General features: G+C 69.1%; 51 protein-coding genes, 1 tRNA gene and 2 riboswitches (2 of these 54 running past the window's edge). Of the genes, 23 read left to right on the forward strand and 29 right to left on the reverse strand.

Going from position 1 to position 57671, the window contains the following annotated elements:
• A protein-coding gene (locus tag J2853_RS25725; protein ID WP_307562201.1) for a glycosyltransferase crosses the window boundary here: on the reverse strand, positions 1-1090 show its 5' portion. Its footprint begins 182 nt before the window's first position; only the first 1090 of its 1272 coding nucleotides appear in the window; it begins with the start codon at positions 1088-1090; its stop codon lies beyond the left edge, outside the window.
• Positions 1091-1222: 132 nt separating this feature from the next.
• On the opposite strand from J2853_RS25725, the gene J2853_RS25730 reads away from it, so the two are divergent.
• Positions 1223-1849, forward strand: coding sequence for a TetR/AcrR family transcriptional regulator (locus J2853_RS25730; protein WP_307562203.1), 627 nt, complete (start codon positions 1223-1225; stop codon positions 1847-1849).
• Here the strand turns inward: J2853_RS25730 and J2853_RS25735 are convergent.
• Genes J2853_RS25735 through J2853_RS25750 form a run of 4 tightly spaced genes read right to left on the reverse strand, consistent with a single transcriptional unit; the run spans position 1843 to position 5639 of the window.
• Complete coding sequence (locus tag J2853_RS25735; protein WP_307562205.1) at positions 1843-2868, reverse strand: ABC transporter ATP-binding protein; 1026 nt, start codon at positions 2866-2868, stop codon at positions 1843-1845. The genes J2853_RS25730 and J2853_RS25735 overlap by 7 nt on opposite strands.
• Positions 2868-3644, reverse strand: coding sequence for an ABC transporter permease (locus J2853_RS25740; protein ID WP_307562207.1), 777 nt, complete (start codon positions 3642-3644; stop codon positions 2868-2870). The genes J2853_RS25735 and J2853_RS25740 overlap by 1 nt, the downstream gene beginning before the upstream one ends.
• Entirely contained in the window at positions 3637-4476 is an 840-nt protein-coding gene (locus tag J2853_RS25745; RefSeq protein WP_307562209.1) for an ABC transporter permease, read from the reverse strand. Before J2853_RS25745 ends, J2853_RS25740 begins: the two co-directional genes overlap by 8 nt.
• Before the next feature lie 41 nt (positions 4477-4517).
• Entirely contained in the window at positions 4518-5639 is a 1122-nt protein-coding gene (locus tag J2853_RS25750; RefSeq protein WP_307562211.1) for a polyamine ABC transporter substrate-binding protein, read from the reverse strand.
• Positions 5640-5954: 315 nt separating this feature from the next.
• Here J2853_RS25750 and J2853_RS25755 point away from each other — a divergent pair, with 315 nt between their 5' ends.
• Together J2853_RS25755 and J2853_RS25760 are read left to right on the forward strand one after the other, a co-directional pair.
• On the forward strand, positions 5955-6956 hold the full coding sequence (locus tag J2853_RS25755) for a hypothetical protein (protein ID WP_307562213.1): 1002 nt from the start codon (positions 5955-5957) through the stop codon (positions 6954-6956).
• A 22-nt stretch (positions 6957-6978) separates the two neighbouring features.
• Positions 6979-7968, forward strand: coding sequence for an SIS domain-containing protein (locus J2853_RS25760; protein WP_307562216.1), 990 nt, complete (start codon positions 6979-6981; stop codon positions 7966-7968).
• 81 nt (positions 7969-8049) lie between these two features.
• Here J2853_RS25760 and J2853_RS25765 read toward each other — a convergent pair whose 3' ends face one another.
• The 9 genes from J2853_RS25765 to J2853_RS25805 all read right to left on the reverse strand — a co-directional run bounded on the left by J2853_RS25765 (position 8050) and on the right by J2853_RS25805 (position 20981).
• Positions 8050-8574 carry a DUF742 domain-containing protein gene (locus tag J2853_RS25765; protein WP_307562219.1) on the reverse strand — a complete coding sequence of 175 codons (525 nt, stop codon included), beginning with the start codon at positions 8572-8574 and terminating at the stop codon, positions 8050-8052.
• Between the two features lie 4 nt (positions 8575-8578).
• Positions 8579-11137, reverse strand: coding sequence for a sensor histidine kinase (locus J2853_RS25770; protein WP_307562221.1), 2559 nt, complete (start codon positions 11135-11137; stop codon positions 8579-8581).
• A 931-nt stretch (positions 11138-12068) separates the two neighbouring features.
• Positions 12069-12656 (reverse strand): GTP-binding protein, encoded by a 588-nt coding sequence (locus J2853_RS25775; protein ID WP_307562223.1) that lies wholly within the window; start codon positions 12654-12656, stop codon positions 12069-12071.
• Entirely contained in the window at positions 12637-12999 is a 363-nt protein-coding gene (locus J2853_RS25780) for a DUF742 domain-containing protein (protein WP_307562224.1), read from the reverse strand. The genes J2853_RS25775 and J2853_RS25780 overlap by 20 nt, the downstream gene beginning before the upstream one ends.
• 27 nt (positions 13000-13026) lie before the next feature.
• Complete coding sequence (locus J2853_RS25785; RefSeq protein WP_370879334.1) at positions 13027-13449, reverse strand: roadblock/LC7 domain-containing protein; 423 nt, start codon at positions 13447-13449, stop codon at positions 13027-13029.
• Positions 13446-16493 carry a sensor histidine kinase gene (locus J2853_RS25790; RefSeq protein WP_307562226.1) on the reverse strand — a complete coding sequence of 1016 codons (3048 nt, stop codon included), beginning with the start codon at positions 16491-16493 and terminating at the stop codon, positions 13446-13448. The genes J2853_RS25785 and J2853_RS25790 overlap by 4 nt, the downstream gene beginning before the upstream one ends.
• Before the next feature lie 278 nt (positions 16494-16771).
• Positions 16772-19051: a [protein-PII] uridylyltransferase gene (locus J2853_RS25795; protein ID WP_307562228.1), complete on the reverse strand. Its 2280-nt coding sequence runs from the start codon at positions 19049-19051 to the stop codon at positions 16772-16774.
• A 3-nt stretch (positions 19052-19054) separates the two neighbouring features.
• Entirely contained in the window at positions 19055-19393 is a 339-nt protein-coding gene (locus tag J2853_RS25800; protein WP_307562230.1) for a P-II family nitrogen regulator, read from the reverse strand.
• A 274-nt stretch (positions 19394-19667) separates the two neighbouring features.
• Entirely contained in the window at positions 19668-20981 is a 1314-nt protein-coding gene (locus J2853_RS25805) for an ammonium transporter (protein ID WP_307562232.1), read from the reverse strand.
• A gap of 263 nt (positions 20982-21244) precedes the next feature.
• On the opposite strand from J2853_RS25805, the gene J2853_RS25810 reads away from it, so the two are divergent.
• From J2853_RS25810 to J2853_RS25825, 4 genes are all read left to right on the forward strand, one after another.
• Entirely contained in the window at positions 21245-22174 is a 930-nt protein-coding gene (locus J2853_RS25810; protein WP_307562234.1) for an ABC transporter substrate-binding protein, read from the forward strand.
• Between the two features lie 282 nt (positions 22175-22456).
• The gene (locus J2853_RS25815; protein ID WP_307562236.1) at positions 22457-24637 is read left to right on the forward strand and encodes a hypothetical protein; all 2181 of its coding nucleotides are present in this window, start codon (positions 22457-22459) and stop codon (positions 24635-24637) included.
• Complete coding sequence (locus J2853_RS25820) at positions 24634-25227, forward strand: hypothetical protein (protein ID WP_307562238.1); 594 nt, start codon at positions 24634-24636, stop codon at positions 25225-25227. The genes J2853_RS25815 and J2853_RS25820 overlap by 4 nt, the downstream gene beginning before the upstream one ends.
• 19 nt (positions 25228-25246) lie before the next feature.
• A complete protein-coding gene (locus tag J2853_RS25825; protein WP_307562240.1) occupies positions 25247-25540 on the forward strand; it encodes a hypothetical protein in 294 nt (97 codons plus the stop codon).
• 667 nt (positions 25541-26207) lie between these two features.
• Here the strand turns inward: J2853_RS25825 and J2853_RS25830 are convergent.
• From J2853_RS25830 to J2853_RS25855, 6 genes are all read right to left on the reverse strand, one after another.
• Positions 26208-27146 (reverse strand): sigma-70 family RNA polymerase sigma factor, encoded by a 939-nt coding sequence (locus J2853_RS25830; protein ID WP_307562242.1) that lies wholly within the window; start codon positions 27144-27146, stop codon positions 26208-26210.
• Between the two features lie 235 nt (positions 27147-27381).
• Positions 27382-28551 carry an imidazolonepropionase gene (gene hutI, locus J2853_RS25835; RefSeq protein WP_370879335.1) on the reverse strand — a complete coding sequence of 390 codons (1170 nt, stop codon included), beginning with the start codon at positions 28549-28551 and terminating at the stop codon, positions 27382-27384.
• Positions 28552-28730: 179 nt separating this feature from the next.
• Entirely contained in the window at positions 28731-30092 is a 1362-nt protein-coding gene (locus tag J2853_RS25840) for a formimidoylglutamate deiminase (protein WP_307562246.1), read from the reverse strand.
• On the reverse strand, positions 30080-31243 hold the full coding sequence (locus J2853_RS25845; protein ID WP_307568817.1) for an allantoate amidohydrolase: 1164 nt from the start codon (positions 31241-31243) through the stop codon (positions 30080-30082). The genes J2853_RS25840 and J2853_RS25845 overlap by 13 nt, the downstream gene beginning before the upstream one ends.
• A 156-nt stretch (positions 31244-31399) precedes the next feature.
• Positions 31400-32086 carry an SDR family oxidoreductase gene (locus J2853_RS25850; protein WP_307562248.1) on the reverse strand — a complete coding sequence of 229 codons (687 nt, stop codon included), beginning with the start codon at positions 32084-32086 and terminating at the stop codon, positions 31400-31402.
• A gap of 10 nt (positions 32087-32096) precedes the next feature.
• Positions 32097-32423, reverse strand: a complete 327-nt coding sequence (locus J2853_RS25855; RefSeq protein WP_307562250.1) for a hypothetical protein — start codon at positions 32421-32423, stop codon at positions 32097-32099.
• 38 nt (positions 32424-32461) lie between these two features.
• Here J2853_RS25855 and J2853_RS25860 point away from each other — a divergent pair, with 38 nt between their 5' ends.
• Both J2853_RS25860 and J2853_RS25865 read left to right on the forward strand, forming a co-directional pair.
• Positions 32462-32992, forward strand: a complete 531-nt coding sequence (locus J2853_RS25860) for a PadR family transcriptional regulator (protein WP_307562253.1) — start codon at positions 32462-32464, stop codon at positions 32990-32992.
• Between the two features lie 141 nt (positions 32993-33133).
• Positions 33134-33355, forward strand: coding sequence for a hypothetical protein (locus J2853_RS25865; RefSeq protein WP_370879336.1), 222 nt, complete (start codon positions 33134-33136; stop codon positions 33353-33355).
• A gap of 22 nt (positions 33356-33377) precedes the next feature.
• Here J2853_RS25865 and J2853_RS25870 read toward each other — a convergent pair whose 3' ends face one another.
• From J2853_RS25870 to J2853_RS25895, 6 genes are all read right to left on the reverse strand, one after another.
• Positions 33378-34202 carry a MurR/RpiR family transcriptional regulator gene (locus tag J2853_RS25870; RefSeq protein ID WP_307562255.1) on the reverse strand — a complete coding sequence of 275 codons (825 nt, stop codon included), beginning with the start codon at positions 34200-34202 and terminating at the stop codon, positions 33378-33380.
• Between the two features lie 90 nt (positions 34203-34292).
• On the reverse strand, positions 34293-35978 hold the full coding sequence (gene hutU / locus J2853_RS25875) for a urocanate hydratase (protein WP_307562258.1): 1686 nt from the start codon (positions 35976-35978) through the stop codon (positions 34293-34295).
• Between the two features lie 416 nt (positions 35979-36394).
• Positions 36395-38062, reverse strand: coding sequence for an ABC transporter ATP-binding protein (locus J2853_RS25880; RefSeq protein WP_307562260.1), 1668 nt, complete (start codon positions 38060-38062; stop codon positions 36395-36397).
• A gap of 464 nt (positions 38063-38526) precedes the next feature.
• Positions 38527-38724 carry a hypothetical protein gene (locus tag J2853_RS25885; RefSeq protein ID WP_307562262.1) on the reverse strand — a complete coding sequence of 66 codons (198 nt, stop codon included), beginning with the start codon at positions 38722-38724 and terminating at the stop codon, positions 38527-38529.
• 98 nt (positions 38725-38822) lie between these two features.
• Complete coding sequence (locus tag J2853_RS25890) at positions 38823-39578, reverse strand: hypothetical protein (RefSeq protein WP_307562264.1); 756 nt, start codon at positions 39576-39578, stop codon at positions 38823-38825.
• A gap of 53 nt (positions 39579-39631) precedes the next feature.
• Entirely contained in the window at positions 39632-40351 is a 720-nt protein-coding gene (locus J2853_RS25895; RefSeq protein WP_307562266.1) for a FadR/GntR family transcriptional regulator, read from the reverse strand.
• Positions 40352-40475: 124 nt separating this feature from the next.
• Here J2853_RS25895 and J2853_RS25900 point away from each other — a divergent pair, with 124 nt between their 5' ends.
• The 8 genes from J2853_RS25900 (at position 40476) to J2853_RS25935 (ending at position 50603) form a co-directional block, all read left to right on the forward strand.
• Positions 40476-41819, forward strand: coding sequence for a glutamine synthetase family protein (locus J2853_RS25900; protein ID WP_307562268.1), 1344 nt, complete (start codon positions 40476-40478; stop codon positions 41817-41819).
• A 2-nt stretch (positions 41820-41821) separates the two neighbouring features.
• The gene (locus J2853_RS25905) at positions 41822-43168 is read left to right on the forward strand and encodes an aldehyde dehydrogenase family protein (protein WP_307562270.1); all 1347 of its coding nucleotides are present in this window, start codon (positions 41822-41824) and stop codon (positions 43166-43168) included.
• Positions 43169-43173: 5 nt separating this feature from the next.
• On the forward strand, positions 43174-43938 hold the full coding sequence (locus J2853_RS25910) for a 3-oxoacyl-ACP reductase (RefSeq protein WP_307562272.1): 765 nt from the start codon (positions 43174-43176) through the stop codon (positions 43936-43938).
• Between the two features lie 247 nt (positions 43939-44185).
• Positions 44186-44920: a gamma-glutamyl-gamma-aminobutyrate hydrolase family protein gene (locus J2853_RS25915; RefSeq protein WP_307562274.1), complete on the forward strand. Its 735-nt coding sequence runs from the start codon at positions 44186-44188 to the stop codon at positions 44918-44920.
• Between the two features lie 81 nt (positions 44921-45001).
• Positions 45002-45100: riboswitch (glycine riboswitch) on the forward strand.
• A riboswitch (glycine riboswitch) is annotated at positions 45101-45195 on the forward strand.
• 33 nt (positions 45196-45228) lie between these two features.
• A complete protein-coding gene (gene gcvT / locus J2853_RS25920; RefSeq protein WP_307562276.1) occupies positions 45229-46320 on the forward strand; it encodes a glycine cleavage system aminomethyltransferase GcvT in 1092 nt (363 codons plus the stop codon).
• Positions 46317-46706, forward strand: coding sequence for a glycine cleavage system protein GcvH (gcvH, locus tag J2853_RS25925; protein ID WP_307562278.1), 390 nt, complete (start codon positions 46317-46319; stop codon positions 46704-46706). The genes gcvT and gcvH overlap by 4 nt, the downstream gene beginning before the upstream one ends.
• Before the next feature lie 74 nt (positions 46707-46780).
• Positions 46781-48157, forward strand: a complete 1377-nt coding sequence (locus J2853_RS25930; protein WP_307562280.1) for an L-serine ammonia-lyase — start codon at positions 46781-46783, stop codon at positions 48155-48157.
• A 415-nt stretch (positions 48158-48572) separates the two neighbouring features.
• The gene (locus tag J2853_RS25935; RefSeq protein ID WP_307562282.1) at positions 48573-50603 is read left to right on the forward strand and encodes a hypothetical protein; all 2031 of its coding nucleotides are present in this window, start codon (positions 48573-48575) and stop codon (positions 50601-50603) included.
• A gap of 224 nt (positions 50604-50827) precedes the next feature.
• Here the strand turns inward: J2853_RS25935 and J2853_RS25940 are convergent, their stop codons facing one another.
• Positions 50828-51445 (reverse strand): DUF6286 domain-containing protein, encoded by a 618-nt coding sequence (locus J2853_RS25940; RefSeq protein WP_307562284.1) that lies wholly within the window; start codon positions 51443-51445, stop codon positions 50828-50830.
• Between the two features lie 148 nt (positions 51446-51593).
• Here J2853_RS25940 and J2853_RS25945 point away from each other — a divergent pair, with 148 nt between their 5' ends.
• Positions 51594-52793 (forward strand): amino acid deaminase/aldolase, encoded by a 1200-nt coding sequence (locus J2853_RS25945; RefSeq protein WP_307562288.1) that lies wholly within the window; start codon positions 51594-51596, stop codon positions 52791-52793.
• A 194-nt stretch (positions 52794-52987) separates the two neighbouring features.
• Here the strand turns inward: J2853_RS25945 and J2853_RS25950 are convergent, their stop codons facing one another.
• Positions 52988-54358 carry an MFS transporter gene (locus tag J2853_RS25950; protein ID WP_307562291.1) on the reverse strand — a complete coding sequence of 457 codons (1371 nt, stop codon included), beginning with the start codon at positions 54356-54358 and terminating at the stop codon, positions 52988-52990.
• Between the two features lie 96 nt (positions 54359-54454).
• Between J2853_RS25950 and J2853_RS25955 the strand changes: the two genes are divergently transcribed.
• Complete coding sequence (locus J2853_RS25955) at positions 54455-55312, forward strand: helix-turn-helix transcriptional regulator (RefSeq protein WP_307562293.1); 858 nt, start codon at positions 54455-54457, stop codon at positions 55310-55312.
• A gap of 63 nt (positions 55313-55375) precedes the next feature.
• Here J2853_RS25955 and J2853_RS25960 read toward each other — a convergent pair whose 3' ends face one another.
• Positions 55376-55702 carry a DUF3618 domain-containing protein gene (locus tag J2853_RS25960; protein ID WP_307562295.1) on the reverse strand — a complete coding sequence of 109 codons (327 nt, stop codon included), beginning with the start codon at positions 55700-55702 and terminating at the stop codon, positions 55376-55378.
• A gap of 110 nt (positions 55703-55812) precedes the next feature.
• Here J2853_RS25960 and bcp point away from each other — a divergent pair, with 110 nt between their 5' ends.
• From bcp to J2853_RS25980, 4 genes are all read left to right on the forward strand, one after another.
• A complete protein-coding gene (gene bcp / locus J2853_RS25965) occupies positions 55813-56277 on the forward strand; it encodes a thioredoxin-dependent thiol peroxidase (protein ID WP_307562296.1) in 465 nt (154 codons plus the stop codon).
• A 74-nt stretch (positions 56278-56351) separates the two neighbouring features.
• Positions 56352-56855, forward strand: a complete 504-nt coding sequence (locus J2853_RS25970) for an HNH endonuclease (RefSeq protein WP_307562298.1) — start codon at positions 56352-56354, stop codon at positions 56853-56855.
• Positions 56820-56892, forward strand: a tRNA-Leu gene (locus tag J2853_RS25975). Before J2853_RS25970 ends, J2853_RS25975 begins: the two co-directional genes overlap by 36 nt.
• A gap of 606 nt (positions 56893-57498) precedes the next feature.
• Positions 57499-57671: the 5' portion of a sensor histidine kinase gene (locus J2853_RS25980; protein WP_307562300.1), read on the forward strand. The gene runs 1018 nt beyond the window's last position; only the first 173 of its 1191 coding nucleotides appear in the window; it begins with the start codon at positions 57499-57501; the stop codon falls past the right edge of the window.

A 57671-nucleotide genomic window follows, 5' to 3' on the forward strand; every position in this document is an offset into this window, starting at 1 on the left:
CGTGGACGCGCTGCGCGTTGTCGTACTGGTCCCAGAACAGGGGCAGCAGGATCATCGGCTTGCCGAAGTGCAGCGCCTCGGTGGTGGTGTTGTTCCCACCGTGCGTGATGACCAGATCGACCAGCGGAATGATCTTAGTCTGCGGCACGAACTCGGCGCCCCACATGTTGTCGGCGAGCTTGATCTCGTCGTGCAGCGGGCCCTTGGAGACGATGAAACGGTGCGGGGTGGTGGCCAGCACGTCGATGACCCGCTGCATCAGGGAGACGTCCGCCGAACCGAGCGAGCCGAGCGAGAAGTAGACCAGCGCGCCGTCCTTGCCGGCCAGCGACGCGGGGATCTCGAAGGCGCCGTCGGTCTCGCGGACCGAGGAGTCCAGGCGGTGCCAGGAGGCGGGCAGCGGCCGGGCGTCGGTGTAGTCCACGATCTCGGGGAAGACGTAGAGGTTCACGTCTCCCTCGTGGATGAAGTCCAGGTCCGGCAGCGGCTCGGCGCCCTGGGCGACGACCCACTCGTTGAAGGCGGTCCAGATCTCACGGTGGGTGCGGTCGTACTCCGCGCGGAAGCCGTCCCACTCCGAGCGGTCGTCGGCGGGCAGGCCGGAGAAGACCGGCGCGACGTTCTCCCCGCGCACCTCCAGCGGGTTGCAGGAGACGATGCGGACGAACGGCTTTCCCGCCGTCAGCAGCGCCGGGAAAGTGATGACGTTGTCCTCGACGATGACGTCGGGCTGAACGCGCTCGATAATCGCCTTCAACTGCGGTTCGCAGTACTTCACGCCGTCGATAAGCGCGTCCCAGATCGGCTTGGTCACCGTTTCAAGCTGCACCTGAGTTGATTTGCGGTATTCGGGGGCGGTGTCCCGGATGAAATCCTTCCAGAACTGTCCCGCGTCCTGCTCCTCCTCGGACGGCGGAGCGAGATCGACCAGGTCCTCCTCGAAGCCCAGGGCCTCCAGCTTCCCCTTCCAGGAGGATTCGGCGGCGAAGACGACGCGGTGTCCGCGCCTGCGCAGAATGTCACCGATGCCGATGCAGTTGTTCGTCGGCCCGTAGGCACTCTCCGGCATGAACAGAATCGTGAGAGACACCACGCCTCCTAGCGTCTGGGTTGTTGGCTTTTGAAGTTTGAAGAGCAATTCAAATTTCTAACTAGCAAAACCGGCTGAAAACGGTCACTATGGACCCCGGCACAACAAGTGGTTTTCTACGAGCGAGGAATTATGACGCGCAAGGGGCGGGCGGACCGACGTCTGGATCTCATCGCGGCCGCGCACCGGGCGATCGTCCGGCACGGCACTGAGGGAGTTCACCTCAACCATGTCGCCGAGGAGGCGGGACTGACCTCCGGGGCCGTCCTCTACCACTATCCTCGCCTCAGCGAACTGCTGGTCGACGCCCACCATGCCGGGATGGAACGTTTTTACGAGCAGCGTCTCAAGCGGATCGGCGGCATGCGCGACCCCGCCGAGAAGCTCGTCGTGACCATCCGCTCGGGTCTGCCGCACGGCCCGGACGACCCGGACGTGCGGCTGCTCAACGAGCTCGGCGGAGCCGCGGCCCGCAACAGGATGTACGCACTGCTGCTCACCACCCTCTACGACCGCCAGGTCTCGCTCTACCAGAGCATCCTGGACACCGGGGCGGCGCTGGGGACCTTCACGCTGACCGGTGACGCGCTGGTCATCGCCCGCAACCTGGTCGCGCTCGAGGATGCGTACGGTTACCGCATAACGGCCCGCCACCCGGTGATCGGCCCGGAGGAGGCGGTCGAACTGATCCTGGCCTACGCCAGGATCGCGACCGGCAACCCGCTCAAGGCGAACAACCCGCTCAAGACGTCTCACTGAGGGATCAGCACTCCGTCCCCCGCCGACCAGGAGAGGGCCACCGGAGATCCCGCCTGGACCTGGGTGGCCCCCTGGGTGGCCACCAGGACCGGTGCCGGACGCCCTGTCACCTGGACCGAGACGTGTGAGACACCGCCGTAGAAGCTGACGTCGACGACCTCTCCCCGCAGCACGCCCTGGCCGTCCAGCCTGAGCCGCTCCGGCCGTACGGCGAGCAGCGCGGGCGTCCCGTCGGGCAGGGTCGACGTTCCGGGCAGCACCCCGAGCCCCTCGCTGGCCAGGCCGACCGAGCAGGCCCTGCCCTCGAAGAGGTTGTTGGCGCCCACGAAGCCGGCGACGAACGGGGTGCGCGGGCGCTCGTACAGCTCCACCGGCGCGTCCACCTGCTGGACCCTGCCCTCGCTGAAGACCGCGATCCGGTCGGCCAGCGACATGGCCTCCTCCTGGTCGTGGGTGACCACGACGAAGGTGATGCCGACCTCGGTCTGGAGCCGTTTGAGCTCCAGTTGCATCTCCGCGCGCACCTTCTTGTCCAGAGCCGACAGAGGCTCGTCCAGCAGCAGCAGGCGCGGCCGCTTCACGATCGCGCGGGCCAGCGCGACCCGCTGCCGCTGGCCGCCGGAGAGCTGCTGCGGCTTGCGGCCGGCCATCTTCTCCAGCCCGACCTTCTCCAGGACCTCGCCCACCCGGCGGCGGATCTCCGCCCCCGCCAGCTTCTCCCTCTCCAGGCCGTAGGCGACGTTCTTCGCCACGGTCATGTGCGGGAACAGCGCGTACGACTGGAACATGAGGTTGACCGGCCGGCGGTGCGCGGCCTGGCCGAGCAGGTCCTCGCCGTCCAGCGTGACGGTGCCCCCGTCGGGGAACTCGAAGCCGGCCAGGATTCTCAGGAGTGTCGTCTTGCCGCAGCCGCTGGGACCGAGCAGCGCGAAGAACTCGCCCTGCCGGATCTCCAGGGAGACCTCCGACAACGCCGTGACGTCGCCGAAGCGGCGGCTGACATCTGTGATCTGCAGCATCAGGACAGGGACTCCGTCAGTCGGGTCATCCGCTGCGCCGCGATCACCACGGTGAAGCTCACGGCGAGCAGCAGTGTGGCCAGCGCGTTGATCTCCGGGGTGACCCCGAATCGGACCATTGAGTAGATGACCATGGGCAGGGTGGGCTCAAGGGGCGCGGCGGTGAAGGACGCGATCACGAACTCGTCGATGGAGAGCGTGAACACCAGCAGCGCGCCCGCCGCGATGCCCGGCGCGAGCTGGGGCAGCGTGATACGCATGAACGTGGTGAACGGCGTCGCGCCCAGGTCTCTGGACGCCTCCTCCAGGGAGGTGTCGCCGTGGGCGGCGAGCCGGGTCCGGACCACCGCGGTCACGAACGCCATGCCGAACACCGCGTGGGCCAGCAGCACCGAGTACAGGCCGAGGGTCAGCTTGATCGTGGCGTAGAAGACGAGCAGGCCGATGCCCAGGACCAGGTCGGGAAGGATGGCCGGCATCACGCTGATCGCGTCCAGCACCCGCGACCTGCTGTGGCGGGCCAGGCCCACGGCCAGCATGGTGCCGAGCACCGTGGCCAGCACCGTGGACCCCACCGCCACGATCAACGTGTTGACCAGGCCCTGCTGGATGGTGCCGTCCGAGGCGAGCTCGCCGTACCACTTCAGGCTGAAGCCGCCGAAGGTGTAGGGCGAGTCGTCGGAGTTGAACGACATCACGACGAGGACCACGATCGGCGTGTACAGGAAGACGTAGGTCAGCCAGAAGGGGACGTACATCAGGCGGGGTCTACGCACGGCGGGCACTCCAGGCCTGCAGGAGGAGCAGGACGATCAGCACGGCGATCAACGCCAGCGAGAGTGCCGCCCCGAACGGCCAGTCGCGCGCCGTGAGGAACTGGTCTCTGATCAGGTTGCCGACCATGATCGAACGGCCGCCGCCGAGCAGCTCGGGGACGACGAAGTTGCCGAAACTCGGCACGAAGACGAACAGCGACCCGGTGATCACACCCGGCAGGGTCAGCGGCAGGGTCACGGAGAGGAACGTGCGGGCGGGCCTGGCGCCGAGATTGGCCGAGGCCTCGCGGAGCTGCGGGTCCAGCTTCTCGATCGCCGCGTAGAGGGGCAGCACCATCAGCGGAAGGTAGGAGTAGATCAGGCCGGTGACGATGGTGCCCTGGTTGTAGAGCAGCTCCAGCGGCTTGTCGATCAGCCCCAGCTTCATGAGCGTGGAGTTCACCAGGCCGGGGCCGCTGAGCAGGACGATCCAGGCGTAGATCCGGACCAGGAAGTTGGTCCAGAACGGCAGCACGATCGCGACCAGGGCGATCGTCTTCCACTTCCGGGGAAGCTGCGCGATCAGGTACGCCGTCGGATAGCCGACCAGCAGGGCGATCACCGTGGTGATCGTGGCTATCTTCAGCGAGTCGAGCAGGACGTCGAGGTAGAGCGGGTCGATCAGACGGGTGAAGTTCTCCCCGGTCAGCTCGTAGACGATGCCGCCGAAGCGGCCCCTGCGAAAGACGGTGAAGCTGAGCAGCAGCGCGAGCGGGACCAGCAGGAGAACGATCAGGTAGATCAGGCCCGGGCCCAGGAAGACGATCCTTCCCAGGGCACGAGACCGGCGCACCTGTGATCTCACAGACGCGCCGGAACCGGTGGAACGTGCCACTACTGCGCCTTGACCTCGGTGGCAAGACGGGTGAACTTCGCCGAGTCCTCGCCGAGGTCGATGATGGACTCACCCGCGAGCAGCTGCGAGGGGGTCATCTGGAGCGGGGCGTTGGCGGTCTTGATCGCGGGGTCGATGGAGTCCATCGCCGCCTTGTTCGGGACCTTGTAGAGGATCGTCTCCGCGGCCCAGCCGTGGATCTCCGGGTCCAGGATGTAGTTGATGAACGCGTGGGCGGCCTCCTTGTGCTTGGAGGACTTCAGCACGACCATCGTGTCCACCCAGAGGTCGCTGCCTTCCTTCGGCACCACGAACTTGATGTTCTTCTCGGTGGTCGGGCACCAGCCGTCCCACGCCTCGACCATCACGGCCTCGCCGCTCTTGAGCTTGTCGCCGAAGGTGGTGTCGTCGTAGCCGAGCAGCTTCGGCTTGGCCTCCAGCAGCTTCGCCTTGACCTTGGCGATCTCGTCGTCGCTCCTGGTGTTGACCGAGTAGCCGAGTGCCTTGATGGCGGGCAGGGCCAGCCAGCGCTCGGTGGTCATCATCGTGACCTTCTTCAGGGCCTCGGCCGGCGGGTCGAGGATGTCGTTCCAGCTCGTCGGCGGGGTCTTCACCAGGTCGGTGCGGTAGCAGATGCCCGTGGTGCCCCACGTGTAGGGAACCGAGAAGACGTTGCCCTTGTCGTAGGCGAGCTCCTTGGCCTCGGGGTAGAGGTTCGCGAGGTTCGGGATGAGCTCGGGGTGGATCGGCTCCAGCAGGCCGGCCTCGTTGAGCGCCTGGGCGTACTGGCCGGAGACGAACGCCACGTCGAAACCGGTATCGGAGCCCGCGGTCAGCTTCGCCATGATCACTTCGTTGGTGTCGTGAAGCGCGACCTTCACGTCCATCCCGAGCTTGGCCTTGACCCTCGCCGGGAGGTCCTCCGGGGTGTAGCCGGGCCAGACCGAGATGGCCATGCTCTGCTTGGAAATGTCCGCGTTCGGGTTGAGCTGCGCGGAGGAGGCAGCGGGAACGGCGGCAGTGGAGTCCGCGGCCTCCCCGCCGCAGGCCGAGGCTGCGAGCGCAAGCCCGGCCACCAGGACGGCAACCGGAAAACGACGGGTGTACCGGATACGGGACACGACCGCATACTCCTTCAGAATTCAGTGTAAGTGGGGGCAGACTGGTCGCAGTAGACACGGCAGACCAAAGCAGGAGTGTTGCAGTCAAGAATAACTTGAGCAAGACTTTTCATGACACCGCCCCTGGAAAGCCTGGTTTTTTTGGTGAATCGATGTTCAATATGGGACCGGCTCGACACGGTCCCGGAGGCGGGCGACGGACGAACGAGCGAACTCATAACAGCTTTGACCTGCGCTGTTTCCGAACCATTCATCGTTCGTCTCTTCAATCCGCTTCCCGGACCGAATCCTGCCGGTTTCTCAAGTGGTACTCAAATGTCATCGAATCGTCAGGATGAGCCCGCCGGTGAGCGCGGGTTCGACGTGGACCAGACCAACCACTCGGTGGTCGTCGGCGAGAGCGTGGTCGTCAAGTGGCTCACCCCGCCCGCCCCGCTCCCCCAGCCGACCCCGGACATGTTCGCCCACCTGACCTCGGTCGGCTTCACCGCGACGGCCACGCCGTACGCGGCCGTGTCCCGGCGCCGGGACGACGGTGACGGTGAGCTGCTGCTCGCCCTGGTCACCGCCTACCTCCCCGAGGCCGTGGACGGCTGGGAGTGGTGCGTGGACGAGGCCGTCTCCGGCGGCACGGCCTTCGCCGCCGACCTGGGCGTCCTCGCCGCCGACCTGCACGCGGCGTTGGCCACCCCGTCCGCGACCTTTCCCGATCCCGTACGGCACGCGCCGCCCGGACAGGGACAGCATGGCACCGGGCCGGTGAACCCCTGGTTCGCCCGGGCCGAAGAGGCGGTGAACACGGCGCTCGCGCTGACCGGCGGCGACGACGGCGCCTGGCTCTCCACCCACGCCGGCGCGCTCCGCGCGGAGATCGCCCCGCTGGCCCCGGCCGGAGCCACCCCGCTGATCCGCATCCACGGCGACCTGCACGTGGGCCAGACGCTCCGCTGGCGGGACGGCTACGCGGTGATCGACTTTGACGGCAATCCGACCGTCGTCGGCGCGGAGCCCTTCCAGCCCGCCGCCCGCGACCTCGCCCAGCTCACCACCAGCCTCGAACACGTCGGCCAGGTCGCCGTCAAGCGCCGCGACGCCGACCCCCTCGTGATCGCCGGATGGGCCGCCGCCGCCCGCGCCGCCCTGGAGTCCGCCTATCTCGGCCGCCTGACCGAGCTCGGCCACGCCGCCCTGCTGGACCGTTCCCTGCTGCGCCCGTTCGAGATCGAGCAGGAGTGCCGCGAGCTCATCTACGCCGCCCGCCACCTCCCCCGCTGGCGTTATGCCCCGATGGGCGTCCTACGGTCGTGGTATCGATGACCCGACGTCAGAAGGAGCACGTGTGAACCCCGAGCTGTACCTCGCCGACCTGGAGGCCAAGCCCGCCGCGCTGGCCTCACTGGCGAGCACCCTGGAGGCCGGCGACCCGTTCGACGGGATCCCGGCCGGCATCCGGCGGGTGGTCCTCCTCGGCATGGGCAGCTCCCGGTACGCCGCCCAGGTGGCCGCCTCACGCCTGCGGGCGGCGGGCGTGGACGCCGCGGCCGAATACGCCTCGGCCTCCCTGTCCTACCCGGCGAGCCCGGACACCCTGGTCGTCGCGATCTCCGCCACCGGCGGCAGCCGGGAGACCCTGGACGCCGTGGCCCGCCACCGCGGCCGGTCCTTCGTGCTCGCCCTGACCAACAAGCCCGGCTCCGCGATCACCGAGGGCGCCGACCTGGTGGTCCCCATGGTCGCGGGCGAGGAGCGCGGCGGCGTGTCCTGCCGGACCTTCCAGCACACCATCGGCCTGCTCCTGGCCCTGCGGAACCGCCTCACCGCCGTCCGCGGCGACGCCGGCTCCGTTCTGGACGTGCCCGGCCTGCTGCGCCGTACGGCCGAGGCCACGACCGACCTGCTGGAGCGCCGCGACGAGTGGCTGGAGCCGGCGATGAGCCTGCTCGACGGGCCTGACGGCGTCTACACGATCGCCCCCGCCGAACGCCTGTCCTCCGCCGAGCAGTCAGCCCTGATGTTCCGCGAGGGTCCCCGCCGGGCGGCCGACGCGTGCGAGACCGGCGACTGGTCCCACGTGGACGTCTACCTGACCAAAACCCTCGACTACCGGGCCATCCTGTTCCCCGGTTCCCCCTACGACGACCAGGCCATGGAGTGGATCCGCGAGCGCGGTTCCACCGTCCTCACCGTCGGCGGCGAGCTCCCCGGCGCCAAGGGCTCCGTCCGCTACCGCCACGACGACGATCCTCACGTCGCGCTCCTGACCGAGACGTTGGTGGCCGAGCTCGTCGCCGCCCGGTGGTGGCTCGCCGGACAGTCCGCTCTCACCTGAGCGGGGCCGGGCGGACGCGCCCGCACGACCCGGCCCGGTCCGGGCACCGGCGGCCTCGGCGCGACGGGCCGGACCGGGAGATCAGAGGCGATGAAGCCCGCCGAGGACGCGTTCGAGGAGCTCGGGCCCCGGGCCTCCCTCTTCGATCTGGGGCCGGTGGACCCGCAGGAGACCTTCGGACTCCATGTCCGAGATCAGGACGCGCGCGACCCCGAGAGGGGTGCCGAGGAGGGCGGATATCTCCGCGACGGAGCGGATCCGACGGCAGAGATCACTGATGACCCGGTATTCGCGGATGTAGGACAGGCCGAGCTGCTCGGAGGTCGTGGAGGAGACCAGCGCCTCCACGGCGAGCCCGGTGCGCGGCGCGGTCCGCCCCCGGCTGACGGTGTACATCCGCACCAGCGAGCTCTCCTCCTCGGGAGGCTCTCCGTACGCCGAGCCGTACGCGAGGGGCACGTCCTGCTGCGAGCTGTACGTCGGAGGCTCGGCCCACGGGTCGCTGCGGGAGGGTACGGCCGGTGCGCCGTACCGGGGAGGTTCCTCCCGCGACGGGCCGTGACCGTTCCGGAACCCCTGCCGATCGTCCTGGTGTTCGCCCCGCACGGTTTCAGGTCTCCCGGTTCGGGAGCTCGTTGCGGGCCTTGCGCACGCCCTCCTGGAAGCTCGCCAACCGGTCTCGGACCTTCTCGGCCGAGACGGATGCCGCGGGCGGCGGGGACTGGGCGCCCGGGCTCACCGAGCCGGGGACCAGATTGCCCTTGGGAGTCCGTTTGGGCAGGCCCGAGGTGGTCGTCCCGCCGAGGGCGGGGGCACTCGCCGCCTGGGCCGCCCGCCAGCCGGGGTCGCCGGGGGACGACCACGACCCGGGCGCGGCTCCGGACTTCGCGGAAGCGGCCCGGTCCGGTCCTTCGGCGGGGGTCTCGGCGGAGCCGGGGGTGGCGGCGCGGAACCAGGCCGACTCCACCGAGGCGAAGATCGGCAAGAAATCGGTCTCCGGATCCGGCGGCGACGTTCCCGCCTTCGGCGCCGGCCCGAGGCCGTTCACCTCGGGGGGGCTCGGCCGACGGTCGAACGGGCCGGGCGGCGGCTGGAGGAACCGGTTGCCCTCCCGCTCCGCCGGGGGGTTCCACACGCTCGGCTCCTCCATCGCCGGAGGCCAGGTCCGCGCGGGTACGGCGGGCGTCTCCGGCGCGAACGGCGCGGCCAGGACGGAACCCGCGCGAGACGGGCCGCCGAACCCCGCGGGCACGGCGTCGGGAACGGGAACGGAGGCGGGGAGAGGGGCGAGGAGGTGCTCGGGAAGGACGATCATGGCGTTCAGCCCGGTTTCCTGGGGGCGGAGCTGGACGCGGATGCCGTGTTTGAGCGCGAGGCGGCCGACCACGAACAGGCCCATGCGGCGGGCGACCGAGGCGTCGGCGGTCTGGGGGTCGGCCAGACGCCGGTTCGCCTGGGAGAGCTCGTCGGGCGTCATGCCGATGCCCTGGTCGGACACCGAGATCATCACACCGCCGCCGTCGATGCGGCTGCTGGACACCACGACCTCGTGCTCCCTGGACGAGAACGAGACCGCGTTCTCCACCAGCTCCGCGAGCAGATGCACCACGTCGCTCACCGCCGGGCCCGCCACGGCGACCTCGGAGTTGACCCGGGTCACCACCCGTTCGTAGTCCTCCACCTCCGACAGCGAGGCCCGGACCACGTCCATCAGCTCGACCGGCTGCCGCCAGCGCCGCACCACCTCCTGACCGGCCAGGACGAGGAGGTTCTCGCTGTTGCGGCGCATTCGGGTGGCCAGGTGGTCGAGCTTGAACAGGTCGGCCAGGCGCTGGTCGTCGCGCTCACCGCGCTCCAGCCGCTCGACCAGGGTGAGCTGGCGCTCCACCAGGGTCTGGCTCCGGCGGGAGAGGTTGACGAACATCGCGTTGACCGTATTGCGCAGCCTGGCCTCGTCGCTCGCCAGCCGCACCGCCTCCCGGTGAACCTCGTCGAACGCCCGCGCGACCTCGCCGATCTCGTCGCGGGAGGTGACCCCGATCGACGGCACGTCGGCGACGACCTCACCGTCGCGCGACTCACGCACCTGCTGGACGTACGCCGGCAGCCGTTCACCGGCGACCTCCAGCGCCTCGCTGCGCAGCCGCCGCAGCGGCCCGACCAGCGAGCGCACCACCCCTGTAGTGATCAGCAGCACGATCAGCAGCAGGCCCGCGACCGCCGCGGCGACCAGGAGGGCACGGATCTGTTCGGCGTTCCCGAGCTCCTCACTCCGCACGACGATGTCCTGGGCGTATCGCTTCTCGACCTCGCGCATCCGGTCGATCGTCACCGACGCGGCGTCGAACCACTCCCTGGCGTCATCTTCCTTCGCCGGGTCCAGTCCCTTCAGCGAGGCGCCGGAGGCCGCGCGGAGCAGGACCAGTTCCCGGAGGAGCTCGGCCCGGCCGGCGGTCGTGCCGTTGACGGTCTCCTCGAAGAGACGGCGGTCCTCGCCTTCGGCGTCGGCGGCCAGGGTCCTGCGCTCGTTGCGCTCGGTGGAGAGCGCGCCGAGGAACGCCTCCATCTGGCGCTGCTCGAACCGCCCCGCGACCATCACCACCGTGAGCAGCGCCCGCTGGAGCGAGAGCGCCTCCTTGGCCCGGACGAGCGCGTCCAGTGTCAGCGCCTTGCCCAGGAGCGCGTCGTCGGCGCTGCCCTTGCCGAGCTCGTCATGGAGGGAGAGCAGGTCGGCGATCATCAGTGAGTAGGCGTCGACGGCGGCGTCGGGAAGGAGCCCCGACTTCAGCGCCCGCTCCCGCAGGGGCGCGAGATCGTCCAGCCGGGTGAGGCCGGTCTCGACCTCGTCCCCGGCGCGGCCGCTCAGCGTGTCCTTGAGCAGGGCGCCGCCGTCGCGGACGTGCTTCGCCGCGTCGTCCACCGCGTCCATCCGGTCGTTCACGCCGTCCACGCCGTCGTCCGGGCGGCCGAGGGCGATGAACCAGGCCATGTGGTCGCGCTCCGCGGCCAGCTCGTGGGTGAGCGCGCCGACGTTGCCGGAAAGCCTGGCGAGGTCGTTGACCCGTTGGTAGTCGGTGGCGGCGCTCATGGAGGCGAACACCTGGACCCCGCCGAGCAGCACCGCGGCGACGGTGGGCACCAGAATCAGCGCGACGAGTCTGGAACGCACTCGCCAGTTCCGCAGCCGCAGACTGTCACCCGAAAATCGGATCTTGTGTGTGCTCACCGAACGCTGCCTCTCGGTGGATGAACCTCCTGGCCGGACTTCCCATGACTCTGGGCAATTCGAGCACATCTCAACCCTTGAGGCCAATGGAACGCAGCCCAAACAAATGTCTGGTTCATTGGACGATGAGGGCAAAATCTGGAGCTCCAACCAGGAATCTAGACTCCTGATTTGGGCGTCTTAATACCCTTATCGGGCATTTATCAATCTTATATGACCGTTTACATCGTTCCATAATGAGCGGGCAGCGGTCGGACGACAATGCGACGAAGGCTCGGCGACCTCCAAAAGATCAAGGCGTCGCCGCTTGCGACCCCTCCGCCATGTCTTGCCCTCTACGTCCTCGACGGCCCCTCCGGCGCTCCGCCTGAGAGACCTCCCCCGCACCGCGCGGGCGCACCCGGCGGACGTCGTCGCCGAGGGCCGGGACGGCGAGGCGGAGCTACGTCGAGGAGAAGAAGGTCGCGATCTTCGCCGGAAGAAATGGAAACAAAGACGCTCTCGGGTGGCACGTCCCCGGATGGATGATCGGCCAATATCCGGGGATCACCGGATCAACGCGTACACCCATCTATTCGAGACGGATAAACCAGGTAATTCGGGTCCGCTGCGCGACGGAGACGCTCATACCTCACCAACGATGAGGTACCGGACCGCGATTTCGGCCCCGACAAAAAGGGCTTCCGCGCGGGCGGCGAGAATGCCCCGATCAATGCCGCCACGCGAGTGACCGGGAAAAGCACCCCGCCGCCGATGTGTTCCCACGAACCCCGGTGGCTTTTCACCCCGATCGAATCGGCGGAAAGCGAAAGGCGGCCCTCACGGGGGAACCCCCCTGACGGCCGCCTCGGCGGGGCAGGAACCCCTGCCGTCCCTAGACCGGCGTGCCGTAGCTCGCGCGGACGCGCAGGACGTGCTCCACCAGGGTGATGAGCGTGCCCTTGACGGAGTCACGGTAGCGGGCGTCGGTGCGCACGACGGGGATGTGCGGGGCCAGCGCCAGGGCCTCCCGCACCTCGTCCTCCGTGTGCGGGAACTGCCCGTCCCAGCCGTTGACGCCGACCACGAAGGGGAGCTTGGCCTCCTCGAAGTAGTCGATCGCGGGGAAGCCGTCGGCCAGGCGCCTGGTGTCGATCAGGACCACCGCGCCGATGGCGCCGCGGACCAGGTCGTCCCACATGAACCAGAACCGGTGCTGGCCGGGGGTGCCGAACAGGTACAGGATCAGATCCTTGTCCAGCGAGAGGCGGCCGAAGTCCATCGCGACGGTGGTCGTCGCCTTGTTCGGGGTGAGGCCGAGGTCGTCGATGCCGGCGCTGGCGTCGGTCATCACCGCCTCCGTGGTCAGCGGGAGGATCTCCGACACGGCGCCCACGAACGTGGTCTTGCCCACGCCGAACCCGCCCGCGACAACGATCTTCGTTGACGTCAGGCCTCCGTGATTAGAGCCTGCGTAGTCCACTGAGAACCCTTTCGAGCATGTTGAGATCCGGCTGTCCCTGTTCGAGACGTGGCTGATGGATACGGACCAGGCCCTCGTCGACCATGTCGGCCACCAGCACGCGGGCCACACCGAGCGGGATCCTCAGCAGAGCCGAGATCTCGGCGACCGACCGGAACGAACGGCACAGCCTGATGATGGCGTCCTGCTCGGGGGTGAGCAGAGCCATATCCTCCTCCATGATGAACGAGGAGGAGACCAGAGACTCCAGAGCCATGTGATAACGCGGTTCTGATCGGCCACCGGTGACCGCATATGGACGGAACAGGGGCTCCTCGTCCCCGGTTCCGTCACCTCCGAGCACGACCCTCTCCTGTGAAGAACGCGGTCACTATCGGCTCCGAGAAGACTGGAGCTCGGCCCGGAGGGCCGGGGTGAGCGCCTGACCGGCCCGGTCGACGAGCAGGGTCATCTGGTAGGCCACCAGGCCCATGTCGCACTCGGGAGAGGCCAGCACGGCGAGCACGGAGCCGTCGCTGATCGCCATCACCAGTAACAGGCCGCGTTCCATCTCGACCACCGTCTGGGTGACGGCACCGCCCTCGAACACGCGCGACGCGCCTACGGTCAAGCTCAGCAGGCCGGCCGCGACGGCGGCCAGCTGGTCGGCTCGATCGTTCGGAAAACCCTCGGAACTGGCGATCCGCAGTCCGTCGGCCGAGACGCACACCGCATGTGCGACCCCGGGGGTGCCGCGGACGAACTCGGTGATCAGCCAGTCGAACCTACGCGCCTCATGGCTCAGAGTCGTCACGAACTCTCCTCCTTGTCCACCGGGTTACCGGTGGCGTCTTCACCTACTTCAGCACGGCCCCGCCGTACACCTTGCTGGAAACTCGACAGGCGACTCCGCACCCGGTCCGCCGAGATCGGCGGCATCGGGGTGGCCGGCACGCTGGCCGCGACTCCGGGCACCAGGTTGGCCCGGGGAGTGCGCTTGGGCAGACCGGCCGCGGTGACCCCGCCGAGGGCGGGCTCACTCGCCGCCTGCGCCGCCTGCCATCCTGCGTCGGCCGGCGTCTGCCAGCTTCCGGTCTCTCGCATGGAAGCCGTCTCCCCGGCGGCTCCACGGAGCGGTTCACGAATCGGCTCATGGATCGGCTCATGAATCGGCTCCGCCACCGGCCCGCCGACCGACGGACGACCGCCTCCCCGGATCGTCTCGGAGAAGAGCGGCTCACCCGTCATAGGGGTGGAGCCCAGCGGACCGGCGAGCGGTGTCGCGGCTCGCCGCGCGGGGTCCTCGTCCACGGCCTCGTGCTCACCCGGATCGTCCGCCCGGCGGAACCAGGCCGACTCGATCGAGGCGAAAATGGGCAGGAACTCCTCCGGCTCGTCTTCGACCTGGGGGAATCCCACCGCGGGTATCGACGAGGTCTCCGCTTCGTCGTAAGAGACCTGTTCCCAGGAGGGGAACCCCGAGGGAGGGGTGGCCCCGTTACCGTTCGTCTCCTGAGCATGGTGCCTGGGGAGGACGAACTCGCCGGTCACCGGGGCGCCGAGCGAGGGCGCCGGGACCTGCCGGCCGGAGACCTGGGAGTCGTCGGACATCGATGCGAAGCCGTACGAGGGTGCCTGCGGGGTGGAGTCCCGGCCGAAGGAGTCCCGTGCGGCGGGGGTCTCGCCGAAGGACGGCTCCCCGTACGACGAGGCGCGCGGAGCGGGGGCCTCACCGAAGGGTGCCCGCTGAGCGGGAGCCTCGTAGGCCGGCTCCCCGTACGGCGACTCCCCGTACGACGAGGCCCGCGGAGCGGAGGGCTCGCCGAAGAGGGTTCGCGGAGCGGAAACCTCGCTGGAGGTCTGGCCGAAGGACGACTCCCCGTACGACGGGCCCTGCGGAACGGAGGCCTGACCGAAGGAGGCCTGACCGAAGGAGGCCTGCCCGTAGGAGTTCTGACCGTAGGAGTTCTGACCGTAGGAGTTCTGCTGGACGGTCGGACCGGCGCCCCACGACGGGGGCTGGGCCGGCTGGACCATCTCGACCATGAGCTCCGGCGGGAGGAGGACCATGGCGACGAGGCCGCCGATCTCCTGCGGGCGGAGCTGGACGCGGATGCCGTGACGCAGTGCCAGGCGGCCGACCACGAACAGGCCCATCCGCCGCGACACCGAGACGTCCACGACGGGCGGGTCGGCCAGGCGCCGGTTGGTCTCGACCAGCTCCTCCTCGGTCATGCCGATGCCGACGTCGCTGACCGCGAGCAGCGCGCCGCCCCCCTCGATCATGCTGCTGGAGACCACGACCTGGCTGGCTCGCGGGGAGAACTGGATGGCGTTCTCCACCAGCTCGGCGACCAGGTGGACGATGTCGTTGGCGGTGCTGCCCGCGACCGAGATCGCACGGTGCACCTTGATCTGGACGCGCTCGTAGTCCTCGACCTCCGACAGCGAGGCGCGCACGACGTCGACGAGTTTGGCCGGCTGGCTACGCCTGCGGGTCGGCTCGTGGCCGGCGAGGACCAGGAGGTTCTCGGAGTTGCGGCGCATGCGGGTGGCGAGGTGGTCGAGCTTGAACAGGTCCGACAGGCGGCCGCCGTCCTCCTCGCCCTTCTCCAGACCGTCGATCAGCGAGATCTGCCGCTCGACCAGGGTCTGCGTGCGGCGCGACAGGTTGACGAACATCGCGCTGATGTTGGAGCGGAGCTCGGACTCCTCGGCGGCCAGCCGGATGGCCTGCCGGTGGACCTCGTCGAAGGCCTTGGCGACCTCTCCGATCTCGTCTTTGGTGTCGACGGAGATGGGGGCGATGTCAGGCGTCTGGCTCTCTCCGGAGACCCGGAGCCTGCGCACGACCTCGGGAAGCCTGAATCCGGCCACGTCCAGGGCCTCGACGCGCAGGCGTCGCAGCGGCTGGACCATCGAGCGGGCGATGAGGACGGTCAGGCCGAGGACCAGGAGCAGCAGGAGCAGGATCAGCCCGGCGGTGATGATCGCATTGCGCTGCTCGGTGTCCTCCAGCATGCGGGCCCGGGTGACCACGTCACCGGCGACCTCGGTCTCGACCTTCTTGATCCGGTCGATGGCCGTGCCGTTGTCCGAGAACCACTGCTTGACGGCGTTGAAATCGGAGAGCAACCGGCCGGTGTGCTGCGGATTGCTCGCGAGCACGATCGCCCTGGCCTTGGTCAGCTCGGCGCGGGTCACCTTCTCGTCCTGCATGGCGTCGACGAGGAGCTGGCCGTTGTCCGTGCTCGCCTCGACGCTGAAGTCCGCCTTGTACTGCTCCATGCGCGAACGGGAGGCGATGAACTTCTCGATCTCCTGCGCGTTGAGCGAATCGGGGGCGTAGTAGCCGGCCAGCAGGCTGGCTCGCTGCTGGGAGATCTCCTCTTTGGCGTAGGCCAGCGCGCTGAGCGCACGGGTGTTGCCGATGATCTCCGGGTCGTCGCTGACCAGGGTGAGCTCCTCGTGGAGCTGCAGCAACGGCGCGATCATCAAATTGTACCGTTCCAGCTGTGCCGTTCCGGTGACACCGCGCAGCTCAGGCAGCCCTGCGAGCTGGTAGACCACGTCCTTCGCAGCCTTGACCACCCGGGGGCCGTAGGAGTCGTCGATCCCCTGCAACTGGAGCCGGACCCGTCCGACCATCGTGTCGACGATCTTCTTCTGCGCATCGGCGCTGTCCTTCAGCCCCTTGTTCGAGCTCTGGAACGAGGACCAGGCGACGCGGTCGCGTTCCAGCCCGAGCGCCTGGGCCAGATCGCGCAGCCCTCCCGAGTACTCCGCGGCGGCCGCGGTCCGCTGATATCCGGCCACGCTGTCGATGGAGGAGACGACACGGGTGGCGGCGAGCACCACGCCCACCACGGTCGGTACCAGGATCAGCGCGGTAAGGCGCGAGCGAACGCGCCAGTTTCTCAGGCCGAACCGAGCGACAGGCCGCTTGCCACGATCGCGTGCCGGAACACCCCCGCCATCGGTTGTCGCAGTCGTCACCGCTCTCGCTACCCCCCACCATCACGACACAAGTGGAATTCATCAGACCACAAGGTCACGGAAAAGGTTTGGCAAAGCCGACATATCGGGCTTAATCGTTACGAAGGAGACGGATGAGACGGATGAGCGGTTGACGACGGTTACCGCAGGGCGGCCAGCACCTGGTCGCGTACCTGCGCCCGCTGGACCTCGTCGGTCAGGGGGCGGCCGGCCCTGTCAACCACGTAGAAGACGTCAACCGCCTCTGCGCCGAGAGTCTCCACACATGCCGCTCTCACGTCAAGGCCACATTCACCAAATGCTCTACCGATTCGCCACAGAAGTCCTGGGCGATCATGCGCGCGCACCTCGATGACGGTCGCCGTATTGGACGCGTCGTCCACGAGCGTGACCCGGGGCGGCGCCACGGGCACCCGGGTCGGACGCAACGATCTGGTCCTCCTGGCCAGACGCTGCTCGATGTCGAGCCGACCGGCCAGGACCAGCCGCAGATCGGCCTCCAGCGTCGCGGGGTCGGGCGGCGAGCCGTACTCGGGAATGACCGAGAACTCGATCACGGCGGTCGATCCCGCCGAGGCCGCCGAGGCGGCGCGGACCACCATCCGGTGCGCGGCGAGCACTCCGGCGGCACGCCAGAGCAGCCCGGCCCGGTCGGGCGCGACCACGGTGACCGCTCCCCCGTTGATCCGTACGGCCCCGCCCCCGTGACGGGCCAGGGACGCCTGCTCCACCGAGAGTGAGGGCGCGGGCGGAAGAGGCGTGCCGGAGAGCACCGAACGGACCCGTCGCACGAGATCCGCGACCAGCGAGGCCTTCCAGGAGTTCCAGGCGGCGGGCCCTGTGGCGTGGCCGTCGGCCACGGCGAGGGCGGCCAGCAGTTCGAGCACCTCGCGCGAGCCCACGGCCTCGGCCACCCGGGAGATCGTCACCGGGTCGTCCAGGTCGCGCCGGGTGGCGGTCTCGGGAAGCAGCAGATGATGCCGGACCACGGTCTCCACGATGTCCACGTCCGCGGGGGGCAGGCCCATCCGGGTGCCGATGTCCCGCGCGACGACGGCACCCATGGTGGAGTGGTCGCCGGGATATCCCTTGCCGATGTCGTGCAGGAGCGCGGAGATGAGCAGCAGGTCGGGCCGGGACACCTCACGGGTGAACGAGGCGGCCCCGGCCGCCGCCTCGATCAGGTGCCGGTCCACGGTGTAGCGGTGCACCGGGTTGCGCTGCGGGCGGTGCCGCACCCGCTCCCAGTCGGGCAGCAGCCGGACCAGCACCCCCGCCTGGTCGAGCTCCTCCCAGACCGGAACGGCCGCGCGCCCGGCGCCGAGCAGGGCGACCAGCGCGTCTCGCGCCTCGTCCGGCCAGGGCACGGGGAGCGGCGGCGACTGCGCGGCCAGCGTGGTGACGGTGGCCGGCGCGAGCGGCAGCCCCGCCTCCGCCGCCGCGGCGGCGGCGCGCAGGATGAGCACCGGGTCCTTGCGCGGGTTGACCCCGCGGGCGAGCACCACCTCACCGCCGTGCTCGACGACGCCGTCGGCGAGCGGGCGGCGCCCCCTCGGTGCGGGGCCTGTCAGCAGCCGGTCCACGGTGCGCCAGGTGGCGTCGAAGGCGTGGCCGATCGTCCGGGCGGCCTCGGCCAGCCTGCGCATCAGCGCCTCGGCGTCGAGCAGTCCGAGGTTCCCGGCGACCGCGTCCTGTTCCTGGAGCACCAGCCGGTCCGCGCCGCGGGCGGTCACCAGGTGCAGGCCGTGCCGGATGTCGAGCAGGAGCTCGTAGGCCTCGCGGACCCGTGGGCCCGGGGCCGAGGCGACCCAGGCCGCCGCCACCGCCTGCATCGCCTGCACGTCGCGGATCCCGCCGCGCGCGTCCTTGAGGTCGGGTTCGAGCAGGAACGCCAGTTCACCGCTCGCCTCGGCCCGTTTGTCCGTGGCGTCGCGCAGCTCGCCCAGACGGCGCCTGGAGTCGGCCCGCCACTCGGCGAGCACGATCTCGCGCGCCGACCGCGTCAGCTCGGGGTCCCCCGCCACGTGCCGGGCCTGGATCAGCCCGAGTACCGCCTTGAGATCCTCCCTGGCGACCTTGGCCGCCTCGTCGACGGTCCGGACCGAGTGGTCGAGACCGACGCCGGAGTCCCAGATCGGGTACCAGATGCGATCGGCGATGCGCGCCACGTCATCGCGCCCGTTGTGCAGCAGGACCAGGTCCAGGTCGCTGCCCGGGGCGAGTTCGGACCGCCCCAGGCTTCCAACCGCGACGAGCGCGACCCCGCTGAGGGCGCCGCGCTCATCGACGTTTCTCGTCGTTTCCCCGTTGTGCCCGTACGGCGTGCCGCAGGCGGTGCGGAGCAGGTCCGTCAGCCAGCGGTCGATGTCCGCGGCCCGCTCCTTGCGAGCCGCGGCGTACGAGCGAGTGTCGCCTCTCACCGGTTAGAGCGCCTCAGGTCCGCGTTCGCCGGTACGGACCCGGATCACGGTGTCCACGGGAACGGACCAGACCTTGCCGTCACCGATCTTCCCGGTCTGCGCGGCCTTGACGATGACGTCGATGACGTCCTCGGCGTCGTCCTCCTCCGCGAGCACCTCGACCCGGACCTTGGGCACCAGGTCCACCTGGTACTCGGCGCCCCGGTAGACCTCGGTGTGCCCGCGCTGGCGGCCGTACCCACTGGCCTCGCTGACCGTCATGCCCTTGATCCCGAACTGCTCCAGGGCGGCCTTCACGTCATCGAGCTTGAAGGGCTTGATGATCGCGGTGATGAGTCTCATCTAGATCCTTCCAGCGTGGAAATCCCGGGCTTTCCTCTTGGGAGGAAACACGGAGCGGTACCGCGTGATTCGGTAGTGTGTTCGGCGGTGGTGACAACCAAGCCACCGCACGTGTGATCAGTGGTGTCCTCGCCGCCGGGCTGGTGGAGAGGTGAAACGCCTGTGGAGGCGATGTAAGACCCAAGCGGTACAAGCCGGGCGGGCGGTTGCCGGTGAAGCAGGAAACCCGATCCGTGAGGGTCGGAATCCCTCGGCTTCAGCCGTGGGAAGGATGTCAAGCGTCCACCTTCTTAGACGCCGGGGCGGGAGCCGGACCGTTGACGGCGGCCACGCCCGAGGAGTGGATGGTGCCGAGGTCGTAACCGGTCTCGGCGTGGGAGGTGATGTCGACACCGGTGATCTCTTCTTCGGCTCCGATCCGGAAGCCCATCACCTTGTCAATGATCTTGGCGATGATCCAGGTGAGGATGAAGGAGTAGGCGCCGACCGCGACCGGGCCGAGGACCTGCAGGCCCAGCTGGGTCAGGCCACCGCCGTAGAACAGGCCGGTGCCCTGCTGCTCGAGGAAGGGGTAGGCGGCGAGGAACCCGAGGGAGACCGCGCCGATCACACCGCCGACCAGGTGCACGCCGACCACGTCGAGCGAGTCGTCGTAGCCGAGCTTGTACTTCAGGCCCACCGCGTAGGCACAGATCGCACCGGCCAGCAGGCCGATGACCATCGCCGCCCAGGGGTCGACGAAACCACAGGCGGGGGTGATGGCGACCAGGCCGGCGACGGCGCCGGAGGCGACGCCGAGGCTGGTGGCGTGGCCGTCGCGCAGCTTCTCGACCACGAGCCAGGCACCGGCCGCGACCGCGGTGGCGATCTGGGTGTTCATGAACGCGAGGCCGGCGGTCCCGTCCACGGCGAGCTCGGAGCCGGCGTTGAAGCCGAACCAGCCGAACCACAGCAGGCCGGCGCCGAGCAGCACCAGGGTCAGGTTGTGCGGCCGCATCGGCTCCTTGCGCCACCCGGCGCGCTTGCCGAGGACGAGCGCGAGGGCGAGGGCCGCGGCTCCCGCGTTGATGTGGACCACGGTGCCACCGGCGAAGTCCTCGATGCCGAGATTGAACAACCAGCCGTTGCCCCAGACCCAGTGGGCGACGGGGAAGTAGACGATGGTCACCCAGACGGCGCTGAAGAGCACCCAGGCGCCGAACTTCGCCCGGTCGGCGATGGCGCCGCTGATCAGGGCGACGGTGATGATCGCGAAGGTCAGCTGGAAGGCCGAGAAGACCAGGCTCGGCATTCCGGTGCCGTCGGCCTTGGTGGCCGTGTCGACCAGGCTCTGCAGCCCGAGGGCGTCGAAGCCGCCGACGAACCGGTTGACGAGCTCGTTGCCGTTGTCGGTGAAGGTCAGAGAGTGCCCGTAAAGGACCCAGGCGATGGTTACGGTGATGATGCTGACGAACGACATCATCATCATGTTCAGGACACTCTTGGCCCTGGTCATGCCCCCATAGAAGAACGCAAGGCCGGGAGTCATCAGCAGCACCAGCGCGGTGGCTGTGAGCATCCAGGCAGTGGTGCCGCTATCGATCTTCATTCGACGCGACCCTCCCTTACAAATGGCGTGTGGCCGATTTCACAGTCGCAGTGATCGCTTCCTGGGCTCCGTCGACCGGCCGCGCACTGACGTTGCGCAAAAGAGTGTTCTTCTGCCGTTTCAAGGCGTAACCCTGCGTGTTTCGCATCTGTGAATCTCGGTCACACGGTGTTTCGACGATGTTTCGGCCTGGCCTGGCTCTGACTCGGTGATGACCGCAACTAGACTTAGGTATGCCTTACCTAAAATTCTGAGGGGATTCCATGACCATCCGTATGGCCAAGGCCGCAGCCGCCGCCGTGCTGTCCATCGTCACCGTCGCCTCCTGCGGCGCATCCGGCGGTGATCAGGCTGCCGAGGGCCCGACCCGTACGATCAAGCACGCGATGGGCGAGACGAAGGTGCCCGAATCTCCCAAGCGGGTCGTCGTGCTGGACACCGACAAGCTCGACAGTCTGGCCACCCTGGGCTTCACCCCGGTCGGCGCGACGCAGGCGTCCGCGAACCAGACCTGGCCGAAATACCTGGGACCCGCGCTCGACTCCGTCAAGGTGGTCGGCACCATCCAAGAACCCAACCTCGAGGCCATCACCGCGCTCAAGCCGGACCTGATCCTCGGCTCGAAGTTCCGCCAGGAGCCCCTGTACGCCAAACTCAGCCAGATCGCGCCGACCGTGTTCACCGACAAGGTGGGGATCACCTGGAAGGAGAACTTCCTGCTCGACGCCGACGCACTGGGAAAGAAGGCACAGGGTGAGAAACTTCTCGCCGACTACCAGGCCCGAGCACAGGCCCTGGGGGGCTCCAAGGACGTCAAGGTGAGCATCGTGCGCTTCATGCCCGGCCCGATCCGGATGTACGGCCCCGAGTCGTTCAGCGGCATCGTCGTCGGCGACGCCGGTTTCGGCCGCCCCGCACCGCAGATGCTGCCCGACGTCGAGGACAAGCGCTTCGGTGAGCTGAGCCAGGAGAACCTCGCTCAGGCCGACGGCGACGTGCTCTTCTACACCGCCTTCGGCGACCAGGCGGTGCAGACCCAGGCCTCGGTCGTCGCGGGCCCGCTCTGGAAGAACCTGCCGGTGGTCAAGGACGGCAAGGCCCACAACGTGAACGACGAGACCTGGATGACCGGCATCGGCATCACCGCCGCCGGAAAGATCCTCGACGACCTGGAGAAGTACGCCAAGCCGTAACCGGCACGGCGAGAAGGGCGGCCGGCGCTCCCGGGTGCGAGTGGTACGGCCGTCTCGGTCGCGCTTCGCCCGGGTGGGGCTGTTCCTTGCCGGGTTCGAGTGGTGCGGCCGTCTCGGTCATACTTCGCCTGGGTGGGCTGTCATCCGTGTGCGCTGCGGCGGGCAGGGGGTGCGGCCGGCCGTCTCAGTTCAGGTGAAATCCCTTTGCCCGGAGATGAACGAAACATAGGCTGGCATCTCCATGCCTGTGTTCTCACCGACCGCGCTGGAGTCCGCCGCCCCATGAGCCACCCCTATCCGTCACCGACGCCGGCCCCCTCCGCCGCCGGTCCGAGCGGCGGCCCTCAGGCGCAACCCGCTGACCTCGCATCCGTACCTCGAGCGCCCGCCCCCTCCCCCGCGCCCGCCCCCCAGCCGCCCGCGTCCCCGTCCGGCACCACGCCGTCCCCGCCGCCCGCCAAGCCTGCGTCCGGCCCGCAGGTCCTTCCGCACCCGTCCTCACCTACGGCCTCGACCGCGCCGCAGGGGGTGAACGGCGGCTTCTCCGGCATCGATCCCGCCGCGATGGACGCCTTCGAGCGCGGGCTCGGCCGGGCGGAGGACGCCATCGGCCAGGGCGAGCCCCGCGTCCGCGCGGCCCTGGAAAAGCTGGACCTGGACACCTCGGCGCTGGGCGCCCTGCGCGAGGCACGGAGCTGGATCGGCACCAACCGCCCCGACCTGCGGCGGCGCAGCGAGACGATCCGCTCCGAACGCACCGAGTGGGGCGCCTCCGGCCTGCCCGGCGGCCTGGCCGCCTTCAACGAGTCCCTCTATGGCAAGTCCGCCCACAACCCCGACGTCTACGCCGCCGTCGTCAAGCTGACCGAGGCCGCCAAGAAGGGCGAGATCGACGCCAAGGCCGTGGCGGCGCTGGAGAAACGCACGGGTGACGCGACCTTCACCACAGCGCTGCTGACCGCACTGGGCGCGGCGACGTTCCGCGAGGCGATGGCCGAGGCGGCGGAGAACCGCGACAAAAAGAAGTCGGAGCAAGTACAGGCCGCCCTCAGCAAGGCTCTGGGAACGGCGAGCCCCAAGCTGGGCAAGGCCTGGCTCGACGCCTTCACCGCCGAGTCCGGCAACCACTGGGAACAGCGGCGCAACTACCAGGCGATCAGCCTGGCCCTCAAACACGGCACCTTCGCCACCGCCTTCCTGGTCGGCATCGCCAGAAAGGTCGAAGGGGCCAAGTACGTCAGGGCCATGGAGCCGCAGGCGATCATCGACGTGATGAACGCGCTAGGCCGCCATCCCGAGGCGGCTCAGGACTTCTTCGTCGGCGACCCCACCGCGCTGAAGCGCTATGTGACCGGGGGGAAGATGAACGACGGCGGCGTAGCCCTGGGCGAGGCCCTGAAAGCCGCCATGCTCCGCTTCCGCGACCACTCCGGCACCGCGGACAAGCCCTCACGCGGCTACTGGTCGGCGAAACTCGCCTCCGAGTTCGTCCACCTAGAAGCCAACCGCATCAAGAACCGCCAGCCTCCCGACTCGGCCGTGCAACCGACCTTCACGGGACTCGTACTGTCCGAGTACATCCGGGACGTCAACATTGTGGCCGAAAGCAAAGGCGATGGTGTTGTGCCCGGGGTGCGAAGTGCCGGCAATCCCAACGTACTCGAGCAGGACCCCTGGGGAGCGCAGTTCGACAAGACAGAGTTACGCCGGGTGATGAAAGAGGCGTTCGCGGACTCCCAGGCATTCTCCCATGTGGCCGCCGCTCAGACGGTGTTCGCTGGATGGCTTCTCGACAACGCCGCCCAGAACACGGACGCCGAACAGAGAAACAACGCGATCTTGTCCGGCGCAACACGGATCGGCGCGGGATTCAGCCTGATCACCGACGCGGCCGAACTGGTCAAGATCGAAGACGGCAAGGAACTGGACGAAGCACAGAAACAGAAGACGAAGGCATACCTGGCTGCGCTCAACACCGGCCTTGTCTTCCTCCCTCCGACGGGTGCATGGCCCATCGTGGCCGGTGTCGTGGGGGCGTGGACGGGAGTGGCCGAAGACGTCGTCAAGGGAGAGGCAGAGAGCGACGCCCGCGAAGCCGCCAACACCACCGTCGACCGAACCCGGAACCTTGTGCACGACCTCACCGCTCGATCCATGCTCAAGCATGGCTTGTTCGGTTCCGCCGAACCCCCCGCCTCTACTCACCCCTGGGCTTCGTTGGAAGACATAAAGAAAGGGGACGATCCTCGCGACAATCCCAACAACTTCCTCGAGGACGACGGCCAGACCCTCATGACCAGGAACGAGATGATCGACGAGAAAGCATCCAACGACATCGACAAAGACCGCAAACTCGAGGCTTACCAGCGATGGCTCAGCGGACCAGCGGGACAACCTTGGCGGGATGTCGAGAGTCGCCTGAATCAAGGATTCTCCGACGGCTTCACCCAATACGGATCATGATGAACAGACCCTTCAGCCCATTCGTTGCTCTGGTATGCGTGCTGGCCCTGTCCACTGCCTGCCGGAACGAAGAAGCCCCTCCGGTCGACCGCACCCCATTACCGACCGTGGCCGCCCCGCCGTACATCTGCGACCACATTCCACTGAAGGCCGTGGAGCTGATGACCGGCGTACGTGACCCGCTGGTCCGCGGTCACTTCAATCTCGAGAGCGACGAAAGTCTGAGGACGGGAGTCTGCGTAGTCCGCCGAAGAACCGACCAAGAGAACGTCCTCGTGATCAGCCTTTCACGAGGAGAGTATCGGGCGGCGGTCGAGGAGTATCTCGATGACGGCGCCGCACCGCTACCGGAGATCGTTCCCGGCTCCATCGGCGCTTACTTCCCGTCCCCGGTTGACGAGGACAATGCCGCGTCCGCCCATCTCCTCCAAGGCAAATCGTTGCTCTCCGTAAAGCTGGATATCGGCGTCGAGGGGCGGGACAACGCCGCCGATGTGGCGGCGATGATGAAGCTGATCGCGCCGAAGCTGATCACCGATGCCAGTGCCCCGTCCGCGAAGACCGCGTCTCCCTCCCCCACGAAGGACTGACCAGACGACCATGGCCGAGATGGTGCCCAATCCGCTTTACCAGGCGCTGGGAGAGGCGCTCCGGACGGTCGAGCCGCTGCTGGAGGAGGTCGAGAAGAACATCGAGACCCCATTCCAGGCCTTCCACTCCGGCAAGGTCTGGAACGGCCCTGCGGCCAAGCGCTTCGACGAGCAGCTCACCCACCACCGCACCCACCTCCGCACCTCGAGCGACAAGATCACCTCCGACCTCCGCCAGGCCCTGGCCCGCACCCCGCAACAGGTCACCGAAGAAGAAGCCAAGGCCATCAAAGCCCGCTACGGCCTTTCCTGAGCCTCGTAAGGCGGACCTCCCCGAGAGCGCGCCGCGGTCAGTGATCGCACTCAACGGCTTCGACACTCCGACGAAGCACGAGACCCGACAGGGGTGACGGAGCCGTCGGCCAACGTGGTCTGGGCGCGATCCCGACCTCGCGTCACCGTGAGACCGCAGAGCATCACCGTGAGACCGTGGGCGTCACCGTGAGACCATACGGTGCTCAGCCCTGCGCTCCTTTCCGAGGTGGCGCTTCAGCTACGGCGCCCTCCACCGGACGGTCCCGTACGGATCGCTTCAGCCACCCACAGCCCACCGAACGGCCGGAAAGAAAGCCACTACGGTCCGCACGCCGTACGGCAAGAACGCGTGCAGCGGAGGTGGGCGGGTGCTCCGGACGGCTTAAAAAGAGCCCGCGACCACCGCGCCCGCGCAGGCCGGAGGCCTGAACCACAAGACAGCAACCAAGACGGCCGTCCGGAGCACCCGCCCACCGCAGCGTGAACGGTGACGGAACCCACCGCAGCGTGAACAGCCATGGCCCCACCTCAGCGACAAAACCCACCACCGCGTGAACAGCCATGGAACCGTCGCAGCGACGAGACCCACCGCAAAGCACACCAAGCGGACCCGGTAAGAAAACCGATCCGGCACGGTCCAAACAGACCGTGCCGGATCGCAGGGGTCAGGCGGCCGTGGCCATCTTCCGCAGACGGGCCAGGGCGTCGCGCTCGATGCGGCGGGCGCGGTCGCGGCCGATGCCGTAGCGCTCGCCCACCTCGGTCAGCGTGTGCTCCCGCCCGTCCATCAGGCCGTAACGCCAGCGGAGCATCTCGCGGGTCTGGCCCTCCAGCTCGGTCAGCCACTCCTCCAGGCGCTCGCGCTCAAGGATGTCCATGGCCTGCTGCTCCGGATTGGCCCACGTATCGTCGGCGATCATGTCACCGAGCTCGGTCTCGTCCTCGTCACCGACACCGAGCTGGAGGGACACGGGGTCGGAGGCCCAGCGGCGCAGCTCGCGGACCCGCTCGATCGGCAGTTCGAGCACCGCGGCCAGGTCCGCGTCCGTCGGCTCCTGGTCGAACTCGGCCAGCATGTCGCGGCGGACCCGCATCAACCTGGTCATCTGCTCACCCGCGTGGGTGGGCAGGCGGACCGGCCGGGCCTGCTCGTGGATGGCGCGCCCCACGGACTGCCGGATCCACCAGGTCGCATACGTGGAGAACTTGTAACCACGTCGGTAGTCGAATTTCTCAACCGCACGGACCAGGCCCAGGTTCCCCTCCTGAACCAGATCGATCAGCGGCATTCCCCGCCCGGAATATTTGCGCGCGACCGCCACCACAAGACGTAGATTGGCCTCGATGAATTCATCCTTGGCCCGCTGTCCTGAAATAGCCAGTCGTTCAAGCTCCTCATCGGCGGCGTCCGCGACCCGCGGCTCCGCCAGCCCGCCGTCCAGCAACTGTTCCGCGAAGAGACCCGCCTCGATCCGCTTGGCGAGCTCGACTTCTTCCTCCGCGGTGAGCAGGGGCACACGTCCGATTTCTGCCAGGTAGGTCCCAAGCAGATCTCGATCAGAGACGTGCTGATCCTGCGTCCGATTCCCCGTCGGCCTTGCCATCCGATGGCACCTCGCTCCGCCTGCTTATGGCATATCCGCACACTGCCAATGGCCCCTTACATGCACGAACATGCCTCGTATCTAATCAACGGCCGAACCAGAGCAAAGATTCCCTCAAGAAGTACGCCTGGAGAACGGTTTTGGATTTCCTCCTCAAGGAGGATGCCTTCGGCCACACCGTTACAAACCACGCGACTTTCCCCGAGCATGGCGATCTAAACCAAGCCGTACGGACTCAGACCAGGCGGCGGCCCTCCTTCCAGACCTGCGCCACCAGCGGTACCCCCGGCCGGTAGGCGAGATGCACGTAGGCCGGGGCGTCGAGGATCACCAGATCGCCCCTGGCTCCCACCCTCAGCGTGCCGATGTCACTGCGACGCAGCGCCCTGGCGCCGCCGTACGTGGCGGCCCTGATCGCCTCCAGCGGCGTCATTCGCATCTCGCGCACCGCCAGCGCCACGCAGAACGACATGGAGGAGGTGAAGGACGAACCCGGGTTGCAGTCGGTGGCCAGCGCGACCGTCACCCCGGCGTCCAGCAGGCGCCGGGCGTCCGGGTACGGCGAGCGGGTGGAGAACTCGGCGCCGGGCAGCAGAGTGGCCACCACCCCCGCGGACGACAGCGCCTGAACGTCCTCGTCGGTCAGGTGGGTGCAGTGGTCGGCGGAGGCGGCGCCCACCTCGGCGGCGATCTGCGCGCCGGGGCCGTTGCCGAGCTGGTTGGCGTGGAGCCTGGGCAGCAGCCCCGCCTTCGCCCCGGCGAGCAGGATCTCCCGGGTCTGGTCGGCGTCGAACGCGCCGCGCTCGCAGAACACGTCGATCCATCTGGCGTACGGCGCGCAGGCCTCCAGCATCTCCCCGGTCACCGTGCGGACGTAATCGTCGGCCGAGGATGCGTCCGGCGGCACGACATGCGCCCCCAGGTAGGTGGTCTCCTCCGTGAACGCCTGGGCGATCTCCAGGCAGCGGCGCTCGTCCTCGACCGTGAGGCCGTAGCCGCTCTTGATCTCGACCGTGGTGGTGCCCTGGGCCAGCATCTCGGCGACCAGGGCGGCCGTCCGCGCCGCGAGCCGGACGTCGGTGGCGGCGCGGGTGGCCGCGACCGTGGTGCGGATGCCGCCGGCCGTGTAGGGCTCCCCCGACATGCGGGCGGCGAACTCGGCCGTGCGGTCTCCCGCGAAAACGAGGTGGGCATGGCTGTCCACGAACCCCGGGACGACGCACCGGCCGTCCACGTCCACCCGCTCGTCGGCACTGGGAGCGCCGCCGGCGGGGCCGACCCACACCACCTGCCCGTCGTCGACCACCAGAGCCGCGTTCTCCAGCTCCTCCCGCACCGGATCACCGGTGTAGAGCAGACCGATTCGATCAAAAAGAGTGCTCACAGGCCGTTCACCGCTCCCCATCCCGCCCATCGCTTCTCACCGCTGACCGCTTCCCAACCCACACACCGCTCCTCGCCGCTCTCCGGCCCGCCCGCCGTTTCCCACCGCCGGCCGCGCCCCACCACACTTTTCATCGTTCGCCGAGGGGCGGGCGTCACCTCAACCGGCCGGATCGCTCCGTGACGCGCGCGCCTCTTCTCTCATGCCCCTCGTCCTCCTCGCGCCTCGGCGATCGCCTCGCCGAGCATGGCGCCCACGTCACCGAGGACGTGACGGCCGTCGGCGACCACCTGACGACCGCCCGACACCACCGAGTGCACGTCGGCGGCCGTCGCGGCGAAGATCACCGCTTCGGGCGCGTCCGCCTGGGACGCGCCCGCCGTACGGACCGAGTCCAGGCGCACCGACACCAGGTCGGCCCAGGCGCCCGCCAGGAGCATGCCCCCGTCGGGGAAGCCGAGCGAGGCGTGCCCCGCGACGGTGGCGGCCGCCAGGAGTTCGGCGGCCGACCAGTGGCCGCGCCGCTCGGTGGCCAGCCGCTCGTCCAGTTCGACCGCGCGGGCCTCCTCGAACAGGTCGATGACCGCGTGGCTGTCGGAGCCGAGCGTGATCGGCGAACCCGTGTCGAACAGCGCCCTGGCCGGACCGATGCCGTCGGCGAGGTCGCGCTCGGTCGTCGGGCACATGCACACGTGGGTGCGTCCGCCGCCGAGCACCGCGATGTCCACGTCGGACAGGTGCGTGGCGTGCACGACGGTCGAGCGGGGGCCCAGCGCGCCGTACTCGCTCAGCAGCTGGACGGGACTGGCGGCGTACCTCTCCACGCAGGCGGTGTTCTCCGCCCGCTGCTCGGACACATGGGCGTGCAGCGGGACCGCGTGACGCTGGGAGAACTCGGCGACCGTGTGCATCTGCTCGGCGGGGACCGCGCGGACCGAGTGGATGGCAACGCCGATCTCCACGTCCCGGGCGCTGCGGTAACACTTCGTGAGGGACTCCGTCCGGATGGCCCACCGCTCCGCGTCTCCGTCGCCGAACCGCAGCTGGACGCCGTCCAGCGGGGTGCCGACGCCGCCGGTCAGGTAGCAGGTGTCCAGCAACGTGATCCGCAGACCCGCCTCCCGCGCGGCCTGGACCAGTGCGTGGCCCATGGCGTTCGGGTCGGCGTACGGCCTGCCGCCGGGGGTGTGGTGGAGGTAGTGGAACTCCCCGACACAGGTGATCCCCGCCAGCACCATCTCCGCGAACGTGGCCCTGGCGAGCTTGAGATAGGAATCGGGATCCAGCGTCGCGGCCACCCCGTACATCTGCTCGCGCCAGGTCCAGAAGCTGCCCTTCTCCCGCTGCGTCGCCCCGCGCAGGGCGCGGTGGAAGGCGTGGGAGTGCGCGTTGGCCAGGCCGGGGACGGTCAGCCCGCGGAGCCGTACGGCTCCCTCGGGAGGAGAGGCCACGCCGGGGGTGACCTCGGCGATCCGGGAGCCCTCGACCTTGACGAGCACTCCCGCCGCGACCTCGCCCGGCGGCAGCCAGGCCAGCTCGCACCAGTAGGTCAGCTCCCGCACAGGTCCTCCAGGGCTGCGGCGAGGGCGGTGACTCCCGCATGGCAGTCAGCCGTCTCGGCGTGTTCGTCCGGAGAGTGTGAGATGCCCGTTGGATTGCGAACGAACACCATCGCGCTGGGCACGCCCGCGGACGCGAGGATCCCGGCGTCGTGACCGGCTCCGGTCGCCAGGACGGGGGCGCCCCCGACGGCCGTGGCGATCCGCTCCCTCAGGGCCACGTCGAAGTCGACGACCGGGGTCCACGACTCGGCGGAGACCTCGGCGCCGGAGAACTCGGTCAGCTCGGCGACCAGCGCCCTGACCGCGTCCTCCTCGCCGCCTCTGGCGTCCAGCCAGGCGCTGACCAGGCCGGGGATGGCGTTGGCGTTGTTGGGCGAGACCCGGAACCGGCCGAAGGTGGCCACCACGCCGCCCCGTTCGGCGGCCTCGCGGGCCCGCAGCACGGTCCGGGCGAGGGGCAGCATCGGATCGTCGCGGTCCTCCAGACGGGTGGTGCCCGCGTGGTTGGCCTGCCCCCGGAAGTCGAACCGCCAGCGGCCGTGCGGCCAGATGGCCGAGGCCACGCCGACGGGCGCGTCCCGGTGGACCAGGTCCTGGCCCTGCTCGACGTGGAGTTCCACGAACACGCCGACGTGCCCGAGGGTCTCGGGGTCACGGCCCAGCTCGCCGGGGTCGCGCCCGGCCCTGCGCAGCGCCTCGGCCAGCGAGTCGCCCTCGTCGTCGGTCAGGCCGCGGGCCCTGTCCGGGTCGAGCACCCCGGTGAGCAGCCGGGAGCCCATGCACGGGACACCGAACCTGGCGCCCTCCTCGTCGGTGAAACAGGCGATCCCCAGGGGGCGGCCGGGCTCGAAGCCGCGGGCTCGGAGCAGGTCGAGGGCGGCGAAACCCGACACGACGCCGAGGGGGCCGTCGAAGGCGCCGCCCTGCCGTACCGAGTCGAGGTGGCTGCCCGTGACCACGCCCGGCCGCTCCGACGGGTCTCCCCACCAGGCCCACAGGTTGCCGTTGCGATCCTCACGCAGGTCGAGACCGCGCCTGGCGGCCTCCTGGCGGAACCATTCCCTGAGCTCCAGATCAACGGGCGACCACGCGTCGCGCAGGTAGCCTCGGGTCCGGCCGTCACGTCCGAGGTGCTCAATGGCACCCCACATCTCGTCGAACACCCTCCCATTATGTGAATGGGACCATTCATTGGCGAACTGCGCTCACGACGAAATCCCCGGAACGGCAGGACCTCGGGCAACGTGCCCCGGTCTCTCACCCGGTCGGGGACGGCCGGGCGGGCGGCTCCCGGCCGCCCCGGCCTCTCAGCTCGGCGGCCCGTCCGACGGACGGACGGTGATCTCTGTGACGTGGGCGTCCGGAGAAGCCGTCAGGGCCGCAAGCGCCGCCCGGGCCACCGAGTCGGGGTCCAGGTATTTCTCCGGCTCGTAGGCCCCGCCCTCCTGCGCCCGGACCTCGCGCTGCATGTCGGTGGCGGTCCGTCCCGGGTAGACGGTCGTCACCCGGAGGGCGGGCTCCTCCGCCCGGAGCGCGTCGGCGAGGGCGCGCAGCGCGAACTTGCTGGCCGAGTACGAGGCCCAGCCGGGGTTGGACCGCTGTCCCGACCCCGAGTTGATCAGCACGACCTGGCCGCGCGCAGCGCGCAGCGCGGGCAGCAGCAGCCGGGTCAGCTCGGCCACCGCGACCACGTTGATCTCCATCGTGCGCCGCCAGACCTCGGCCGGGGTCTCCTCGATGCGCCCCAGGGCCATCACGCCCGCGCTGTGCACCAGCACGTCGAGCCGGTCGATCCCGGCGACGTCGGCCTCGGTGACGGAGGTGAGCTCGACCGGCCAGGGCCGTGCGCCGGGCAGGCCGTCGCACACCTTGGCCAGGGCGTCGGCGTCCCGGCCGCCGAGCAGCAGGTCGTATGTGGGGGCCAGGGCGTGCGCGATCGCGGCCCCGACCCCTCGTGAGGCTCCGGTGACCAGCGCGGTCGGTCGTTCAGACATGCGGGCCACCCTACTCGTGGCGGAATGTCCCAGGCTCCGGGCGCTCCAGGGTGAGAGCGTAAACGTTGTGCGGGTAACGGTGGTCGTCCGGCCGGATCCTGACCTCCTCGGCCGCCGCCTCCAGGATCACGCACCGGTACCACTCGCCGTCCTCCAGGAACTCCCAGCGGCGCATCAGCACCTCCAGGCCGGTCCGGTGGACCTCCTCGGACGCCTCCTCCTCCGAGCGCGGCTCCCCCAGCGGATAGCCGAACACCGTCAGGGGCTCCCATGCCTCGCCGGCCGGCCGGATGAAGCCCAGCAGGGCACCGTCGTCGTCACGCCTGATCTCTCGCATGGTTGACACCATATACAAACTTTAATACAAATTTGTATATGTCCTCCACTCGTGTCCTCCTCCTCGGCGTCCTTTTCGACGGCCCCCTGCACGGCTACGAGATACGGCGCCGCCTCGAACTCATGGGCACCCAGCACTGGGCCAACGTGGCCTACGGCTCGATCTACCACGGGCTGGGCAAGATGGCCGACGAGGGCCTGCTGGAGCGGGTGGAGGAGGGCAAGGGCGGCAAGACCGTCTATGCGATCACCGATATCGGCCGGGCCGAGTTCAGGCGGCAGCTGATGAGCAACTGGTGGGAGATCAAGCCCATCGTGGACCCGTTCCAGGTGGCTCTCACCTTCATGGACCGGCTGGAGCCCTCCGAGCTGAAGTCCGCGATGGAGGCCAGGGCCGCCCAGCTCCGGTTCGCCGTCGAGATGACCCAACGCGCCATAGGCGCCAAGGCGGGCTTCGGCGCCCCCCGGCACATCGACGAATGCCTGCGACTCAACATCCTTCAGCTCCAGGCCCAGCTGACCTGGGTCGACGAGGCCACGGAGAAGGTCAGGAACGGCACTCTCCCCTGAAGAACCGGTTGGGGCCCTCCGGGGAGGAGGGCCCCGCTCCTCTCCCCGGAACCCTCGCTCCCTGCGGAGCGCGCCCTCCCACCGCCACGGAACCCGTTCCTCGGGCCTCTTCACGGCGCCCTTTCGTTCACACTCCCGCTGATGCTGCTCGCGGGCATGATGCTGCCGATCTCGCTCGGACGCGAGTGGATGCAGACGGTGGCCGGGTTCAACCCGCTCTACCACTCGGTCGAGGCCGGCCGGGCGCTGTTCGCCGATGACTTCTCCGACGGCTCGATCCCGCTGGCCTTCGGCCTCTTCCTGGTGCTGGCCGTGTTCTCCCTCGGCTGGGCGGTCCGCTCGATAAAGCGCATCGCGGGCTGAACGATCCGCCGGGGCGGAGGGATCAGTCGAGCTGACCGGTGAAGACGCCGGCCTGGTCGGTCATCCGTTCGTACTCCTCCAGCCTGGCCCTCGTCCGCAACGGCGCCGCGTCCGCCATGGCCTCCACCAGCACCATGGCCAGGGCGAGCGGCGCCGCGTGCGAGTCGAAGACCAGCCGCTCGCCGACCGGAGCGTCCAGGATCACGTCGGCCTCGAAGGGCACGTCACACCGGTCGGTGATCACCGCGGTCCGCAGTCCCATCTCGTGGGCGCTCTTGAGCGCCTGTACGGCCTCGGCCGGGTAGCGGGGAAGGATCACCGCGATCAGCCAGCCCGCGCCCGCCCTGCGCGCGGCGTGCAGGCCGTCGGCGAGCTCGGAGCCGCCGTGGGTCAGCAGGCGGACGTCGGGATGGATCCGGCGGGCGAAGTAGGCGAACGTGGTGGCCAGCCCGCTCGACACCCGCAGCCCCAGCACCGGCAGGGGCTCGCATCCGGCCAGTGTGGTGCCCAGTTCCACGATGGCCGAGGGGTCGGCCAGTCCCTGCCGCACGCTTCGCAGATTCTCGATCTCCACGTCGATCGCGGTCTGCAGGTCGTTGGCCCGCGACGAGCTCCGCCCGCCCACGACGAGCGGCCGGAGCGCCTGCCTGAGCTCGGGGTATCCCGCGAAGCCGAGCACCATGGCGAACCTGGTCACCGACGGCTGGCTCACCCCGGCCCGCTCGGCCAGCTCGACACTGGACAGGAAGATGGCCTCGGCCAGGTGGTCGCCGAGGTAACGCGCGATCCGCCGCTGCACGGGCGACAGCCTCCGACCCTCCAGAAGCTGATCGAGTCCGTCCCCCACGCCCCCTCCAACCGCTCGACACCCCACGAGCATTCCCTCCGGCCCGCCCCCTGTTGTTCATACACCGGGATCGGGCCGGAGGCGCTGTCTTCAGGATTCGCGCATCGGAATGCGGACGTCGCGCTCCTCCGCGACCGTGACGGCATCGTCGTAGCCGGCGTCGACGTGACGGATCACGCCCATGCCGGGGTCGTTGGTGAGGACCCGGTTGAGCTTCTCGGCGCTGAGCTTGGTGCCGTCGGCGACGGTGACCTGGCCGGCGTGGATGGAACGGCCGATGCCGACGCCGCCGCCGTGGTGGATGGAGACCCAGGCGGCGCCGGAGGCCACGTTGAGCATGGCGTTGAGCAGCGGCCAGTCGGCGATCGCGTCGGAGCCGTCGGCCATGCCCTCGGTCTCCCGGTACGGGCTCGCGACGCTGCCGCAGTCGAGGTGGTCACGGCCGATCACCAGCGGGGCCTCGATCTCGCCGGAGGCCACCATGTCGTTGAAACGCTCCCCCGCCAGGTGGCGCTCGCCGTACCCGAGCCAGCAGATCCGCGCGGGCAGTCCCTGGAAGTGGACCTTCTCCTGGGCCATCCGGATCCACCTGGACAACGGCTCGTTGTCCGGGAACAGCTCCAGGATCGCCCGGTCGGTCTTGGCGATGTCCTGGGCGGATCCGGACAGCGCCGCCCAGCGGAACGGGCCCTTGCCCTCGCAGAACAGCGGCCGGATGTAGGCGGGCACGAAGCCGGGGAAGTCAAAGGCCCGGCCGTAGCCCGCGAGCTGCGCCTCGCCCCGGATCGAGTTGCCGTAGTCGAAGACCTCGGCGCCCGCGTCCTGGAAGCCGACCATGGCCTCGACGTGCCTGGCCATGGACTCGCGCGCCCTCCGGGTGAAGGCGGCCGGGTCCTTCTCCCGCTCGGCGGCCATGTCCGCGAAGGCCATGCCGGCCGGCAGGTACATGAGCGGGTCGTGCGCCGACGTCTGGTCGGTGACGATGTCGATCTCGGCGCCCCTGCGGAGCAGTTCGGGCACGACCTCGGCCGCGTTGCCCTCGACGCCAATGCTCAGCGGCCTGCCCTGGTCACGGGCCTCGTAGGCGAGACGCAGCGCCTCGTCGATGTCCTCGGCCTTCACGTCCAGGTAGCGGTGCTCGATCCGCCGGTCGATCGACCTCGGGTCGCAGTCGACGCAGATGACCACGCCGCCGTTCATGGTCACGGCCAGCGGCTGGGCGCCGCCCATGCCGCCGAGCCCGGCGGTCAGCGTGATCGTCCCGGAGAGGTCCGCCGTCGAACCGGCGGCGTGCAGCGGCTTCCTGGCGGCGAGCTTGGCCGCGACGGCCGCGAAGGTCTCGTAGGTTCCCTGCAGGATGCCCTGGGTGCCGATGTAGATCCAGGACCCGGCCGTCATCTGCCCGTACATGGTCAGGCCCGCGGCCTCCAGGCGGCGGAACTCCTCCCAGTTCGCCCAGTCGGGCACCAGGTTGGAGTTGGCGATGAGCACCCGCGGCGCCCATTCGTGCGTGCGGAACACCCCGACGGGGCGGCCGGACTGCACCAGGAGCGTCTCGTCGCCCTCCAGCGTGGTCAGCGTGCGGGTGATCGCGTCGAAGGAACGCCAGTCGCGCGCGGCCTTGCCCGAACCGCCGTAGACGACGAGTTCCTCCGGATGCTCGGCGACCTCGGGATCCAGATTGTTCTGGATCATGCGAAGCGCGGCCTCCTGCGGCCACCCCTTGGCGGTGAGCGTGGTGCCGCGCGGTGCGCGCACGATCCGGCTGCCGGTCATGGCCGAGCCTCCCCATCAGACCTGAATGAACGCATTCATATTTGTCACTCAAAGGCCACAGGTCAACCCGGAGAACGCGGATCACCCCAAACCCGCAGGTCGTCTCGGAGGAGGGGGCACTTCCAGGCGACACACCCTGGAAGTACCCCCGACCTCTGGTCGCCGTCACGATCATCGCCCAGTACTCATCCCGCACGGACGAGTCCGGGGGTCGAGTTCGGCAAGCGCCCGATGGACGCCCTTACGCGAAGGAGAGGCTCCGCACAGGCGGAGATGCCCGGTTTTCACGGCGGCGAATCAGCTGATGTACCCGATGTCCGAACGATCTCCCTACTCACCCCGCACATTTACATGATTCATGCCGAACGCGGGAAGCGGGCTGGTCCGGCGATAGTCATGACCTGGGGAAACCGCTCTCAGGTGGGGAGCAGGAACTGGGTGGCGGCGAGTTCGCGGTAGAGGTCGTCGCCGGCGAGCAGTTCCCCGTGGGTGCCGACGGCCCGCACCCGGCCCGCCTCCATCACCACGATCCGGTCGGCGCTGGTCACCGTGGACAGACGATGGGCGATCACCAGCACGGTCGTCTCCGCCGCCACCTCGGCGATCACCTCGCGGAGCCGTAGCTCGTTGACCGCGTCGAGCTGCGAGGTGGCCTCGTCGAGCAGGAGCAGCCGGGGGGTGCGCAGCAGGGCGCGGGCGATGGCGACCCGCTGACGCTCACCGCCGGAGAGCATGATCCCGCGATGGCCGACCCTGGTCTCCAGCCCCTCGGGCAGCCGGGAGACCAGGTCCTCCAGACGGGTCCGCGCGAGCACCCGCCAGATGTCGGCCTCCTCCACCTCCGGCGCGGCGAAGACGAGGTTCTCCCTGAGCGTGCCGTCCAGCACCGGCGCGTCCTGCTCGACGTAGCCGAGGCAGGCGCGGAGCTCGGCCAGCGGCCACCGCCTGATGTCGCGGCCGTCGACCGTGATCGTTCCGGCCTGCTGCTCGTAGAACCGTTCGAGCAGGGTGAACACGGTGGACTTGCCCGCGCCCGAGGGGCCGACCAGGGCGGTCAGCCCGCCCGCGGGAACCTCGAAGGAGACGTCGTCGTGGACGATCTGCCGGTCGTCTCCGTAGCGGAAGGCCACCCCTTCGAAGCGGACCCCCGCCGGGGTCCTGCCGACGTGGTAGACCGTGTCGTCCGACTCCTCGGCCGGGAGCTCCTCGATCTCCCGGATCCGCCTCACCGCCGCCAGGCCGTTCTGCACCTGCGTGAACCCCTGGATCAACTGGCCCATCGGAGCGACGAGGTAGAACAGGTAGAGCAGGAACGCGATCAGCGAGGACACCTCCAGCGTGCCGGAGGCGACCCGCGCTCCACCCACTCCGAGCACGGTCACGAAGGCGATCTGCGCGGAGAGCCACGCGGAGACCCCTGCGATCGAGGTCAGCCAGGCCACCGCGATGCCCCGGTCCCGCGCCTCCCTGGCCGCCTCTCCCACCGTGGCGATCTCGCGCTCTTCGGCGCCGCTGGCCTTGACCGTGCGGAAGGCCTGCAGCACCCGGTCGAGCACCGCGCCCATCTCGCCCACCGCGACCTGCGCCTGCAGGGAGGCCTTCCGGATCCGCGGCATGACCAGGCCCACGAGCGAACCCACCACGACCAGGATCGCCAGCGTGATGAGCAGCAGCGGCCCGTCCATGATCGCCATCATCACGACGGCGCCCACGAGCATGAACACCGCGCTGATCGTCTCCACGACGCCGTCGGTGAACACCGCCCGGAGCAACGTGGTGTCCGAGGTCACCCGGGACAGCAGGTCCCCCGGCTTGAGCCGGTCCACCTCGGACACTCGCAGCCGCAGCATCCGGTCCACGAGGCTGCGGCGGGCGGAGAACACGATGCCCTCGCCCATCCGTTCCAGCACGTATCTGCCGAGCGCGCCGATGCCCGCGCCCAGGAGCACCACGGCCGTCAGGCCCAGCACCGGCCCGAGCAGGGAGCGTTGCTCGCCGAAGGCGTCGATCACGGCCTTGGCGAGCAGCGGCATCGCCAGCCCGGCCCCGGTGCCGACGAGGCTGAGCACCCCTCCCAGCAGCAAGGCCCGTTTGTGTGGACGGATATACCCAAATAAGAGCCGCCAGGATGCAGGCTCGGACGCTGCGGGCTCGGACACTGCCGTCTCCTCTGGGCCGACATGATCGGCCCCCGGCGGCCGCCCTTCCTGTCTACCTCGCACGCGATCACCCTGAGCCTCTCGCCCGATTCCGTTACGTGGCCGAAATCCAACGATGTCAACATAAATTGACACCGTCGAGCGTGTCAACCGAAATTGACATCAAGGATCCGGTGATGCCCTGAAGGGAGCTTCAGGCTCCATCGGGCGGTCTCTTCCTCCGGCTCGGCGTGACCGGCCGAGGGCGACCGGCCGAGGGCGACCGGGCGAAGGTGACCGGGCGAAGGTGATCCATCGAGGGTGGCCCGAACCGCCGGATGCCGGTGTTCTGTCGATCGAGAGGCTGTCTCGATCGACAGAACACCGGCATCCGGTGCGACGGTCTACGGTCAGCGGCGCTTGACGCCGTACTCCCTGCGCATCTCGGCCACGGTGTCCAGGATCTCGTCCTGGGTCTTGAGCAGCTTCGCCTCGGCCTCCTCGGTCCGGCCCTCGGCGACCATCCGGCGGTTCCCCGTGCGACCGCCCAGCTTCCGCTTGGCCCGAGCCTTCATCTCGCGCAGGTTGAGCTTCTCCATGAGACCCATGATCCATACTCCTTCGGCAGGAAGGCCCCCCAACTGCCCCCCGGACGGCCGAATATGCGTCTCAGGACTTTCTCTCTACCTCGCCCGAACGCCCAGCCTCAGCGGCGGGTCCGGCGACGGGTGGAGGGGAGGTCGTGCCTGCCGGAGACGAACTCCTGGAAGGCGATCTTGGCGCGGATCACCGGACGGCGCCAGCGTTCCTCCCTGCGTTCGGCCCGGGCCATCTTGCGGATCTGGGGACGACGGGACCCCGGGGCGAAGAACAGGTGGGCCCAGGGAGACCCGGGGCGCGCCAGCCGTACCGCGCCGGGGACCAGCAGGATCGGGATGAACAGCCCCGCCAGACCGGTCCAGATCTTGCCCTTGAGCAAGGTGATCACCGCCAGCGCGAGGTTCGCCACGATGAAACCGGCCGTGAGCCACGTCCCTCGAAGCGTGCCGTCGGAGTTCTCCCAGCCCAGCGGGCGCAGGCCGAGCAGGAGCAGGCCGGTGAACGCGATCGCGATGAACACGGCGTCGACCGACGCGCGGCCCTCCTCCTCCCAGTAGACGTCGCGCAGGTGCAGGATCAGCGCGAACTCGTCCAGGATCAGGGCGGCGCCGATGCCGAAGACGGCGGCCGTCACGGCGTACCAGCCGGAGGAGATGCCCGACATGATCAGGCCCGACACCCCGCCGAGCAGGGTCAGCACCACGCCGAACACGATGTGGTGGATGTGCATCTCACCGACGTTGAGGTTGCGGAACCAGCCGATCTTGGCGCGGATGAGGCGGACGTTGATCCGGGTGAGCACGAAGGTGACGATCAGCGCGACGAAGAAACAGAACAGCGGCAGCCGTTCTGTGTCCACCATCCGTTGCCCGAACAAATCCCCCACTGCTCTCCCAGGCTATGTGAGAAACCCGCTTATGCGAGGAAACCTCGCAGGAGCGCCGCGGTGCCTTCGAGGTGCTCGGCCACCGCTCGGCGCGCGGCGTCGGGGTCTTTGTTCAGGATGGCCGCCACGATCGCCTCGTGCTGGGTGGCGGCGTGCTTGATGTTGTGCTGGAGCACCGGGATGGCGTTGAGCAGGTCGGTCACCCGGAGCCGGGCGTCGGCGCAGGTCGCGGCGAGCAGCCCGGAGCCGGTCATCTCCGCGATGGCCAGGTGGAAGGCCGTGTCGAGGCGGCGGTAGTCGGCGGGCCTCGCCGAGTTGACCTCGCTCAGGCGCTCCCGCAGGAGGCCCCGCTGCGCCCGGCTCAGCTCGGTGGTGGCGAGCACCTGGGCGGCGCCGCAGTCCACGGCCATCCGGAAGGTGAGCGCGTCGGCCAGGTCGTCGGTGCCCATGTCGTTCACGGCCTTGCGCAGGTCCTGCCGGCTCGGAGGCGGCGGGACGTAGGTGACGAATGCGCCGCCGTACCTGCCTCGCCGTACGTCGAGGTAACCCGCCTCCTGCAGGGCGCGGATGGCCTCGCGCAGGGTGACCCTGCTGATTCCGAGCTGTACGGCGAGCTCCCGCTCCGGCGGCAGTTTCTCGGTCACCATGCCGAGCTTGACGACCTGAAGGAGGCGTTCCACGGTCTCCTCGAAGGCGTTGCCCCCACGGACGGGGCGCAGTACGGCCGCCAGCCGCGACACCTCGCTCAACCTCGCCTCCCCCCTCCTTCGACGGTCGTGAGATCCCGCCCGATCCCGCCTGCCCCCTTGACAAGAGACCTCTTCTGAGTCAATGGTCTAATGCTAGCCCAAAGGACTCCGATGAGGAGGCGCAGTGGACGTCGGTGAGCTTCACGACGAGGTACGGGCGGGACGGATCGACACCGTGCTGCTCGCCGTGGTCGACATGCAGGGCCGCCTGCAGGGGAAACGACTGTCCGCGCGCTACTTCCTCGAAGAGGTGCTGGACCACGCCTCCGAGGGCTGCAACTACCTGCTCGCGGTCGACATCGACATGAACACGGTCGACGGCTACGCGATGTCGTCATGGGAGCGAGGATACGGCGACTTCGTGATGAAGCCCGATCTGTCCACGCTGCGCCGGGTGCCGTGGCAGGAGGGAACGGCGCTGCTGATGGCCGACCTGGTGTGGGAGGACGGCTCGGACGTGACCGCCTCCCCCCGGCAGATCCTGCGCGGACAGCTGGCCCGGCTCCAGGAGCGGGGCTGGGGGGCGTTCGTCGGCACCGAGCTGGAGTTCGTGGTCTACGACGACACCTACGAGGACGCCTGGCGGCGCGGCTACCGGGACCTGGCCCCGTCCAACCTCTACAACGTCGACTACTCCCTTCTCGGCACCGCCAGGATCGAGCCGCTGCTGCGCCGGATCAGGCTCGGCATGGAAGGCGCGGGGATGTACGTCGAGTCGGCCAAGGGCGAGTGCAACCTCGGCCAGCACGAGATCGCCTTCCGCTACACGGACGCCCTCGCCACCTGCGACAACCACTCCGTCTACAAGAACGGCGCCAAGGAGATCGCCTCCCAGGAGGGCAGGTCGATCACCTTCATGGCCAAGCCGAACGAGCGCGAGGGCAACTCCTGCCACATCCACATCTCGCTCAGGAGCGACGACGGAGAGCCGATCATGGCCGGGTCCGAGCCGCACGGGCTGTCCAGGATCGGGCAGCACTTCATCGCCGGGCAGCTCGCCCTCATGCGCGAGTTCACCCTCCTGTACGCCCCGAACATCAACTCCTACAAGCGGTACGTGCCGGGCAGCTTCGCCCCCACCGCGATCAAGTGGGGTGTGGACAACAGGAGCTGCGCGCTGCGCCTGGTCGGCCACGGGCAGTCGCTGCGGATCGAGAACCGGGTGCCCGGCGGGGACGTCAACCCCTACCTGGCGGTCTCGGCGCTGATCGTGGCCGGGTTGCACGGCATCGAGCGCGAACTGCCGCTTGAGCAGGCGTTCACGGGAAACGCCTACGGGTCGGACGCCGAGACCGTGCCGCGTACGCTGCGTGAGGCCGTGGAGCTGTGGGAGGGCTCGGAGACCGCCAGGACCGCCTTCGGCGAGGACGTCGTGGCGCACTACGCGAACAACGCCCGGGTCGAGCTGGCCGCCTTCGATGCGGCTGTCACCGACTGGGAGCTTTTCAGGGGATTCGAACGGATGTGAGCGTGAAAATCATCAATCCGGCGACCGAAGAGGTCGTCGCCGACATCGAGATGGCGGACGCCGCCGAGGTGGACCGGGCCGTGGAACGCGCCAGGCGCGCGTTCGCCACCTGGCGGAACGTCGGCCCCGGGGACCGGGCCCGGCTGCTGCGGAGATTCGCCGCGCTGGTGGAGGAGCACGCCGAGGAACTGGCCCGGCTGGAGGTCGCCAACTCTGGGCACACGATCGGCAACGCCCGCTGGGAGGCCGGCAACGTCCGCGACGTGCTGAACTTCTACGCCGGGGCGCCCGAGCGCAACCACGGCCTGCAGATCCCGGTGCCCGGCGGGCTGGACGTCACGTTCCGGGAACCGCTGGGCGTCGTCGGCGTGATCGTGCCGTGGAACTTCCCGATGGTCATCATGACCTGGGGCGTGGCCCCGGCGCTGGCCGCGGGCAACACCGTGATCGTCAAGCCCGCCGAGTGGACGCCGCTGACCGCCCTGCGACTGGCCGAACTGGCATTGGCGGCGGGTCTCCCCGAGGGGGTCCTGCAGGTCCTGCCCGGGATCGGGGAGGTCGCGGGAGCGCGGCTGGTCGACCACCCGGACGTGGCGAAGATCGTGTTCACCGGCTCGACCGAGGTCGGCAAGGAGATCGCGGCGAAGTGCGCCGGGCAGGTCAAGCGGATCACGCTGGAACTGGGCGGCAAGAGCGCCAATGTGATCTTCGCCGACGCCGATCTGGAGAAGGCCGCCGCGACCGCGCCGTACGCGGTGTTCGACAACGCGGGCCAGGACTGCTGCGCGCGTTCGCGGATCCTGGTGGAGCGCTCGGTGTACGACGACTTCATGGCGCGCCTGTCGGAGGCGGTGCTGAAGGTCAAGGTCGGCGACCCCCGCGACGAGGGCACCGAGATGGGCCCGCTGATCAGCGCCGAGCACCGCGGCCGGGTGGCCTCCTTTGTCACCGGCTCCCCCTACCTGCAGGGTTCGTGCCCGTCCGGTCCCGGTTTCTGGTTCCCCGCGACGATCCTGACCCCTCAGGCGCCGGACGACCCGGCCTTCACCGAGGAGATCTTCGGGCCGGTGGTGTCGGTGGCGCCGTTCGACGACGAGGCGGACGCCGTACGGATCGCCAACGACACGCGATACGGCCTCAGCGGATCCATCTGGACCCGCGACGTCGGCCGCGCGCTCCGGGTGGCACGGGCGGTGGACGCGGGCAACCTCAGCGTGAACTCCCATTCGAGCGTCCGCTACTGGACGCCGTTCGGCGGTTTCAAACAGTCCGGGCTCGGACGCGAACTGGGCCCGGACGCCCTGTCCGCGTTCACCGAGACCAAGAACGTCTTCATTTCGGAGGATTGACAGATATGCAGCGTTTGCAGGGCCGGGTGGCCGTCATCACCGGCGCGGGAAGCGGCATCGGGCTGGCCACCGCGCGCCGGTTCGCCGAGGAAGGCGCCCACGTCGTGTGCGTGGATCTCGACGAGACGAGCGGGTCGGCGGCCGCGGCCGAGGTGAACGGCCTGTTCGTCAAGGCGGACGTCACCAGCGAGACCGACGTCGTCCGGATGTTCCAGACCGCGTTCGACACCTACGGCAGCGTGGACATCGCGTTCAACAACGCGGGCATCTCGCCGCCGGACGACGACTCGATCCTGGAGACCGGCCTCGACGCCTGGCGCCGGGTCCAGGAGGTCAACCTCACCTCGGTCTACCTGTGCTGCAAGTACGCCATCCCCTACATGCAACGCCAGGGCAAGGGCTCGATCATCAACACCGCGTCCTTCGTGGCCGTGATGGGATCGGCCACCAGCCAGATCTCCTACACCGCCTCGAAGGGCGGGGTGCTGGCCATGTCCCGCGAGCTCGGCGTGCAGTTCGCCCGCGAGGGCATCCGGGTGAACGCGCTCTGCCCGGGGCCGGTGAACACACCGCTGCTGCAGGAACTGTTCGCCAAGGACCCCGAGCGGGCGCAGCGCCGCCTGGTGCACATCCCGGTCGGCCGGTTCGCCGAGGCCTCCGAGATCGCCGCCGCGGTGGCCTTCCTGGCGTCGGACGACGCGAGCTTCATCACCGGGTCGGAGTTCCTGGTGGACGGCGGCATCTCGGGCGCCTACGTCACCCCGCTGTAGCGGGACGGGTGCCGCGGGGCGCCTCCGGCCGCCGAGCCGGCGCCCTGCGGCACCGCCGTCATGGACGGATGTCGTAGACCGACCACCGCCGAGCCGGCGCCCCCGGCACCGCCGTCGTGAACGGATGCCGTAAACCGAGCCGGCGCCCCCCGGCACCGCCGTCGTGAACAGGTGTCGTAGACCGACCATCGCCGAGCGGGTGCCGCACCTCACAGCGCCGTCATCGATAACATGCCGGAACGCGGGCATGACGCCCCTCGTCCCGGCCTCCGGCAAGAAAGAGATCATGTCCCGTCCCGTCATCGGCATCACCTGCTACGTCGAACCCGCGAAGTTCACCGTCTGGGAGATGACCACCGCGCTCCTGCCGTACAACTACGTCGACCACGTGGTCCGCGCGGGCGGGCAGCCGGTGCTCCTGCCCCCGGCGGGCGATCCCGCCGCGCTGGCGGGCCGCCTGGACGGGCTGATCCTGGCCGGTGGCGGAGACATCGATCCGGCGCGGTACGGCGAGACCACGCACGAGCTGACCGGCAACATCCGCGGGTTCCGCGACGACGCCGAGTTCGGGCTGGTCCGGACGGCCCTGGATCGGCGCATCCCGTTCCTCGGGATCTGCCGGGGTCTCCAGGTCCTGAACGTCGCCCTCGGCGGCAGCCTCCACCAGCACCTCCCCGACGTGGTCGGCCACCCGGATCACTCCCCGGCCCCCGGTCGATTCGGCCGGATGCCCGTACGGCCGGTGCCGGGCACCCGGCTCGCCAAGATCTTCGACGCCGAGAGCGTCGAGGCGGCCCACTACCACCACCAGGCGATCGACCGCCTGGGCGCGGGCCTGACCGTGTCCGCCCACACCGAGGACGGCACGATCGAGGCCGTCGAACTGGCCGGCCACCCGTTCGCCCTCGCGGTCCAGTGGCACCCCGAGAACGAGGACGAGTCCACCCTCTTCGAGGCCCTGGTCCGGCACATCCGCCCCTGAGCGGCGGGCGGCCGCGTTTCGCCGCCGCACGGGGATTTCGCAGGGCCGGTGCGGGCCGTTAGGCTGGTCACGACACCGATTGAATCCCGTGCGGGAGAGCGTCCTGACAGCCAGACCAGGACCCCTGAAGGAGCAAGCCCTCCCCGCGAACCTCTCAAGGCAAAGGACCGTACGGGTAGGTGCCCTCTGGAAAGCAGGCCTCGTGGCCTCGCCGAAGGTGAAAGTCCGGTAAAAACCGGGCGAAACTCTCAGGCACCCATGACAGAGGGGGAGGATGCTCTCATCTGTCCCCTGCCTGAGGTGCGAACATGTCCCGACCTACGCCGCTGCGCGGTGTCCACGAGACCCTCGGCGCGACGCTGACCGACTTCGCGGGCTGGCTGATGCCACTCCGCTACGGCAGCGAGTCCATCGAGCACAACGCGGTCCGCCAGGCGGCAGGCCTGTTCGACCTGTCCCACATGGGCGAGATCTTCGTGACCGGCGCGCAGGCCGGTGAGGCCCTCGACCACGCGCTGGTCGGCTACATCTCCGCCGTCGAAACGGGCCGCGCCCGCTACACGATGATCGTCGACGCCGAGGGCCACGTGCTGGACGATCTGATCGTCTACCGGCTGGCCCCCGACGAGTTCATGGTCGTCGCCAACGCCTCCAACTATCCCCGGGTGGCCGCCGAGCTCACCGACCGCGCCTCGTCCTTCGACGCGACGGTGGACGACCGCTCCGAGCAGTACGCGCTGATCGCGGTCCAGGGCCCGCGGGCACAGGCCATCCTGGGCGAGCTCACCGACGCCGACCTCGACGGGCTCAAGTACTACGCGGGACTGCCCGCCACCGTGGCCGGTCGCGAGGCTCTCGTCGCCCGCACCGGATACACCGGCGAGGACGGCTTCGAGCTGTTCGTCGCGGCCGGCGACGCGGAGCCGCTCTGGGCCGCGCTCACCAAGGCGGGCGAGCCGTACGGCCTGATCCCCGCCGGCCTGTCCGCGCGCGACACCCTTCGCCTGGAGGCGGGCATGCCGCTCTACGGCAACGAACTGTCCGCGGAGCACACTCCGTTCGACGCCGGGCTGGGCCGTGTGGTGAGGTTTGACAAACCGGGCGACTTCGTCGGCCGGGCCGCCCTGGAACCACTCAAGGACGTCCCGCCGGCCCGCCGCCTGGTCGGATTGATCGCGACCGGCCGCAGGGTACCCCGTCACGGGTATCCGGTGGTGGTCGCCGGCGACGGCAGCGTCGTCGGCGAGGTCACCAGCGGGGCGCCCTCCCAGTCACTGGGCAGGCCCATCGCGATGGCCTACGTGGACAACGGCCTGTCCACCGGCCTGGCCGTGGACATCCGAGGTAGCCACGAGGCGGTCGACGTCGTCGAACTGCCTTTCTACAGGAGGAAAAAGTGAGCAGCATTCCCGATGACCTGCAGTACACCAAGGAGCACGAGTGGGTCGCCGGCATCGATGACGGCCTGACCCTCACCGTGGGCATCACCGAATACGCCGCCGAGGCGCTGGGCGACGTGGTCTTCGTACAGGTCCCCGAGATCGGTACGACGGTCGCCGCCGGCGACGCGGTCGGCGAGGTCGAGTCGACCAAGTCGGTCAGCGACATCTTCGCCCCGGTCGGCGGCGAGATCGTCGAGGTCAACCAGACGGTCGTCGAAGACCCCTCGCTGGTCAACAGCGACTCCTACGGCGACGGCTGGCTGTTCCGCATCCGCCTTGAGGGCACCGCCGACGATCTGCTGTCCCCCGAGGAGTACACCGCGCTCACCTCTGGTGAGTCATAAAATTTCCCATCTTGCGCCGTGACCACGCGCACCGACGCGTGCGCGTGGTCACGGCGATGTGAAGGACCAGATCAATGACGATCAGTGTCTTCGATCTTTTCAAGATCGGAATCGGCCCGTCCAGTTCCCACACCGGCGGGCCGATGGCCGCCGCCCACAAGTTCGCCCGGGGGCTCGACCAGGACGGACTCCTGGAGAAGACCGCCAGGGTCGAGGTCATCCTGTACGGCTCGCTCGGGCTGACCGGCAAGGGGCACGGCAGCGACAAGGCCGTCCTGCTCGGCCTGACAGGCGAGAAGCCCGAACTCGTCGACGTCGACACCGTGGACGAGCGGCTGGCCGCCATGCGCGCGTCCGGCCGGATCTCCCTGTACGGCTCCCACGAGATCCCTTTCGTCATCGGTGAGGACCTGGTCTTCGAACGCAAGATCTCCCTCCCCGGCCATCCCAACGGCATGCGCTTCACCGCCTTCTCCGAGAACGGCGAGGCCCACCGCGAGAAGGTCTACTACTCGGTGGGCGGCGGCTTCGTCGTGGACGAGAACGCCACGGGCGCCGACCGGATCAAGCAGGACGACACCGTGGTGCCGTACCCCTTCCTGTCGGCCGCCGAGCTCCTCGCCCACTGCCACGAGACGGGCCTGTCGATCTCCGGGCTGATGCTGGAGAACGAGAAGGCGTTCGGCCGCACCGAGGCCGAGATCCGCGCCCAGCTCCTCCACCTCTGGAAGGTCATGTCGGAGTCCGTACGGCGGGGCATCTCCAAGGAGGGCGTGCTGCCCGGCGGCCTGAAGGTCCGCCGCCGAGCCCACCAGCTCCACCGGCAGCTCCAGGGCGAGTCCCCGGACAAGGACTCGCTGCAGACCATGGACTGGGTCTCGCTGTTCGCCCTCGCCGTCAACGAGGAGAACGCCGCCGGCGGCCGGATCGTCACCGCTCCCACCAACGGCGCCGCGGGCATCATCCCCGCGGTGCTCACCTACTACGACCGCTTCACGCGGCGGTCAGACGACGAGGGAGTGGTCCGCTTCCTGCTGACCGCCGGAGCGATCGGGGTGCTGTTCAAGGAGAACGCCTCCATCTCCGGCGCCGAGGTCGGCTGCCAGGGCGAGGTCGGCTCGGCCTGCTCGATGGCCGCCGCCGGGCTCACCGAGGTGCTGGGCGGAACCCCCGAGCAGGTGGAGAACGCCGCCGAGATCGGCATCGAGCACAACCTGGGCCTGACCTGCGACCCGATCGGCGGCCTGGTCCAGATCCCGTGCATCGAGCGCAACGCGGTGGCCTCGATCAAGGCCATCGCCGCGGCCAGGATCGCGCTGCGCGGCGACGGCCGTCACTTCGTGTCCCTGGACAAGGCGATCAAAACGATGCGCGACACCGGTCGCGACATGCTCGACAAGTACAAGGAGACCAGCCGCGGCGGCCTCGCCGTGAACGTCATCGAATGCTGACCGGCCCCCCTCGGGGGGACCGATCGGCCCACGCTGACCGCTGACGACCCATGACCGACGCCGGTCAGACCGCACCGATCGGCGTCGGCCCATGACCGATGCCGATCGGGGGGCGCTGACCGCCGACGGCCCATGGCCGGCGCCGATCGGGGCCTCTCGACCGACGCCGGTCGAGAGGCGGCGCGGGCGAGGGACGCTGACCGCCGACGGCTCATGGCCGGCGCCGGGCGAGGGGCGACGTCGACCGCCGACAGTCCGCGTCGTCCCCCTGATCGGCTCCGCCCCGCGGTGATCCGCCCGCGACCGCCCCTCCGACAAACAGTCCAAATCAACACAACTTTCGCTGTCTCGTACAAGACCATCTGATCCCGCACCTATGCTGGGTGGCCTTGTCGGAGAGACTCAGGAGGTTCTGGTGTCAACGGGAACGCCCCCGGCGAGTCGCCCTCAGCGCTTGCTCCGCTTCCTCGGCGCACACTGGCTCTTCCTGGCCGCTCTCCTGGCCGGCGGCGGACTCCGGGCTCTGGCCGTGCTCGGCTACCGGCCGGCCCTGTGGTTCTGGGCCGACTCGTTCGTCTACCTCGGCGGCGGGCTCGACCCCCGTCCCATGGAGTCGCGCCCGTCGGGCTACTCGCTGTTCCTGTGGATGCTGGAGCCGCTGTCCAGCGTCCAGGCCGTGGTCGTGGTCCAGCACCTGCTCGGACTGACCGTGGCCGCCTGCGTCTACCTGCTGCTGCGCCGCCTGGGCGGGCTGCCAGGATGGGGCGCGACGCTCGCCGCGCTGCCCGTGCTGCTGGACGTCCACCAGGTCCAGCTCGAACACCTCGTCATGGCGGACCTGCTCTTCCAGTTCCTGGCGGTGCTCGCGGTCACGCTGCTGCTGTGGTGGCGGCGCCCACCGGTGTGGGTCGCGCTGCTCGCCGGGATCCTGCTGGCCGCGGCGACCGTCACCCGGACGATCGGGCTGCCGCTGATCGCCGTGGCGCTGGTCGGCATGCTGATCCGCCGAGCCGGGTGGAGGGCGGTCACCGCCGCCACCCTGGCCGCCGCGATCGGCCTGGGCTCCTATGCCGTCTGGTTCGAATCCGAGTACGGGAGCTACGGGCTGACCCGGGGCAACGCCTTCCTGTGGGCGCGCACCGCCACCTTCGCCGACTGCGAGAAGATCAAGCCCACCGGGCCGGAGGCCGCGCTCTGCCCCACGGAGCCGGTGGGCGAACGACCGGCGCCGCCGGTCTACATCTGGGACGGCGCGTCACCACTGAACAAGATCAAGGGCACCTGGGCCGAACGGGACAAACTCGCCGGTGACTTCGCCACCCAGGCCATCCTCGCCCAGCCCCTGGACTTCCTCCGGGCGGGCCTGACCGATGTGGCCTACATCTTCGACTGGAACCGCCGCGTCTACCCCACCCCCGGCCCGCAGAGCGCGTACGTCTTCCCCGACGAGGTCAAGCCCTTCTCCAAGGGGGTCGCCTCACAGGGAAAGACCGCCGAGGAGCTGACGGTGGCCTACCAGGGCACCTCCGGCGCGCCCTCCATGGTCGAGCCGTACGCCGGCTGGCTGCGCGCCTACCAGCAGAACGGCTTCCTGCGCGGCCCGTTCCTGGCGGTGATCCTGCTGATCGGCCTCGTCGGCGTCCTGATGCGCCTGCGGCGGCTCGGCGGCGCCGTACTGCTGCCGTGGGCCGCGGGGACCATGCTGCTGGTCCTGCCGCCCTTCATCGCCGCCTTCGACCACCGCTACGTCGTGCCGGCCCTCCCGCTGCTCTGCCTGGCCGCCGGTCTGGCCTTCGGCGCCAGGCACGAGAGAGCCGAGCATGAGGAAGCCGGGCACCGGTCCAGGCACGGCAGATCCCGGCGCGATGAATCCCCGCACGAGGAACCCCCGCACGGAGAGCCCCCGCACGAGGACCTCGACCCCGCGGGGCTCGGCCGCGAGGCGTTTCAGCCCGCAAGGCCCCATCCCGAGGGGTTCGAGGGGTTCGAGGGGTTCCGTCACGAGGGACTCCGGCCCGACGGGTTCCGGCCCGAGGTGCTTCGGCACGAAAGATCCCGGCACGAGGAATCCCAGCACGGCGGGTTCTGGCAGGAGGGATCCCTCCGCGAGGAAACCCGGCACGAGGGGTTCTGGCCCGAGGAATCCCGCCGCGGAAGGTTCCCGCGCGAGCGGTCAGCGGCGGCGGACGTGCAGGCGGACGACCGCCCCCAGTTCAGGATGCCCGAGCGTCCTGCGAACCTTTCCGACGGCGTCCTTGTTGAGCCGCGCCACCAGTTTGCCGACGTCGGCCGTGGGCGCGCAGCTCACTCCGATCCGCACACGCTCATCCCTTACGAGCCTCACGCGAACGCGGCCGAGCCCTTCGATTTCTTTAAGGGCGCCACCGAGCGTCGTGACCCCGGCCCCGGCTCGCCTCCCCCACCGCCTCCATCCGACGGCGTGTAGCAGCCACCGGATCGCGAGGAGCGCCAGCACCACCAGCGTCAGCGCGACCAGCCACCCCGCCCAGGGATGCCCGGCCAGCCTGCCGGGCGACCCCTGGCTCAGGATCCGCTCCTCACCCGGCAGGCCGGCGATCCCGCCCCACCCGCGGAGGAAACCGTAGAATCCGGCCGTGGTCAGCACCGTCCCGGTGACGGCCAGGCCGATCCGGTTGCCCAGATACGCCCTCATCGGTTCCTTCTCCTGCGCAGTCGTACCACGACCTCGCCACCGCACATCGCCCCCAGGCCCGCCAGCCGGTCACCCACCGCCGCACCCACCTGGCGCAGCAGCGGACCGGTCCTGTCCGCGTCGGTGAGCACGGTGACCTCGACGTCCTTCGACGTGAGCCGCACCCGCGCCCTGCCCACCTCGCCCACCGACTCGGCGGCCTGCCGCAGCGTACGGCGGAGCCCGGACCTCGTCAGGCCCATCACCGTCCAGGGGTCTCCGGCCTCCAGCGGCACCAGCCGGGTTCGGCCGGGCACCGCCGCCAGCCCGAGCAGCAGGAGACCCACCGCGATCGAGAGCAGCGCCACGGTGACGGCGGCGGGATCCGACCAATTCCACGCCCCGGGCCCGTTGACGAGCCTCCTGTACGGCATCCGCCCGATCGGCGAGTCCACCATCAGAGCGACCGTCACCACGGCCGCGGCGGACAGCACGACGGACGCCGTCAGAGCGACGACCACCCCCGCCGGAGACCTCCCCGGCCTCAGCATCCGCACCGACCTGCGACGCGCCGTGTGCAGGTGTTCTCCGCCGGCTCCCGCGCCCGCCAGGGTTTCCTGGAGAGTAGTCGTCACCCGGACATGTGTACGTGGCCTCGATTCCCCGGGCGAGATTCAACCGCCCACTTGCACGATCTCGGGATCGTCCTGGCGGGAGAATTTACCGCCGGATCCCCAACATGAACGTCACTCATATTTTTTCGCGCCGGGTTATCCTGCCGGTATGGACGACCGACAGCGCTACGACCGGGCCACCGCGCACCTGGATCCGCCCTTCGCCGTTCTCGACCTCGCAGCCATGCGGCTGAACGCCTCAAGCATGGTCCAGCGAGCCGGAGGCAAGCCGATCAGGGTCGCCAGCAAGTCCATCCGGTCCCGGCCCGTGCTTGAGCGGATCCTCTCCATGGACGGGTTCTCGGGAACCATGGCCTTCACCCTGCCCGAGGCTCTCTGGCTGGTCTCCACCGGCGTGCGGGACGTGCTCGTCGCGTATCCGACCGCGGACCGGTCCGCACTGGCCGAACTGGCCGCCGGCGCCGACGCGGCACAGGAGATCACGGTGATGGTGGACCGAGTCGAGCACCTGGACTTCATCGAGTCCGCGATCGCCGACGTCCACAGCCGCAACCGCCGCGAGATCCGGGTATGCCTGGACATCGACGCGAGCTTCGTCGCCTTCGGCGGCAGGTTCCGGGCGGGCGTCCGCCGCTCCCCCATCCGCGAGGCGGAGCAGGCCGCCGACCTGGCCGCCGCGACCGCCAAACGACCCGGATTCCGCCTGGTGGGTCTCATGGCCTACGAGGCACAGATCGCCGGAGTCGGCGACGACCCACCCGGCAACCTCGCCCTCACGCAGGCCATCCGCTGGATGCAGGCGCAGTCCCGGCGAGAGCTGATCATGCGCAGGGGCCGGATCGTCCAGGCCGTCCGCCAGATCACCGAGCTGGAGTTCGTCAACGGCGGCGGCACCGGCAGCATCGAGAAGACCGTCCGCGAGAAGGCCGTCACCGAGGTCGCCGCCGGGTCGGGCTTCTTCCACCCCCGCCTGTTCGACTTCTACCGCGGCTTCACCGGCCGCCCCGCCGCCCTGTTCGCCCTGCCCGTCGTCCGCCGCCCCTCGCCCGGCGTCGTCACCGTCCTCGGCGGAGGCTACACCGCCTCCGGCTCCCCCGGACCGAACCGCATGCCTCAGCCCTACCTGCCATGTGGACTGCGCTACGACTCCGACGAGGGCGCGGGCGAGGTCCAGACCCCGCTGCTCGGCCAGGCGGCCGAGGACCTGCGCATCGGCGACCGCGTCTGGTTCCGTCACGCCAAGGCGGGCGAACTCTGCGAGCGCTTCGACAGCCTGCACCTGATCGACGGCGACAAGGTCGTGGACGAGGTCCCCACCTACCGAGGCGAGGGCCGCACCTTCCTCTAGTGGGGGGGTGAATCGAGAGCGTTCCGCCTGGTCTGTGAGACGAATCCGATCCTGGCGTACCCGGCACGGCGAGACCTTCACGGTCACTGTGCGGCCCTCTCCATGGGCGTGATCAGGAGCCGGGCGATGACCGGTGTCGTCGAAACGGTGACGGTTCATCTCACCGGCGGCGCCAACCGGGGCGAGCCGGGCGGTCAGCCGTGCCGGGGAGCCCAGCGGGCGGCGGCCAGCGCGCCCAGCACCAGCACGCTCGACGCGATCGACAATGACAGCCGCAGCCCTGACGGGAAGTCGCCGGTGATCAGCGTGCCGAACAGTGCCACGCCGACCGCGCCGCCGACCTGCCGCGCCCCGTTCAGCTCGCCGGAGGCCACCCCGGCGTAGGCCGGTTCAACGGTCTCCAGCAGCGCGCTGGTCATCGCCGGCACCGCGACCCCGCCGCCGACCCCGATGGGCAGCATGGACAGCCAGATCACCCAGTTCGGCGCGGTGTGCCCGGCGCACAGCAACCCGAGCAGGCCGACCGCGAACAACAGTTGCCCGCCCACCATCGGCGGCTTCGGCCCCAGCCGCCCGGTCAGCCGCCCCCCGAGGAGGTTCGCCGCCGTCACGGTGGCGGTCATCGGCAGGAACATCAGACCGGTGGTCAACGCCGAGTAGCCCCGCTCGTTCTGCAGGAACAGGCTGAGCAGGAACACGATGCCGTAGTAGGCGAAGTTCATCCCGAAGCCGACCGCGCTGGCCGAGGAGAACGCCGGATGGGCGAACAGCCGCATCGGCAGCATCGGCTCCGCTGTCCGGCGCTCCCACCACACGAACAGCCCTCCGCAGACCACCGCCACCGCCAGCGCGGCCGGCACCGGACCCGATGACCAGCCCAGCGCGCCGCCCTCGATGAGGCCGAAAGTGAGCGCGCACAGCGCCAGCACGACAGCCAGTTGACCGGGCAGGTCAAGCCGGCGACCCGTACCGGCCGGCGGCGCGTCCGCGCGGACGGTCAGCAGCAGGCCGACCGCGCCGATCACCAGGTTCACCAGGAACAGCGACCGCCAGCCCAGCCCGGCGATGAGCAGCCCACCCAGCACCGGCCCGGCCGCCACCGCCGCTCCACCGGCCGCCGCCCAGATGGCGATCGCCCTGGTTCGCCCGGCCTGATCGGGGTAGCCGTGCCGGATCATCGCCAGCGAGGCGGGCAGCTGCGCGGCCGCGCCAACGCCCTGGACGAACCGCGCGGCGATCAACATGGCCGGCGAGACGGCCAGTCCACAGGCCAGTGAGGCGAGCACGAACAGGCCCAGTCCGCAGGCGAAGACCCGCCGCGCGCCCAACCGGTCACCCAACGACCCGCCGGTGAGCAGCAGTCCGGCGAACATCAGCGTGTAGCCGTCCACCACCCACTGCAGCTGGGTCAGCCCGGCATCCAGTTCCCGGCTCAGCGTGGGCAGCGCGACGTTCACAATGGTGGCGTCCAAGCTGATCATCAGGAACCCGGTCGCGGCGGCGAGCAGCGTCCACGGTCCGGTCGACCGGGCGGTGGAGACATCGGTGGCAATTTCTGTGGTCACCGGACCAGCCTGTGGCAGCGGTAGTCTCACCCGCAATGAACGAGGGTGCACCTGACAGGGCCACCCTGACCGGCGGGAACGGGGAACAGGAGGTGGGTGGAGTTGGTCAGGCAGAGCAGGCGGGCATACGAGCTGGGGGCGTTCCTGCGGTCGCGACGGACGCTGCTCAGGCCCGGCGAGGTGGGACTGTCGGACGAGGGCGTCCGCCGCACGTCGGGGCTACGCCGCGAGGAGACGGCCCGGCTGGCCGGGGTCAGCGAGGGCTACTACGTCCGGCTCGAGCAGGGCCGGGCGCCACACCCGTCGGCGAGCGTGCTCGGCGCCCTGGCCGGCGCGCTGCGGCTGTCCGACGCCGAACGTGAACACCTGTTCGCGCTGGCCGAGGAGGTCCGCCCGGAGCCCGAACCGGAGGTGCTCGCCTCCGGCGTCCGCCGGATGATGGAGCTGCTCGTCCCGCCGACCGCCGCCTACGTGATCGATCGGCGCAGTGACGTGCTGGTCTGGAACGACAGTGCCGCCGCACTGTTCGGCCACCTCATCGACGGTCCCCGCCGGCCGAACAACGTGCGCTACGTGTTCACCGACCCGCAGGCCAAGAAGATCTTCGTCGACTGGGCCGACATCGCATCGGACTCGGTGGCCCACCTGCGCGCGGCCACCGGGCACCATCCGGACGACGCCGAACTCACAGCGCTGGTGGCCGATTTGCACGAGGTCAGCCCGGAGTTCCGCCGACTGTGGCCCGCCCGGGAGCTGCGCCGCAAGATCAGTGGACGCAAGGAGCTGAACCACCCGGTGGCCGGCCGCATGTCACTGGACTACGAGGTGCTGAATGCCCCGCAGGTGCCCGGGCAGCGGCTGGTCGCCTACGCCGCCGCGCCCGGCACCCGTTCGCACGCCGCGCTGGGCAGGCTCCTGCAGGGGGCCGAGGGGCCTGGCCGAGTTCGGGGATGACCCCCGGCGGTACGGCGCGCCCCGAACCCGGTCAGCCCGAAGGCCCACCGCGGGAAGACCGGATCACCGCCGGCGCCGCCAGAGCATGATCATCGCGCCGATCGCCAGCGCCGCCCCCACGCCGATCAGCACCGGCGCCATGCTCGGCTGCTCGTCCGCCCATAGATTCTCGGGCTCGCCCTCAAGCCTGACCGGCTTCGCCGTCGCCCCGGTCACCAGGTCGCCGACCTGCGTGACGAAGTGCTCCACGTCCGACCTGACCTTCGCCACGCCCCGCTCCGCGACCCGCTTCGGGCTCACCCGGTCCACGATGGCGTCCACCGTCTGGGCCAACTCCGCGCGCGTGCGCTCGATCTGCCGCTCCAGCTCCGCAGGATCGGTGTCCGCCATGGCTCTCCTCTCATACCCCTTGACATTGATCAGTCTGTCAGGTCCAACCCTCTCACGGCACTTCAGACCGCCCGGTAAGTTGACCCGGGAACGATTCCTCGGAGGAACATATGAAACTCGAGCCCGGCGACGCCGCCCCGGACTTCACGCTTCCCGCCGCCGACGGCACCACCGTGTCCCTCGACACCTACCGTGGCAAGCGGGTCATCCTTTACTTCTACCCCGCCGCGATGACCCCCGGCTGCACCAAGCAGGCCTGTGACTTCCGCGACAGCCTCGCCTCCCTGACCTCGGCCGGTTTCGCGGTCCTGGGTGTGTCCAAGGACAAGCCGAAGAAGCTGGCCGAGTTCGTCGAACGCGACGCCCTGACCTTCCCCCTCCTGTCAGACCCCGACCTGGAGGTCCACAAGGCCTACGACGCCTACGGCGAGAAGATGATGTACGGCAAGACCACCGTCGGCGTCATCCGCTCCACTTTTGTCATCGACGCGGACGGCAAAGTCGAAAAGGCCCTCTACAACGTGAAGGCCACCGGCCACGTGGCCCGCCTCCGCCGCGAACTCGGCCTCGAATAAATGCCTTATTCGGCCATTTAATGGGGTCTGCGCATGCCCCAAGAATTGTCAGTCCCATTGCCTAACCTTGGGGCATGCCCATCAAATACAAGTACACCCCCGAAATGCTGGCCGAAGCGGCGGCCCGCTCCCTCAGCATCGCCGACGTCCTCCGCTGCCTCGGCATCACCCTCGCGGGCGGCAACTACACTCACATCAGCCGCCAACTCAAGCGCTTCGGGATCGACACCTCTCACTTCTTGGGACAGGGACACTACCGAGGACAGCCCTCACCTAGGCGCCTTCACCCCGAGCAAGTTCTCGTCGTACTACCGGAGGGCAGCCCTCGCCCCAATCCCAGGCAGCTCAGACGAAGCCTGATCACAATCGGGGTGCCACACCACTGCGCGGGCTGTAAGATCGAGGGCGTCTGGCAAGGTCGGCCGCTGACGCTGCATGTCGATCACATCAGCGGCGATTGGCTTGACAACAGAAAAGAAAATCTGCGATTTCTCTGCCCGAATTGCCATTCACAAACAGAGAATTTCGCAGGGAAAAACAAAGGGGCCGTAGTCCAAAGGCAGAGACACACGGTTTAGGTCCGTGCCAGTCCGGGTTCGAATCCCGGCGGCCCTACAGGCAGAAAATAATTAGCTATAAATTCCGGGCCGACAAGAGCCAACATCACCCGTCGGCTCGGAATTTATTTTCGCAAATTATTTCGTCGCCCATAAATACACCTAATCGAGATCAATTACCGTCCCCATCACAATTCAACTGTCACTTGAGTCCAGCCTCAGAGAAGATCACGTCGCAGCTTTTGTCGACAGGACCACAGAGCCGGGCGAGCAGTCTCCCGTCATACTCAATTGGCGGGACAGCAGAGGTCCCCCGCGAGCCCGTAGCCGTGAGCCGCTCAGCGAAAAGCGAGTGCACGGGAACAAGAAACCGCGTTGAGCACAGTGACATGCATGAGTACTACAACGGCGGGTTATCCCGTGTGGCGGGGCCGGGCCATCGAGTCGCGCGGCGCGTTCTCAGGCGCCGCGCGACCCGGTGTCGTTGTGATTGATCACCACAAACAATCTCCCTTTACTCACCCCGAGGGGTGCTCCCATCAACCATGATTGCGGAAAGAGCGTAAAGATGACGTAAGCCGTACAAAATGTGCGACCTGAGTCGTACAGCAGGTTCCCCCTCAAGGGGGAAGGTCTCTGATCTGCGCGTACGTATCGTGGTGATGTGTTCGGCAGACTACGCGCCTGGAGCCGGCGCCATCCCGGAACCGTGGACGCCCTATGGCTGACACCGTTCCTGCTGCTCTCGCTGTTCAACGTGTGGTTCGTCGCCCTCTCCGGCGACGCGTTCCCGGGTGGTCTCGATCTCGGGCTTCCGGGGTTCCTGGTGCTCGGGCT

The sequence above is a fragment of the Streptosporangium lutulentum genome (assembly GCF_030811455.1).
Classification (GTDB): Bacteria; Actinomycetota; Actinomycetes; order Streptosporangiales; family Streptosporangiaceae; genus Streptosporangium; species Streptosporangium lutulentum.

Excerpts from the sequence above, each read along its gene's own strand:
- J2853_RS25850 (WP_307562248.1), bottom strand. The coding sequence starts at position 32,086 with ATGTCTGAACGACCGACCGCGCTGGTCACCGGAGCCTCACGAGGGGTC.
- J2853_RS25915 (WP_307562274.1), top strand. The coding sequence starts at position 44,186 with ATGACGCCCCTCGTCCCGGCCTCCGGCAAGAAAGAGATCATGTCCCGT.
- J2853_RS25970 (WP_307562298.1), top strand. The coding sequence starts at position 56,352 with ATGCCCATCAAATACAAGTACACCCCCGAAATGCTGGCCGAAGCGGCG.
- J2853_RS25830 (WP_307562242.1), bottom strand. The coding sequence starts at position 27,146 with ATGGCAAGGCCGACGGGGAATCGGACGCAGGATCAGCACGTCTCTGAT.
- J2853_RS25810 (WP_307562234.1), top strand. The coding sequence starts at position 21,245 with ATGACCATCCGTATGGCCAAGGCCGCAGCCGCCGCCGTGCTGTCCATC.
- J2853_RS25755 (WP_307562213.1), top strand. The coding sequence starts at position 5,955 with ATGTCATCGAATCGTCAGGATGAGCCCGCCGGTGAGCGCGGGTTCGAC.
- J2853_RS25865 (WP_370879336.1), top strand. The coding sequence starts at position 33,134 with ATGCTGCTCGCGGGCATGATGCTGCCGATCTCGCTCGGACGCGAGTGG.
- J2853_RS25890 (WP_307562264.1), bottom strand. The coding sequence starts at position 39,578 with ATGGTGGACACAGAACGGCTGCCGCTGTTCTGTTTCTTCGTCGCGCTG.
- J2853_RS25960 (WP_307562295.1), bottom strand. The coding sequence starts at position 55,702 with ATGGCGGACACCGATCCTGCGGAGCTGGAGCGGCAGATCGAGCGCACG.
- bcp (WP_307562296.1), top strand. The coding sequence starts at position 55,813 with ATGAAACTCGAGCCCGGCGACGCCGCCCCGGACTTCACGCTTCCCGCC.
- hutU (WP_307562258.1), bottom strand. The coding sequence starts at position 35,978 with ATGACCGGCAGCCGGATCGTGCGCGCACCGCGCGGCACCACGCTCACC.
- J2853_RS25730 (WP_307562203.1), top strand. The coding sequence starts at position 1,223 with ATGACGCGCAAGGGGCGGGCGGACCGACGTCTGGATCTCATCGCGGCC.
- J2853_RS25860 (WP_307562253.1), top strand. The coding sequence starts at position 32,462 with ATGTCCTCCACTCGTGTCCTCCTCCTCGGCGTCCTTTTCGACGGCCCC.
- J2853_RS25930 (WP_307562280.1), top strand. The coding sequence starts at position 46,781 with ATGACGATCAGTGTCTTCGATCTTTTCAAGATCGGAATCGGCCCGTCC.
- gcvT (WP_307562276.1), top strand. The coding sequence starts at position 45,229 with ATGTCCCGACCTACGCCGCTGCGCGGTGTCCACGAGACCCTCGGCGCG.
- J2853_RS25805 (WP_307562232.1), bottom strand. The coding sequence starts at position 20,981 with ATGAAGATCGATAGCGGCACCACTGCCTGGATGCTCACAGCCACCGCG.
- J2853_RS25820 (WP_307562238.1), top strand. The coding sequence starts at position 24,634 with ATGATGAACAGACCCTTCAGCCCATTCGTTGCTCTGGTATGCGTGCTG.
- J2853_RS25855 (WP_307562250.1), bottom strand. The coding sequence starts at position 32,423 with ATGCGAGAGATCAGGCGTGACGACGACGGTGCCCTGCTGGGCTTCATC.
- J2853_RS25825 (WP_307562240.1), top strand. The coding sequence starts at position 25,247 with ATGGTGCCCAATCCGCTTTACCAGGCGCTGGGAGAGGCGCTCCGGACG.
- J2853_RS25845 (WP_307568817.1), bottom strand. The coding sequence starts at position 31,243 with ATGTGGGGTGCCATTGAGCACCTCGGACGTGACGGCCGGACCCGAGGC.
- hutI (WP_370879335.1), bottom strand. The coding sequence starts at position 28,551 with ATGGGGAGCGGTGAACGGCCTGTGAGCACTCTTTTTGATCGAATCGGT.
- J2853_RS25815 (WP_307562236.1), top strand. The coding sequence starts at position 22,457 with ATGAGCCACCCCTATCCGTCACCGACGCCGGCCCCCTCCGCCGCCGGT.
- J2853_RS25735 (WP_307562205.1), bottom strand. The coding sequence starts at position 2,868 with ATGCTGCAGATCACAGATGTCAGCCGCCGCTTCGGCGACGTCACGGCG.
- J2853_RS25885 (WP_307562262.1), bottom strand. The coding sequence starts at position 38,724 with ATGGGTCTCATGGAGAAGCTCAACCTGCGCGAGATGAAGGCTCGGGCC.
- J2853_RS25945 (WP_307562288.1), top strand. The coding sequence starts at position 51,594 with ATGGACGACCGACAGCGCTACGACCGGGCCACCGCGCACCTGGATCCG.
- J2853_RS25800 (WP_307562230.1), bottom strand. The coding sequence starts at position 19,393 with ATGAGACTCATCACCGCGATCATCAAGCCCTTCAAGCTCGATGACGTG.
- J2853_RS25910 (WP_307562272.1), top strand. The coding sequence starts at position 43,174 with ATGCAGCGTTTGCAGGGCCGGGTGGCCGTCATCACCGGCGCGGGAAGC.